This window comes from Sphingobacterium anhuiense (assembly GCF_042686355.1).
GTDB classification, from domain to species: domain Bacteria; phylum Bacteroidota; class Bacteroidia; order Sphingobacteriales; family Sphingobacteriaceae; genus Sphingobacterium; species Sphingobacterium anhuiense.
Genome location: NZ_JBHUPE010000010.1, coordinates 1 through 57,671 on the forward strand (window position 1 = coordinate 1; position 57,671 = coordinate 57,671).

The 57,671-nt window shown below is 35.3% G+C and carries 57 protein-coding genes (1 of these 57 running past the window's edge); 21 read left to right on the forward strand and 36 right to left on the reverse strand.

Annotated features, from left to right (window positions below; all coding sequences use genetic code 11):
- Window positions 1–74 precede the first annotated feature (74 nt).
- The 8 genes from gcvP to rpmB form a co-directional block, all read right to left on the reverse strand.
- A complete protein-coding gene (gene gcvP, locus ACFS6I_RS19485; RefSeq protein WP_315400177.1) occupies window positions 75–2,948 on the reverse strand; it encodes an aminomethyl-transferring glycine dehydrogenase in 2,874 nt (957 codons plus the stop codon).
- 365 nt (window positions 2,949–3,313) lie between these two features.
- Window positions 3,314–6,496, reverse strand: coding sequence for a TonB-dependent receptor (locus ACFS6I_RS19490; protein ID WP_380923142.1), 3,183 nt, complete (start codon window positions 6,494–6,496; stop codon window positions 3,314–3,316).
- A gap of 110 nt (window positions 6,497–6,606) precedes the next feature.
- Complete coding sequence (gene bshC, locus ACFS6I_RS19495; protein ID WP_380923144.1) at window positions 6,607–8,196, reverse strand: bacillithiol biosynthesis cysteine-adding enzyme BshC; 1,590 nt, start codon at window positions 8,194–8,196, stop codon at window positions 6,607–6,609.
- Between the two features lie 122 nt (window positions 8,197–8,318).
- A complete protein-coding gene (gene rimO, locus ACFS6I_RS19500; protein WP_021189157.1) occupies window positions 8,319–9,653 on the reverse strand; it encodes a 30S ribosomal protein S12 methylthiotransferase RimO in 1,335 nt (444 codons plus the stop codon).
- Window positions 9,654–9,667: 14 nt separating this feature from the next.
- A complete protein-coding gene (ftsY, locus tag ACFS6I_RS19505) occupies window positions 9,668–10,630 on the reverse strand; it encodes a signal recognition particle-docking protein FtsY (protein ID WP_021189158.1) in 963 nt (320 codons plus the stop codon).
- A 170-nt stretch (window positions 10,631–10,800) separates the two neighbouring features.
- Window positions 10,801–10,968: a DUF4295 domain-containing protein gene (locus tag ACFS6I_RS19510; RefSeq protein ID WP_021189159.1), complete on the reverse strand. Its 168-nt coding sequence runs from the start codon at window positions 10,966–10,968 to the stop codon at window positions 10,801–10,803.
- A gap of 47 nt (window positions 10,969–11,015) precedes the next feature.
- Window positions 11,016–11,198: a 50S ribosomal protein L33 gene (gene rpmG / locus ACFS6I_RS19515; RefSeq protein WP_002998409.1), complete on the reverse strand. Its 183-nt coding sequence runs from the start codon at window positions 11,196–11,198 to the stop codon at window positions 11,016–11,018.
- 81 nt (window positions 11,199–11,279) lie between these two features.
- The gene (rpmB, locus tag ACFS6I_RS19520) at window positions 11,280–11,513 is read right to left on the reverse strand and encodes a 50S ribosomal protein L28 (protein ID WP_021189160.1); all 234 of its coding nucleotides are present in this window, start codon (window positions 11,511–11,513) and stop codon (window positions 11,280–11,282) included.
- Window positions 11,514–11,956: 443 nt separating this feature from the next.
- Here rpmB and recO point away from each other — a divergent pair, with 443 nt between their 5' ends.
- Window positions 11,957–12,679: a DNA repair protein RecO gene (recO, locus tag ACFS6I_RS19525; RefSeq protein ID WP_021189162.1), complete on the forward strand. Its 723-nt coding sequence runs from the start codon at window positions 11,957–11,959 to the stop codon at window positions 12,677–12,679.
- Between the two features lie 33 nt (window positions 12,680–12,712).
- On the opposite strand, the gene ACFS6I_RS19530 is transcribed toward recO, so the two are convergent.
- The 3 genes from ACFS6I_RS19530 to ACFS6I_RS19540 all read right to left on the reverse strand — a co-directional run bounded on the left by ACFS6I_RS19530 (window position 12,713) and on the right by ACFS6I_RS19540 (window position 13,540).
- Window positions 12,713–12,961 carry a hypothetical protein gene (locus ACFS6I_RS19530; RefSeq protein WP_132771720.1) on the reverse strand — a complete coding sequence of 83 codons (249 nt, stop codon included), beginning with the start codon at window positions 12,959–12,961 and terminating at the stop codon, window positions 12,713–12,715.
- The gene (locus tag ACFS6I_RS19535) at window positions 12,958–13,272 is read right to left on the reverse strand and encodes a DUF2752 domain-containing protein (RefSeq protein WP_380923148.1); all 315 of its coding nucleotides are present in this window, start codon (window positions 13,270–13,272) and stop codon (window positions 12,958–12,960) included. The genes ACFS6I_RS19530 and ACFS6I_RS19535 overlap by 4 nt, the downstream gene beginning before the upstream one ends.
- Before the next feature lie 76 nt (window positions 13,273–13,348).
- Entirely contained in the window at window positions 13,349–13,540 is a 192-nt protein-coding gene (locus ACFS6I_RS19540; RefSeq protein ID WP_038695072.1) for a cold-shock protein, read from the reverse strand.
- A 161-nt stretch (window positions 13,541–13,701) separates the two neighbouring features.
- Between ACFS6I_RS19540 and ACFS6I_RS19545 the strand changes: the two genes are divergently transcribed.
- The 6 genes from ACFS6I_RS19545 (at window position 13,702) to gcvT (ending at window position 18,012) form a co-directional block, all read left to right on the forward strand.
- Window positions 13,702–14,406, forward strand: coding sequence for an SIMPL domain-containing protein (locus tag ACFS6I_RS19545; RefSeq protein WP_380923150.1), 705 nt, complete (start codon window positions 13,702–13,704; stop codon window positions 14,404–14,406).
- A complete protein-coding gene (locus ACFS6I_RS19550; RefSeq protein WP_021189167.1) occupies window positions 14,406–14,891 on the forward strand; it encodes a DUF4112 domain-containing protein in 486 nt (161 codons plus the stop codon). The genes ACFS6I_RS19545 and ACFS6I_RS19550 overlap by 1 nt, the downstream gene beginning before the upstream one ends.
- Window positions 14,892–14,968: 77 nt before the next feature.
- A complete protein-coding gene (locus ACFS6I_RS19555) occupies window positions 14,969–15,337 on the forward strand; it encodes a DUF4359 domain-containing protein (RefSeq protein ID WP_380923152.1) in 369 nt (122 codons plus the stop codon).
- Window positions 15,338–15,343: 6 nt separating this feature from the next.
- Window positions 15,344–16,033: a pseudouridine synthase gene (locus ACFS6I_RS19560; RefSeq protein ID WP_380923154.1), complete on the forward strand. Its 690-nt coding sequence runs from the start codon at window positions 15,344–15,346 to the stop codon at window positions 16,031–16,033.
- Complete coding sequence (locus ACFS6I_RS19565; protein ID WP_380923156.1) at window positions 16,030–16,848, forward strand: DUF6929 family protein; 819 nt, start codon at window positions 16,030–16,032, stop codon at window positions 16,846–16,848. The genes ACFS6I_RS19560 and ACFS6I_RS19565 overlap by 4 nt, the downstream gene beginning before the upstream one ends.
- Window positions 16,849–16,932: 84 nt before the next feature.
- Window positions 16,933–18,012, forward strand: coding sequence for a glycine cleavage system aminomethyltransferase GcvT (gene gcvT, locus ACFS6I_RS19570; protein ID WP_183918386.1), 1,080 nt, complete (start codon window positions 16,933–16,935; stop codon window positions 18,010–18,012).
- 37 nt (window positions 18,013–18,049) lie between these two features.
- On the opposite strand, the gene ACFS6I_RS19575 is transcribed toward gcvT, so the two are convergent.
- The 10 genes from ACFS6I_RS19575 to surE form a co-directional block, all read right to left on the reverse strand.
- Complete coding sequence (locus ACFS6I_RS19575) at window positions 18,050–18,271, reverse strand: DUF6358 family protein (protein ID WP_132771725.1); 222 nt, start codon at window positions 18,269–18,271, stop codon at window positions 18,050–18,052.
- A 371-nt stretch (window positions 18,272–18,642) separates the two neighbouring features.
- Window positions 18,643–18,957 carry a rhodanese-like domain-containing protein gene (locus ACFS6I_RS19580; RefSeq protein WP_021189171.1) on the reverse strand — a complete coding sequence of 105 codons (315 nt, stop codon included), beginning with the start codon at window positions 18,955–18,957 and terminating at the stop codon, window positions 18,643–18,645.
- Between the two features lie 151 nt (window positions 18,958–19,108).
- Window positions 19,109–19,606, reverse strand: a complete 498-nt coding sequence (locus tag ACFS6I_RS19585) for a GNAT family N-acetyltransferase (RefSeq protein WP_183918322.1) — start codon at window positions 19,604–19,606, stop codon at window positions 19,109–19,111.
- A complete protein-coding gene (locus ACFS6I_RS19590; protein ID WP_380923159.1) occupies window positions 19,603–20,172 on the reverse strand; it encodes a thiamine diphosphokinase in 570 nt (189 codons plus the stop codon). The genes ACFS6I_RS19585 and ACFS6I_RS19590 overlap by 4 nt, the downstream gene beginning before the upstream one ends.
- 5 nt (window positions 20,173–20,177) lie before the next feature.
- Window positions 20,178–21,368 (reverse strand): M20 metallopeptidase family protein, encoded by a 1,191-nt coding sequence (locus tag ACFS6I_RS19595; RefSeq protein ID WP_380923161.1) that lies wholly within the window; start codon window positions 21,366–21,368, stop codon window positions 20,178–20,180.
- Between the two features lie 10 nt (window positions 21,369–21,378).
- Window positions 21,379–21,837 (reverse strand): SPOR domain-containing protein, encoded by a 459-nt coding sequence (locus tag ACFS6I_RS19600; protein ID WP_021189175.1) that lies wholly within the window; start codon window positions 21,835–21,837, stop codon window positions 21,379–21,381.
- 24 nt (window positions 21,838–21,861) lie between these two features.
- Window positions 21,862–25,158: a preprotein translocase subunit SecA gene (gene secA, locus ACFS6I_RS19605; RefSeq protein ID WP_132771729.1), complete on the reverse strand. Its 3,297-nt coding sequence runs from the start codon at window positions 25,156–25,158 to the stop codon at window positions 21,862–21,864.
- Between the two features lie 141 nt (window positions 25,159–25,299).
- Complete coding sequence (locus tag ACFS6I_RS19610) at window positions 25,300–26,172, reverse strand: menaquinone biosynthesis family protein (protein ID WP_380923164.1); 873 nt, start codon at window positions 26,170–26,172, stop codon at window positions 25,300–25,302.
- On the reverse strand, window positions 26,169–26,429 hold the full coding sequence (locus ACFS6I_RS19615) for a hypothetical protein (RefSeq protein ID WP_132771731.1): 261 nt from the start codon (window positions 26,427–26,429) through the stop codon (window positions 26,169–26,171). Before ACFS6I_RS19615 ends, ACFS6I_RS19610 begins: the two co-directional genes overlap by 4 nt.
- 1 nt (window position 26,430) lies before the next feature.
- A complete protein-coding gene (gene surE, locus ACFS6I_RS19620) occupies window positions 26,431–27,201 on the reverse strand; it encodes a 5'/3'-nucleotidase SurE (RefSeq protein ID WP_021189178.1) in 771 nt (256 codons plus the stop codon).
- A gap of 396 nt (window positions 27,202–27,597) precedes the next feature.
- Between surE and ACFS6I_RS19625 the strand changes: the two genes are divergently transcribed.
- From ACFS6I_RS19625 to ACFS6I_RS19640, 4 genes are all read left to right on the forward strand, one after another.
- Window positions 27,598–28,509 (forward strand): AEC family transporter, encoded by a 912-nt coding sequence (locus tag ACFS6I_RS19625; RefSeq protein ID WP_380923166.1) that lies wholly within the window; start codon window positions 27,598–27,600, stop codon window positions 28,507–28,509.
- A gap of 86 nt (window positions 28,510–28,595) precedes the next feature.
- Complete coding sequence (kduI, locus tag ACFS6I_RS19630; RefSeq protein ID WP_380923168.1) at window positions 28,596–29,441, forward strand: 5-dehydro-4-deoxy-D-glucuronate isomerase; 846 nt, start codon at window positions 28,596–28,598, stop codon at window positions 29,439–29,441.
- Between the two features lie 5 nt (window positions 29,442–29,446).
- Window positions 29,447–30,571, forward strand: a complete 1,125-nt coding sequence (locus ACFS6I_RS19635; protein WP_380923170.1) for a DUF4861 family protein — start codon at window positions 29,447–29,449, stop codon at window positions 30,569–30,571.
- Window positions 30,571–31,341: an SDR family NAD(P)-dependent oxidoreductase gene (locus ACFS6I_RS19640; RefSeq protein ID WP_380923172.1), complete on the forward strand. Its 771-nt coding sequence runs from the start codon at window positions 30,571–30,573 to the stop codon at window positions 31,339–31,341. The genes ACFS6I_RS19635 and ACFS6I_RS19640 overlap by 1 nt, the downstream gene beginning before the upstream one ends.
- A 38-nt stretch (window positions 31,342–31,379) precedes the next feature.
- On the opposite strand, the gene ACFS6I_RS19645 is transcribed toward ACFS6I_RS19640, so the two are convergent.
- The 3 genes from ACFS6I_RS19645 to ACFS6I_RS19655 are packed head-to-tail and all read right to left on the reverse strand — an operon-like array spanning window position 31,380 to window position 33,713.
- Complete coding sequence (locus tag ACFS6I_RS19645; RefSeq protein WP_380923174.1) at window positions 31,380–32,201, reverse strand: formylglycine-generating enzyme family protein; 822 nt, start codon at window positions 32,199–32,201, stop codon at window positions 31,380–31,382.
- Window positions 32,198–32,953 carry a hypothetical protein gene (locus ACFS6I_RS19650; protein ID WP_380923176.1) on the reverse strand — a complete coding sequence of 252 codons (756 nt, stop codon included), beginning with the start codon at window positions 32,951–32,953 and terminating at the stop codon, window positions 32,198–32,200. Before ACFS6I_RS19650 ends, ACFS6I_RS19645 begins: the two co-directional genes overlap by 4 nt.
- A 1-nt stretch (window position 32,954) precedes the next feature.
- Window positions 32,955–33,713 carry a hypothetical protein gene (locus ACFS6I_RS19655; protein ID WP_380923178.1) on the reverse strand — a complete coding sequence of 253 codons (759 nt, stop codon included), beginning with the start codon at window positions 33,711–33,713 and terminating at the stop codon, window positions 32,955–32,957.
- Window positions 33,714–33,885: 172 nt separating this feature from the next.
- Between ACFS6I_RS19655 and ACFS6I_RS19660 the strand changes: the two genes are divergently transcribed.
- Window positions 33,886–34,413, forward strand: coding sequence for a YegJ family protein (locus ACFS6I_RS19660; RefSeq protein ID WP_380923180.1), 528 nt, complete (start codon window positions 33,886–33,888; stop codon window positions 34,411–34,413).
- Window positions 34,414–34,450: 37 nt separating this feature from the next.
- Here ACFS6I_RS19660 and nadD read toward each other — a convergent pair whose 3' ends face one another.
- From nadD to dnaN, 7 genes are all read right to left on the reverse strand, one after another.
- Window positions 34,451–35,026 (reverse strand): nicotinate (nicotinamide) nucleotide adenylyltransferase, encoded by a 576-nt coding sequence (gene nadD, locus ACFS6I_RS19665; protein WP_021190413.1) that lies wholly within the window; start codon window positions 35,024–35,026, stop codon window positions 34,451–34,453.
- Complete coding sequence (gene gmk / locus ACFS6I_RS19670; protein WP_380923182.1) at window positions 35,026–35,598, reverse strand: guanylate kinase; 573 nt, start codon at window positions 35,596–35,598, stop codon at window positions 35,026–35,028. Before gmk ends, nadD begins: the two co-directional genes overlap by 1 nt.
- 2 nt (window positions 35,599–35,600) lie before the next feature.
- A complete protein-coding gene (locus ACFS6I_RS19675) occupies window positions 35,601–36,476 on the reverse strand; it encodes a YicC/YloC family endoribonuclease (protein WP_132771739.1) in 876 nt (291 codons plus the stop codon).
- Window positions 36,477–36,534: 58 nt separating this feature from the next.
- On the reverse strand, window positions 36,535–37,104 hold the full coding sequence (locus ACFS6I_RS19680) for a CAP domain-containing protein (RefSeq protein ID WP_380923185.1): 570 nt from the start codon (window positions 37,102–37,104) through the stop codon (window positions 36,535–36,537).
- Window positions 37,105–37,168: 64 nt separating this feature from the next.
- Window positions 37,169–37,816 carry a DedA family protein gene (locus ACFS6I_RS19685; protein WP_380923187.1) on the reverse strand — a complete coding sequence of 216 codons (648 nt, stop codon included), beginning with the start codon at window positions 37,814–37,816 and terminating at the stop codon, window positions 37,169–37,171.
- A 121-nt stretch (window positions 37,817–37,937) separates the two neighbouring features.
- A complete protein-coding gene (locus ACFS6I_RS19690) occupies window positions 37,938–38,597 on the reverse strand; it encodes a DedA family protein (protein ID WP_021188231.1) in 660 nt (219 codons plus the stop codon).
- Window positions 38,598–38,607: 10 nt separating this feature from the next.
- Window positions 38,608–39,732 (reverse strand): DNA polymerase III subunit beta, encoded by a 1,125-nt coding sequence (gene dnaN / locus ACFS6I_RS19695; RefSeq protein ID WP_021188232.1) that lies wholly within the window; start codon window positions 39,730–39,732, stop codon window positions 38,608–38,610.
- A 224-nt stretch (window positions 39,733–39,956) separates the two neighbouring features.
- On the opposite strand from dnaN, the gene ACFS6I_RS19700 reads away from it, so the two are divergent.
- The 6 genes from ACFS6I_RS19700 (at window position 39,957) to ACFS6I_RS19725 (ending at window position 45,162) form a co-directional block, all read left to right on the forward strand.
- The gene (locus ACFS6I_RS19700) at window positions 39,957–41,099 is read left to right on the forward strand and encodes a DNA polymerase III subunit (RefSeq protein WP_132771742.1); all 1,143 of its coding nucleotides are present in this window, start codon (window positions 39,957–39,959) and stop codon (window positions 41,097–41,099) included.
- A gap of 6 nt (window positions 41,100–41,105) precedes the next feature.
- Window positions 41,106–42,491, forward strand: coding sequence for a PSP1 domain-containing protein (locus ACFS6I_RS19705; protein WP_380923190.1), 1,386 nt, complete (start codon window positions 41,106–41,108; stop codon window positions 42,489–42,491).
- A 62-nt stretch (window positions 42,492–42,553) separates the two neighbouring features.
- The gene (locus ACFS6I_RS19710; RefSeq protein WP_380923192.1) at window positions 42,554–43,018 is read left to right on the forward strand and encodes a gliding motility lipoprotein GldH; all 465 of its coding nucleotides are present in this window, start codon (window positions 42,554–42,556) and stop codon (window positions 43,016–43,018) included.
- Window position 43,019: 1 nt separating this feature from the next.
- Window positions 43,020–44,075 carry a tetraacyldisaccharide 4'-kinase gene (lpxK, locus tag ACFS6I_RS19715; RefSeq protein ID WP_380923194.1) on the forward strand — a complete coding sequence of 352 codons (1,056 nt, stop codon included), beginning with the start codon at window positions 43,020–43,022 and terminating at the stop codon, window positions 44,073–44,075.
- A 95-nt stretch (window positions 44,076–44,170) separates the two neighbouring features.
- Complete coding sequence (locus tag ACFS6I_RS19720) at window positions 44,171–44,557, forward strand: hypothetical protein (protein ID WP_380923196.1); 387 nt, start codon at window positions 44,171–44,173, stop codon at window positions 44,555–44,557.
- Between the two features lie 197 nt (window positions 44,558–44,754).
- The gene (locus tag ACFS6I_RS19725) at window positions 44,755–45,162 is read left to right on the forward strand and encodes a hypothetical protein (RefSeq protein ID WP_021191448.1); all 408 of its coding nucleotides are present in this window, start codon (window positions 44,755–44,757) and stop codon (window positions 45,160–45,162) included.
- 97 nt (window positions 45,163–45,259) lie between these two features.
- On the opposite strand, the gene dnaA is transcribed toward ACFS6I_RS19725, so the two are convergent.
- Both dnaA and dxs read right to left on the reverse strand, forming a co-directional pair.
- On the reverse strand, window positions 45,260–46,684 hold the full coding sequence (gene dnaA, locus ACFS6I_RS19730) for a chromosomal replication initiator protein DnaA (protein ID WP_132771747.1): 1,425 nt from the start codon (window positions 46,682–46,684) through the stop codon (window positions 45,260–45,262).
- A gap of 413 nt (window positions 46,685–47,097) precedes the next feature.
- On the reverse strand, window positions 47,098–49,026 hold the full coding sequence (gene dxs, locus ACFS6I_RS19735) for a 1-deoxy-D-xylulose-5-phosphate synthase (protein ID WP_380923198.1): 1,929 nt from the start codon (window positions 49,024–49,026) through the stop codon (window positions 47,098–47,100).
- Between the two features lie 133 nt (window positions 49,027–49,159).
- Between dxs and ACFS6I_RS19740 the strand changes: the two genes are divergently transcribed.
- Entirely contained in the window at window positions 49,160–49,984 is an 825-nt protein-coding gene (locus tag ACFS6I_RS19740; RefSeq protein WP_380923200.1) for a segregation and condensation protein A, read from the forward strand.
- A 56-nt stretch (window positions 49,985–50,040) separates the two neighbouring features.
- Here ACFS6I_RS19740 and thiL read toward each other — a convergent pair whose 3' ends face one another.
- Together thiL and nadA are read right to left on the reverse strand one after the other, a co-directional pair.
- Window positions 50,041–51,087 (reverse strand): thiamine-phosphate kinase, encoded by a 1,047-nt coding sequence (gene thiL, locus ACFS6I_RS19745; RefSeq protein ID WP_021189297.1) that lies wholly within the window; start codon window positions 51,085–51,087, stop codon window positions 50,041–50,043.
- Window positions 51,088–51,107: 20 nt separating this feature from the next.
- Window positions 51,108–52,103 carry a quinolinate synthase NadA gene (gene nadA / locus ACFS6I_RS19750; protein WP_132771749.1) on the reverse strand — a complete coding sequence of 332 codons (996 nt, stop codon included), beginning with the start codon at window positions 52,101–52,103 and terminating at the stop codon, window positions 51,108–51,110.
- Window positions 52,104–54,106: 2,003 nt separating this feature from the next.
- On the opposite strand from nadA, the gene nadB reads away from it, so the two are divergent.
- Window positions 54,107–55,699 carry an L-aspartate oxidase gene (nadB, locus tag ACFS6I_RS19755; protein WP_168127991.1) on the forward strand — a complete coding sequence of 531 codons (1,593 nt, stop codon included), beginning with the start codon at window positions 54,107–54,109 and terminating at the stop codon, window positions 55,697–55,699.
- Between the two features lie 7 nt (window positions 55,700–55,706).
- Window positions 55,707–56,216: a gamma carbonic anhydrase family protein gene (locus ACFS6I_RS19760; RefSeq protein WP_021189295.1), complete on the forward strand. Its 510-nt coding sequence runs from the start codon at window positions 55,707–55,709 to the stop codon at window positions 56,214–56,216.
- Here the strand turns inward: ACFS6I_RS19760 and ACFS6I_RS19765 are convergent.
- Window positions 56,213–57,671 carry the 3' portion of an Ig-like domain-containing domain gene (locus ACFS6I_RS19765; RefSeq protein WP_380923203.1) on the reverse strand. 116 nt of this gene lie beyond the right edge of the window, so the window shows 1,459 of its 1,575 coding nt (coding positions 117–1,575); its start codon lies off the right edge, out of view; its stop codon occupies window positions 56,213–56,215. The two genes, ACFS6I_RS19760 and ACFS6I_RS19765, sit on opposite strands and share 4 nt — an antisense overlap.

Here is a 57,671-nt window from a genome sequence, read left to right on the forward strand (position 1 = left end):
AATAGTCAAGTAAGGATAATTATCGTTAAATTTATATGTCAACCTATTCTAGGACGCTACAATTATATTTTTGATTAAGCTTCTGCGTACTCTTCAATAGAAGGACATGAGCAAATTAATGTTCTATCTCCTTGTGAATCGTTTACACGACCAACAGAAGGCCAGAACTTACGATCTTTTAAATAAGCTAAAGGATACGCAGCTGTTTGGCGAGAATAAGATCTAGTCCATTCGTCAGCAGTTACAACAGATGCAGTATGAGGCGCATTTTTCAATACGTTATCAGCCTGATCTACATCACCCGCTTCAACCGCAGCAACTTCTTGACGGATAGCGATCAAAGCATCACAGAAACGATCTAATTCAGCTTTAGACTCAGACTCAGTAGGCTCAACCATCAAAGTACCCGCCACAGGGAAAGAAACTGTTGGAGCATGGAAACTATAATCCATCAAACGTTTTGCGATGTCAGCAACTTCAACACCCACATTTTTATATGCACGGCAATCTAAGATCATCTCGTGTGCACAACGTCCATTTACGCCAGAATATAATACTGGGTAGTGGTTTTCCAAACGAGCTTTAATATAATTTGCATTTAAAATTGCAGTTTTTGTAGCGTTCGTTAATCCATCTCCACCCATCATTGCGATATAAGCATGCGAGATAATTAAGATAGAAGCAGAACCAAATGGAGCCGCAGATACTGCAGTGATACCCTCTTCACCAGAAACTTCAACCACTTCGTGATTAGGTAAGAAAGGTACTAAGTGTGCTGCAACACCGATTGGACCCATACCAGGACCACCACCACCGTGAGGGATACAGAACGTTTTATGTAAGTTCAGGTGACAAACGTCAGCACCGATACGACCAGGGCTTGTTAAACCAACTTGCGCATTCATATTCGCTCCATCCATATAAACCTGTCCACCATTTGCATGGATAATTTCACAGATTTCAATAATAGGTTCTTCAAATACCCCATGCGTAGATGGGTAAGTCACCATAAATGAATTTAAGTTCGCGGCATGCTCTGCTGCTTTTACTTTTAAATCCTCAACATCAATGTTACCACGATCATCACATTTAACAACCACAACTTTCAATCCAGCCATAGAAGCGGAAGCAGGGTTTGTACCGTGAGCGGAAGCAGGAATTAAACAGATGTTACGGTTATGATCTCCACGACTTTCATGGTAAGCACGAATAACCATTAAACCGGCATACTCTCCTTGAGCACCAGAGTTTGGTTGGAAACTCATCTTAGCAAAACCTGTAATTTCAGATAACCAATCATTCAATTCACCGATCAACTGCATATAACCAGAAGTTTGATCTGCAGGAGCGAATGGATGTAAACCGCCGAAGTTAGCCCATGTAACTGGAGTCATTTCAGCAGTAGCATTCAATTTCATTGTACATGATCCCAATGGAATCATAGAATGACATAATGATAAATCTTTTGCTTCCAAAGATTTGATGTAACGTAACATCTCACTCTCTGAGTGGTAGCTATTGAAAACTGGGTGTGTTAAGTAATCAGAAGTACGAACCAAATCAGCAGGAAGAGCTGATGTTAAAGATGCTTCGATAGATTCGAAATCAACATCAGCCAAATTTTTAGCTTTTACTTTAGCAAATACTTTTACAATCGTTAAAATGTCTTCGTAAGTCGTTGACTCATCAATAGAGATACCTACAACAGAACCAACATAATTGAAGTTCATTTCGTTGTTTAAAGCCTCAGATTTTAATCCAGCAACTTCACCACCTAATTCAAAACGAACAGTATCAAAGTAGTTTTTGTTCAATTGCGTATAACCCAACTGTTGAACAGCTTGGTCTAACAATTGAGCCAAATCGTGAATACGGCTAGCAATATTCTTGATTCCTTGAGGACCATGATATACGGCATAGAATGACGCCATAATTGCTAATAAAGCCTGTGCTGTACAGATATTAGATGATGCTTTATCACGACGGATATGCTGCTCACGAGTCTGTAATGCCATACGCAATGCGTAATTGCCATTAGAATCTGTCGTAACACCGATAATACGGCCTGGAATATTACGCTTAAAAGCGTCTTTAGTTGCGAAAAAAGCGGCGTGAGGACCACCGAAACCCATTGGTACACCGAAACGTTGTGAATTACCAACAACAACATCAGCACCCCATTCTCCCGGAGGAGTTAATAACGTTAAACTCATTAAGTCTGCAGCGGCACAAACAGTAATGTTTTTGGCATGCGCAGCAGCAGTAAAAGCTTTATAATCTATAATTGAACCATCTGCAGCAGGATATTGAACAAATGCAGCGAATACATCATCCGTTAAACTGTCTTCAGAAATAGCTTCAATACGAAGTTCAATTCCAAAAGATAATGCACGAGTTCTTAATACATCGATCGTTTGTGGATAAGCATTTTCAGAAACCAAGAAAACATTAGCCGCTTTGTTTTTACGAGCCGAATAAAGCATAAACATACCTTCAGCCGCAGCAGTAGCTTCATCTAATAAAGACGCATTCGCGATCTCTAATCCTGTTAAATCACAAATAACCGTTTGAAAATTTAACAACGCCTGAAGACGACCTTGTGCAATCTCTGCCTGGTAAGGTGTATACTGTGTATACCATCCTGGATTCTCAAAGACGTTTCTTTGAATAACACCTGGTAAAATCACATCAAAATAACCTTGTCCGATATAAGACTTGAAAACTTTATTTTTTTCTGCAATTTGTTTTACCCTTTTCAAATAAGCGACTTCGCTTAAAGCAGCAGGCAATTGTAAAGCTTGTTTTGCACGAATCTGTGCAGGAACAGTTTGCTCAATAAGTTGGTCAAGCGAGTCAACGCCTAAAAATTCCAACATTTCTCTCGTTTCAACCGATCTTGGTCCGTTGTGACGATCTTCAAATTTTTCTTGAAAATGTATGTTACTCATGTGTGCAAAAAATTAGTGCCTTTCGCTAGATTCTTACCTTTTTTGGTTTTATTAAAAATAATAGCAAAACAGCTGCTTTTTGGATGTGCAAAGATACATTTTTTCAAGTCCTAAAAAAAGCAGATTATGTCTGTAAAAATAATTATTAGAATACCCATACAAAACAATCGTTTGCGATCTCATCTGCACACAAAATTTAAGCTCAATTTCATCATATAGAACAAGATTCTATGTTACCCGACATAAATCCTAATAACAAGTGATCGTTATGCACGATGTCAGTTCGCTTATCACCCTTACCAAAATAAAATCATAAAAAAAGGGCCTTTTCTCATTTTGAAAAGACCCTCTTATAAGTTGAAATATTAGAAAGAGTAACGTAAACCTAATTGAAATTGATATGGATTTCCAGAAGGGTTTACAACCCCTGTATTGTTAAGATTATAATTAAACTGTTGCTTCGCCGGATCAAATGCAGGTAAAGCAGGATTCCCGTTCGCAGCTTTAACACCCAAAGAATACAACGCTTGATTTCCTAAAGATTCATTGATTCCCCAAGTTTTCTTAAATAAATTGGCAACGTTAAACAAGTCCGCAGATACTTCCAAGGCATGAGATTTATATAGGTTAAACTTCTTTGCAATACGTAAATCAATTAGACCATAAAAACCATTAATTCCACCGTTTCGTTGAGCCATTGTTCCTTCATATTTTTTAATGTAATCCTTTAAACTCTGGCTAGCATTCGGGTTATTCAATAATGCCTGTAAACCATCAACCAGATTCGTCGGAGTCTTCGTGTTATTAGGATCAAAAATATACGCTAAATCATTATCACCTGCAACAAAATCGCCATTGATATTACCCCCAGCAAGCAAACTATAACGTGTTCCACCGATACCTGAATAACGTACGCCTACACTGACGCCATAAAAAGTAGGCAATGTTCCATAAATAACCACCTTATTACGGAATTGATTGTTCGAGTACGTCATATTGCTCAAATCTCTCGGATCATCTTTCACGGCCAAAGATAGTGTCGCAGTATTTGCCACATTACCATTGTAAGATGTGTTATCTTTTGCATCGTTCCATGTATAGCTTACAGAGATAGAACCATCCTTATAGTATTGGTAACTTGCGTCTAAAACCACTGCAAACTGATTCACCTTACCCTCCGAATTTAACTCCAGAACACGACCAAATTTATTAGATATACGTCCCTGCTTCCAGTCCGATTCTCCATTTACAATAGCCGATACCGGCACAAAAACTCCCCGGTTATCTTCATTCGCTAATCTAAAGAATGGATCCTTCACCATATTACGATCCACATACATATAATTATTACGGCCGAGGTTCATGTAGGCCGAAATTCCTGCTTTCAATTTTTCAGTAAAGAAATGCGTGTAAGAAGCATTTGCTTTATAAACTACGGGTATTTTAGCATCAGGTCCATAGGTATTAATAGTTGGGACTTGAAATTGTGCTAAAGTGGGAGTAGAAGAAGGATCTTTACGGTATTGTACAAAATCCGGGGTAGGTACATCATTTCCACGGACATCAACAGTAGCAAAGTGCTTACCGTCAAATGTTAGGTTATTGATCGTCATGTAATTGTTGATGTCCGATGCGAATATACCCGCTCCGATTCGGAAGAAATCCTTATGTCCTTCATTCACATCCCATGTCATCTGAAAACGCGGTTGTATCACAATAGACTTTAGTTTATGATCTGTACGTACACCAACCTCTTTCAATAGTTCTTCATTTAAAGGTGATGTAGGATAATGACCGTAATCAAAACGTAAACCTGCAACCAAATCTAAACCTGCCGCCAACTTGGATTGCATCTGTCCATACAATCCAGCATTGAAGATCTTGCCAACGACCGTAGGATCCGAAACTAACGGCACCTCTCTATAAAAGTTATAAGCTTTCTTGTCTTGAAAATTTTGTAGTGCCGTTCTAGTATCACTGGCTCCAAAATGAAAACGGCCATTTACCTCACTTCCGTAAACAGAACTAGCATGCGTATACATCAGATCAACACCGAATGTATAATTGATCTTATCCGTGTTATAATATAAATTATTGACTAACTGGAAGACATTGTTTTTAAAAGATTCCTGTGCAAAACGATGTCCCCCTAACTGAACGGTGGTTTTGAGATCATTATTTCCAACTTTAGAAACAATATTCTCCACAATCGCTCTTGGAATATTCTGGCTAGGCAACTGATCACCAGGACTACTGTTCTGATACGTATATAAGTGTTGTAATTTCAGTTCATTAGTAATATTTGACGAAACAGATGTTCTTAGCGTAGCCAGAAAACTATTATCAATATTCTTGTCATTACCATAAGATTCATATAGCGTAATCGGTTTATTATCCTGTAGACCCAGTTTATTGATATCGCTAGTAAAGTTATTACGGATCGTTAACAAATTACTATTGTTAATCTGCCAATCAATCCGACCAAATACCGCGTCTGAATTTCTTTTCTTATCAAAAGAGCCAAACTGACGATCATTACTCAATCCATATTTTTCACGTCCGATATCAACAAATGCATTTAAATTATCTTGGGTGATTTTAAATCGCTCCTCATCAAGAGTCGAAGTAATATCTGCAATTATTAAAGGTCGTGCATCCTTTTGATGATCCCAAGCAACAAAATAATGTAATTTATCTTTTATGATAGGCCCACCTAATGTAAAGCCATACTGATAAGTCGAAAAATCATTGGTCCGTTTTTTACCGTCAATCGTGTAGGGGCTGGACAACCAATCAGCTCGAGAATAAATCCAGGCGCTACCCTGTGTTTTATTGGTTCCCTGCTTCGTAACAGCACTAACTGTACCGCCGCCAGCTCTACCATAAGTGACATCATATTGATTGGTCACCACCTTAAACTCACGAACTGCCTCTATAGAAATCGAAAATGGTGCGCCACTTCTGCTTGTTGTCGAGCCTGCAGATGTCGGATTCTTTGCATTCATACCATCTATCGTAAAGTTTGTGGAGGAGCCCAGTTGACCACCGATATTATCACCTTTACTTAAGGGGGAAAGATCCATTAATGACGTGAAATTCCGCCCGTTAACCGGTAGCTTCGCGATATCTTTTGCCGTAACCGAGGTCGCTGCACCCAAATTTTCAATTTGATTTTTTAATGTGTTTGTGCCTTTAATCTCGACTGTCTCCAGAACATTTGAAGAATTTTGAATGGGAATATTAACTCGGATAAGATCTCCCTGATTTAAATTATATCCGGTCCGAACCTGTTCACCATATCCAACATAGGAAACTTTCAATATATAAGGACCGCCCAATGGCAGCTCTTTAAAATTATAATCGCCATTTGCATTGGTAGATGTTTTTGTGGTGAAGCCTGTCGATTCATTTCGAACCTCTACAGAAGCGCCTTGAACACCTTTAGCGTGCTCGTCTGTAATCTTTCCAGCAAAACCAGCCTGAGTTGTCTGCGCATACAAACCAGTACCAATGACAGTTAAACATGTTGTGAGTAGAAATTCTTTCATCTAGTATTTTGTTACATTGTTATGCAACAAATCTAACCACCCCCTGTTAACTAGAACTGAACTGTGTGTTATCAAATTATAAATGAAAAAAGTCAGCTTTGAGCTGACTTTTAATAGAGTATCGTAAACTTAAAATCCAATGGATTAAAATGCTTATAAAGTTCATCGAATAAAGTATCTCCATATTTAACATAGAGAAGACCAAAATTCTCAGACCGTTCCTGCAATCCACCACCGGGAAACAGACGTTCTTTGATATGGTCGATATTAGACAATGCATCTTTATGATTCCGCTTTTCGGCACGCATTAATTTCTTTTCCAGATTATTAATAGCTTTTTTTAACCGTGCTTTAATCGCTTCCGTACTTGGTGATAAACTAGGATCTATCTTGTGCGTACGAAGCTTTATTTTTCCGAATATGGCATTTAACTCCATCCATTCATCATTTAGATTTAAACGATGTTTCGTTTGCCGACGCACAAATTCCTTCTTTAGAATTTCACTATCCCGGAATATACTTTTAAAAGTAAGATCCTGTCTAAAAATCTTAGACACCACATTATCTTCAGTAATCATGGCAGAATTACGTGGTATTAAAATTGGAAAATCAATTCCATATTGATCAAAATTTGCTTTTAGCTGCATCCAATAAACCATTTCTGCCCCACCACCAATATAAGCTAAATTAGGTAAGATGATTTCCTGGTACATAGGACGCATAACCACATTCGGACTGAATCTTTCTGGGTATGTATCTATTTCCTTTTCAAGCTCCGCTTTTGTAAAGTAAATATCCTGATGTAAAACCTCATAACGACCATCAGCATTTAAAACAATACGTTCGCGAAATTCATCTGTCAGATAGAAAAAATTGATTTCACGAGCATGCACCTGTGTGGCAAAACCGGCTTTTTCCAAAGACTCAGATGTCTCTTCTATTGCTTTAAAGCTTTTTTCAGTTAAAATATCTTCTGTTATGATCGGTTTAAAAACGGTTTTTAGCGCTTTGTCATCAGCATCAATAATAAGCAGGCCAAATTTCTTAAACAATTCATGTACAAGATAGCGGGTAGCATCGGCTAAATTATCATGCTTGAGATAAGCATTCTCAACAATACAGGCAAGTTTACAAGAATGCTCAGAAAGCCCTAAAACACCGGTATACTGCTTCACCGCCTGAACAATAGAATCCGTATCCATTCTTCCTGTAGCTGAAACAGCGGGAGTATCCCAAACGATTTTTTTACCTGACAATTTCGTGTGGTTTATTTCCGCAAAATCATGATCTTCCGTAGCCATCCAATAAACAGGAACAAATTCTTTCTCTGGAAACTTGACTTTAAGATCATCTGCTAAACGAATAGCTGTTATGATTTTAAAGATAAAATATAATGGACCAGTAAAAATATTGAGTTGATGTCCCGTTGTAATGGTATATGCGTTACCAGCAAGTAATTTATCAATGTTTGCTGCAACGTGAGGAGCGGATTCTAGTAAATCCCCATATTGTGCTTTTAATCGATCAACTAAAAGCGTACGCGAAAGAAAAGGTTTTTTTTCATTAATTTGCTTTTCAAAACCAGCGAAAGTTGGCCAATTCCCGATAAAGGGAACTAAAGCTTCATCCTGATTTAAATAAGCAATAAGTGTCTTAGAAAAGCTGTTGGTTTCGCTGTAGTCTATATAAGTTGCTTTCATTCGTGATTACATTTGCACTAAAAACAGAGTAATATACATAATTGCTATACAAAATAAGCAATTAATATTTTCTCTGCGCACAAATGTAGTGTTTACGAATAAAAGCAACGATTGGATCGCTATTATTTGACAATAGATCCATATAAATCAAAGTCTTCAGCGCGGTCCACTTTAACATTTACAAAATCACCGATTCGGGCATAGTTTGTTTTTGCATCAAGTATAACCTCATTATCAACTTCTGGAGAGTCATATTCTGTTCTGCCAATAAAGTAATCGCCGTCCACACGGTCAATTAATACTTTATAGGTATTTCCTATTTTATCTTGATTGATCTCAAAAGAAATTCCTTGTTGTACTTCCATGATCGCTTCTACACGCTCCTGTTTTACTTCTTCAGGGACATTATCTTCCAATGAATGCGCATGTGTTTTCTCTTCATGCGAATAAGTAAAACATCCTAAGCGGTCAAAACGTGTTTCCTCAACCCATTCCAACATCTCTTGAAAATCTTGCTCAGTTTCATCAGGATAACCACAGATTAACGTTGTACGCAAAGCAATATTAGGAACTTTATCACGGATTTTATTAACCAAATCAATCTGTTTTTGCTTACTTGTACCGCGACGCATTGAAGTCAACATACGATCAGAAATATGTTGCAAGGGCATATCTAAGTAATTACAGATATTTGAACGTTCATTCATGGCATCAAGAATATCCATTGGGAATCCAGAAGGATAAGCATATTGCAAACGGATCCAATCGATACCATCAACATCAGATAAATGACGCATCAAGTCAGAAAGGTTACGCTTTCCATAAATATCTAATCCGTAATAGGTTAAATCTTGTGCGATCAATATCAATTCTTTCGTTCCATTAGAAGCTAAGAATTTTGCTTCTTTTACTAAATCATCAATTGATTTCGAAACATGCTTACCACGCATTAACGGAATCGCACAGAATGAACATGGACGGTTGCAACCTTCCGCGATCTTAAAATAAGAATAGTGTGAAGGCGTGGTCAACATACGTTCACCTAACAGTTCGTGACGATAATCTGCACCGATAGATTTTAATAAATCAGGCAAATCATTTGTTCCAAAATAACCATCTACGTTCGTAATTTCAGATTGCAGTTCTGGTTTATAGCGCTCAGAAAGACAGCCTGTGACAATGACCTTATTGATCTTACCCTCATCTTTCAACTCTGAAAACTGTAAGATCGTATCAATAGACTCCTGTTTGGCATTATCGATAAAACCACAGGTATTGATAACAACAATATCGTTCTCCTGAATATTAGTAGCCTCGTGTACAACTTCTATTTGATTACCTTTTAATTGTCCCATCAATACTTCACTATCGTGAATATTTTTAGAACAACCCAATGTAACCACATTCACACGGGGTTTTGACTTTGGCTCTACAGCCTTACTATATTTTGTTTTCATATAATGGATGTGGATTACTTGAACAGCGAATCCACAAACTCTTTTTTGTTGAATAACTGTAAATCGCCGATTTTCTCACCGACACCAATATATTTTACAGGTATTTTAAATTGATCAGATATACCGATAACTACCCCACCCTTTGCGGTACCATCCAGTTTAGTCAATGCTAAGGCATTTACATCAGTTGCTTGTGTAAATTGAGTACATTGTTCTATGGCATTTTGTCCTGTAGAGGCATCAAGAACCAATAGAATTTCATGTGGAGCACCAGGAATAACCTTTTGCATGACATTTTTTATTTTCCCCAACTCATTCATCAAGCCAACCTTGTTATGAAGACGACCTGCTGTATCAATAATACAGACATCATCACCGTTAGATAAGGCCGATTGGACTGCATCATAAGCAACAGAAGCAGGGTCAGATCCCATCGCCTGTGCAACAACACGAACACCTACACGTTCACCCCAAAGCTTGATTTGTTCTACGGCAGCAGCACGAAAAGTATCGGCAGCACCCAAAACAACTTTATTGCCAGCTGCTTTCAACTGATGTGCCAGTTTTCCAATTGTTGTTGTTTTTCCAACTCCGTTTACACCGACCACCATGATAACATATGGTTTGTGATTACCGTACTCAAAGTTTTCAAAATCAGAACTGTTGTTTTCCGCTAATAATTCCTGAATCTCTTCCTTCAATAACGTATTTAACTCTGAGGTTGAAACATATTTATCACGTGCAACACGCGCCTGAATACGGTCAACAATTTTCAGCGTTGTTGTCACACCCACATCCGAGGTCACCAATATTTCTTCCAAATTATCTAAAACATCATCATCGATAGTTGATTTACCAACAACTGCTTTTGTAATTTTAGAAAAGAAACCCTCTTTAGTCTTTTCCAAACTTTTATCTAAAGCTTCTTGGGCTTCAGGAGTTTCTTGTTTCTTCTTGAAAAAATCGAATAATCCCATTGATATATGTTCCGCTTATGAATTCATTATTATTTATCTTCCGACCAGTATAAAATACCGATTGCCAAAGATAGATATTTGAAACCAACAAAAAAAGCCCTTTCGGTGTATACCAAAACGGCTATTTTTTTGAATTCTTTTTAAAGAAAAACTTTAAAAAAGGAAAATTACTAGTTATTTTTTGCAGCCTCTGCTAAAGTATCTTTTACTTTATCATTGTGAATCATCGCCTCTTTGAAAGTATAAGCTCCCGTTTTAGTCGATTTTGTAGTAATAATAACCTTTGTATATTCTTTACCGCCACCTTTTTGTAACGATGCAACAGATTTCTTTGCCATGGTATTAATATTTTAACTTAGTGCTTACACAGCAACTAAGATGTGAATTACTTAATTTCTTTGTGAACAGTAACTTTTCTCAATACTGGGTTGAATTTTTTCAATTCTAAACGCTCAGTTGTATTTTTCTTGTTCTTAGTAGTGATGTAACGAGACATTCCCGGAAGACCACTTTCTTTGTGTTCAGTACATTCTAAGATAACTTGTACTCTATTTCCTTTTTTAGCCATTGTTTTACTTTATTTTGAATCCTATAAAATGCTAGGATTGAAATTCATGAATGATATTTTATGCAACAGGCGAAAAATCAATTAAATTGATCCTTTTTTTATGAACTTACCGATAGCATTAGTGATACCGATTTTGTTGATAGTTTTAATCGCCGAAGTCGAAACTTTTAATGTAATCCAACGATCTTCTTCTGGAATGAAGAAACGTTTTGTTTGCAAATTTGGGTAAAATTTACGTTTTGTTTTAGCGTTAGAATTAGATACATTATATCCATTCATTGCTGTTTTGCCTGTTAAATCACAAATTCTTGACATGATATTATGTTATTTTGTTGTCTTAATTTAAATATATCTTTTCGCAAAGAGTGTGCAAATATCTATATTTATTTTGTTAAATGCAACAATTTTAAGGATTTATTTTTAAAAAAATAAATATCCAGGCCTTGGTAAAGGCAAAAATAATGTATTTAATTATATTATATTTGCTTAAACATAGAAAATAGTTTTCAACAATTCACACTTGTAAACATCATGAATAAATATTTACGCAGAGGACTATTAGAAATTATACTTGCTGTTATACTCATCCTGGTCAGTTATTATCTAATGAAATTACAAAATAATTGGTATAAACCGATTATGATTTTAGGGGTAATTTCTTTTGGAGTCGGGTTTCTTCGTATTATTTATCGCCTGATACGCAAGATTGATAGAAATGCATTGATAGAAATGCGAAAAGAGAAAAAAGATAAATAAATATGCTTCATAAAACTAGAGGTATTGTATTAAAAACCACCAATTATTCTGAAAGTAGCGTCGTATCTCAAATTTATACGGAACACTTTGGCTTGCAATCATACCTTGTAAATGGCGCCCGCAAACCTAAAGCTAAAATTAGATCGGGGTTCTTACAGGCCTTACATCCTTTAGATATGGTTGTAACCTTTAAAGATAACAATTCCCTGCATCGCATAAATGAAGCACGGCAGGTACCTCCTTTAAAAAGTATACCTTACGATATTGTCAAAAGCTCATTAGCAATATTTCTCAATGAAGTGCTCTATAAAATCTTAAGGGAGCAATCTGGAGATCCATTTCTATTCGAATATTTGTATCAAGCGATACTATGGCTTGATAACTCTGAAACAAATCTTGCAAATTTTCATTTGGTATTTCTTATTAACTTAAGTCGTTTTCTGGGTTTTTACCCTGTTGAAGCTTCGAAAAACTATCCCTATTTCAATTTGGAATCTGCCACTTTCTCCAATCAGCTTCCCGAACATCCCTATGTATTACAGGAACCTCACACCACGCTTTTTAGAAAATTGATGGCAACAGAATTCAACTCCTCAGAAGATATCAAAATGAGTACTAAAGACCGTCAGATACTCTTAGAAAAAATAATCGACTACTACAGACTACATCTCACGAATTTCAGAGAAATAAAATCGCTCTATATCTTAGAAGAAATCTTTCATTAAAGGGCTGTTTGAACAATCTTAAATGTGTATCTCTTAAAAAATACCGCCACCAACAGCCAAACGAAACCCACCAAGTACAATTGCAATGACACATAAAATAATGCCAGTCTTTGGCTGGTTATTTGGTTGCACATTGACATCATTGTAAGCAATCAAACTAACGATCAAACCTACTACAGCAAAAGGAATATTAAGCCAGTTTAACCAACCTAAACAAGGGATAAATGCCACTAACATCCCGATTAAGGATAGAATACCCAATAGTAATCCTGCTATTCTCATAGTTTCTTATGGTTTATAATTTTTTCACTTATAAAGATAATAGAATTTACGATAATCAATGAAAACAAAATTATGCTTCCACGATTAAACTGATAGGCCAGTGAGAAATCTCCTTCTTTAATTTTTAAAAATGCCCGTGTCATACCACATAGCATACATTCCGTCCCTTTTAGCTTTGATGGACAAATCGGCGCAGCTACAAGCAATAAAGAACTATCTAAAACAAACAGTACTACTAAAAAAAGAAGCATACAAATGGAAATTAGATTCCATACAATATAAAAAGGCTCCCGAAACTCATTAAATTTCATAATTAGAGGTGTATAAAAAAGCCCGATTTCGTTCTGAAATCGGGCTTTTCTACAATAAATATATCTTAAAATCTGATTAGATAACTTTTACATTTACCGCATTAAGACCTTTACGACCTTGTTCTACTTCGTAAGAAACGTTGTCATTTTCACGAATTTTGTCTACTAAACCAGAAACGTGAACGAAGATTTCGCTCTCGCCTGAATTTGGAATGATGAAACCGAAACCTTTGGTTTCATTAAAGAATTTTACTACTCCTTCTTGCATTGTTTTATTGTATTAAATTTCTTAAAGATATTTAAAAAAAATTAAAATCCTTTATCTTTTTAATTTTTTTTCCATTAAACTACTTGGCTCAAACTGCGTCTACATCAATAGAAACAAACAATGGTTCGATTTTTGAAAACAAGTATTAAAATAAAAAAAGTATGAAAAATTTATTGTTAGGAATAATGCTATTTGCATCTGTACACACTTTACAAGCACAACAAATGACAAATAAAGATATGGTAACAACCATCGGAAGAGCGGAAGAAGAAGTAACACCCGATATTATTTATATAAACGTTACTTTAAAGGAATTTTATCAAGACGGAAACACCAAGAAAAAGGTTTCAATCGAAACTCTTGAAAAGCAATTATTTCAAGCGGCAACAAATGTAGGGGTTGAAAAAAAGGATTTTACAATTCAAAATATCTACAGTACGAACTATGCTACAAAGAAGAAAAAAGAAACTGAAATCTTACTTTCTCGTCAATACCGTATTAAAGTAACGCAATTGAATAAATTAAATGATTTGTTCGACGGTGTTGATGCTGCCGGAATACAGAATACAGCAATCAGCGAACTTGATTATTCAAAAAAGAAAGAACTTGAAAAAACATTAAAAGTTAAAGCGATTAAAGATGCGATGGAAAATGCGAAAATTTTAGCTGAAGCTGCTGGTCAAAAAGTTGGAAAAGCAATTCTATTGTCTGAAAGTCCACAAATGATTTATTTCAATTCACCACGTGCCATGGCTTCTTTCAAATCAAGTAACATGGAAGCTGCAGATGTAGCCGATGATCTGGACTTGGATATTAAACCGATCAAAATTATAAGTGAGGTAAATGCATCCTTTGAAATATTATAATGAAAAGAGATTTATCTTTAGCTGACAAAGAAAAAAGAAGAGATCATGATTTCGGTTGGGTTGAAAGACTCTCCTGGCTGATGGATAATAATTTCCAGATAGCTGGATTCCGCTTTGGTCTTGATCCACTTCTTAATTTTGTTCCTTTTGCAGGAACAATTGCCAGCTTTGGAACGTCATTCGTTTTGGTAATGGTCATGTGGAGAAATGGAGCGAGCTCTAAATTAGTCGTCAAAATGCTGATTAATATTTCAATTGATGCAATTTTAGGAGCAATTCCACTTTTTGGAAATGTATTTGATTTCTTTAACAAGGCAAATACCAAGAATATCAAATTGATGAAAGAGCATTACTACGAAAACAAACATCAGGGTTCTGCGATTTGGTTACTACTGGGTATTCTATCGATCATTGTCCTCTTTTTTGTCGGCACCATCTATCTTTTATGGATTGCCGGAGAATGGGTTTGGCAATTACTTTTTTAACCGAATGTATATAAAATCATAAAATAGCGTTTATATGGATGTATAAACGCTATTTTTGTATACACAATTTCTTAAAAATGAATAAAAAAAGAATTTTTGCTTTAGTAATCATTTTCATTGTTATTACAGCAATATGGACAAATCCGAAAAAGGAACAACATGAACTTGTTGTGAAGGAAAAAGCCGAATATTTATTAAAAAATCAATTAGGTAAAAAAGAACAGAGCTTATTCGATATCGGCATGCAGTTATTCGGAAATAATGCAGTCGAAGATTTTGTTTCGAAAAACGTTCTCGTTGAAAACTTCTATCTATTTTCATTAACAAAAATTAAATGGCAAGGTAAGGAGAGCCCCATAGGTGTCGGTGCTTTCGGAAAAATATGGTTAAGCCCTAAGATTGACGAAAAAGCGACCGAAATAATCGATGCTATCAAGAACAATTAATCCAACATGTTAGAAATATTATATCAAGACGAAGATATCATTGCAATTAATAAACCACATGGTTTACTTGTACACCGTTCATCTATCGCGCGCGATGCTTCCGAATTTGCCCTTCAACTCTTGCGTGATCAAATTAATCAAACGGTATATCCTGCACATCGCCTTGATCGAAAAACAGCTGGAATCCTCTTATTCTCTTTAAATAAGGATATGGATAAGGAATTGCAGCAGTTATTTCAGAACCAACAGGTCGATAAAAAATATCTAGCGATATTACGTGGCCATGCGCCCGAAGTGATGCACATTGATTATCCCCTGAAAAAAGATAACGGGGTAATACAAGAAGCACAGACCGATTTCAAAACAATCGCTCATACAGAACTTCCTTTTCCTTCAGGAAGATTTCCAACATCCCGGTATAGCTTAGTTGAAGCAAATCCTACAACAGGAAGGATGCACCAGCTAAGAAAACACTTTGCACACATCTTCCACCCGATTATAGGTGATCGTCCTCATGGTTGTAATAAACAAAACAAGTTTTGGAAAGAGCATTTTGAAATGGACACCATGATGTTGCATGCCTCGGAAATAACATTTAAGCATCCCAAAACACAAAATAATATCATCATCAACGCAGGACTACAACCGGAATTTAAACGTGTCCTCGAGATCTTAAACATGGAGAACTCAATATGAAGAACATCATACTGGATTTTTTCTTAACCATCACCGGTATCAGTGCCGCGTCAGGGTTAGTACATCAAAATAATCACCTTTTTGTAATCGCTGATAATAGTCGATACTTGTACGACTTTGGACTAAATGATCGACTTCTAACAAGAATTCAACTTGACAAAAACACATCAGATCTAGAAAATATAGCGAAAGCTAGAAAACCAGATTTTGAATCCATAACTTTCGATCAGGATAAATATTATATTTATGGTTCAGGATCAACGCCAAACCGTAACCTTCGCATTACATACCAAAAAGAGGTTCTAACCGAAGATTTTTCCAAAATATATCATCGCTTACAGCAGAAATTTCTAGTCGATCAGGACAATTTTAATATTGAAGGTGTTATTCATACGGAAGATGAGATTTGGTTATTCAATAGAGGTAATGGTCAAAAAGCTCAAAACGGAATCTTCAAAATCAACAAGTTCAACACTGAAAAATCCAGTTTTGATGCGATCAAATTACCGCTCATAGATTATGTACAAGCTGGTTTTACCGATGCCATTCTGGTTGGTGACTTCGTTTATTTCATTGCTGCGGCCGAAGCATCAAACTCAACTTATTTAGATGGGGAAATTGCGGGCACAATACTTGGAAAATTTAACCGTAAAAATTCTCAAAGTATTGAAACTATCCGTATTCCGGGAAAGCACAAATTTGAAGGCATTACCTTAAAAGAGCAATCAGGAGATCAGATCACTTTTTTTCTTTGCGAAGATAAAGATGATGATAAAATGGAAACCACGATTTATTCTTTGACAATCGATCAGTAAATCGATTGCATAAATGCTAATCTTTAGGCTAAAATCCATGTTTATTTTGTAAATTTGTAAATAAATAAAACTTATCGTATTATGATCAAAAATACTGCCCTTACGGATACGCATATCGCTTTAGGAGCGAAAATGGTACCTTTTGCAGGTTTCAATATGCCTGTTCAATATTCGGGCATCAATGATGAACACGAAACTGTTCGTACAGGTGTAGGTGTGTTTGACGTTAGTCACATGGGCGAATTCATTCTAAAAGGAGAAAAAGCGCTAGACCTTATTCAGATGGTGTCTTCAAATGACGCATCTAAATTATATGATGGTAAAATACAGTATGGTTATCTTCCAAATGAAACTGGAGGGATAGTAGATGACTTTTTAACTTACCGCATCGACGAAAACACATATTTCTTAGTTGTCAATGCTTCTAATATAGAGAAGGATTGGAACTGGATTTCCAAATACAATAGTTTTGGCGTTGATATGAAAAATATTTCAGACGAAACTTCACTATTTGCGGTACAAGGGCCTAAAGCAGCTGATGCTTTACAATCTTTGACAGATATTGAACTAGCATCTATGGAATACTACTCTTTTGCTAAAGGTACCTTTGCTGGAGTAGAAAATGTGCTGGTATCAGCTACAGGTTATACTGGTGCTGGTGGTTTTGAAATCTATGTCGCTAACGAAGATGCTCAAAAAGTTTGGGATGCTATATTTGAAGCTGGAGCAGCTTACGGTATTAAACCAATCGGTTTAGGCGCGCGTGATACGCTTCGTTTAGAAATGGGCTTCTGCTTATATGGCAATGATATTGATGATACAACTTCTCCTTTAGAAGGCGGTTTAGGATGGGTTACAAAATTCACGAAGGAATTTGTTAACTCGGCGAATCTAAAAGCGGAAAAAGAAGCTGGTATCAAGAAAAAATTAGTGGGATTTGAAATGATTGACCGTGGTATTGCACGTCATGATTACGAAATCGTAGATGCTGAAGGAAACAAAATTGGTCGTGTAACTTCAGGAACACAATCTCCAACATTGAAAAAATCAATCGGTTTAGGCTATGTAGATAATGCTTTCGCTAAAGAAGGCACTGAAATCTTCATCAGTATCCGTAACCAAAGTATAAAAGCAAAAGTGGTAAAACCACCATTTGTTAAGTAATAATAAAAAGGGGGCAATTGAAAAATTAGCCCCCTTTTTATTGCTTGTTCTTTTCTAATCTTCTTCGCTCTTCCTCTTTCTTTAAATCAATCCTAACTTTCTTAATAAGTACACGTTTAAAGAAAATAAAGACGACCAATAGCGCGATCGAAATACCACAGACTAAAATGTTTCCTGCTTCATAAGACTTATAGCCATAATAAACTGCACCTACTATCAGTAAGTTGATTAGAATATTTAAAATAAAATTTTTTGTCATAAGATTACTTTTTACCAATTACCTTCTCCCTAAATTTGAAGAAATAAAATAGACCAGCTACTATATTGAAAAATATAATAAATAAAGTCAAGAGCATCCGCTCTGTATTTGAAATTCGACCAGAAAAAATGATTTCTCTCAATACCAATACGACCCAGATTAAAGAGAGTAACAAAGATATACTAAAGAGAATAGGAAAAATTTCAAAATAAAAGAATTTTGATATTATTGAAATGCAATAAAAAGCAAGACTAAACAAAAAAGCTTGTTTAGTCTGATGCTCTAAGTTTTTCATTAAATACGATTGTTGATTGTAAACCTATTCGGTTATTGATTATCGATATGAAAAGTATAACCTTGATGGATGTATATTAATAAACATCGATCTCAGGATCGATCTCCTCTTTCCAAGCAAGGATTCCGCCTTTTAAATTTGCTAAATTATCAAAACCTTGTTGCTCTAACATCATTACTGCTTGCGCAGAACGTTTTCCTGAACGGCATTGTACCACGACAGGTTTATCTTTAGCGATTTTATCTACTTCAATTAAGATTCCAGATAAAGGAATATTCAATCCTCCTAAATTAGAAACCTCATATTCAAATGATTCACGAACATCAATTAATTGAAAATCTTCGCCATTATCAATTTTTGATTTAAGCTCTTCTACTGTTACTTCTTTCATGATGATTACTATTTATATCAAACTTAGATAAATTGCTTTTTATATGCAACATAATTTTGTCACATATAAAAACAATTTATGTTCTCTCCTCTGCCATTAAAAGCTATTAATTCATAGAGGAAATATACTACTTAATTACGAAAATAAATCGTTAAAGCGTGAGGTCTTTTTGCATAACATAATCATCCAAAATATAACCATAATAAGGGATGTCAACAACTTCCGTTACAACAAAACTCTGCTTTAAATAAAAATGATAAGCCGGATTACCCCGATTTACATTTAGCTCTAAAAGCTTTAGATCTCTTGATTTAGCCAGATCAGCTACAAAATTTAAGAACTTCGTTCCATAACCTTTTCCCTTATCTTCAGCTAACAGATAAAGTTTTTCTATTCTCAAAATCGATTGTTCCTTATTTTGAACAGCAACAAATCCTTTGGGTACAGCATCTTCATACAATAAATAAAAATCTTGACCACTGTCCATTAAAGCCTGAATAGCATCAACAGTGTAATTTTTATTCAACATAAAATCAATTTGTTCTTGCGTTAGAATAGCAGGATAAGTTTCATTATAACTTTGCTGTCCAATTTTACTAATAAATGCCGCTTCGTCCTTTCCTGCGGATTTAATAATTACTGCGCTCATAGTTTTTCTGTCAATAAACAATATTTTGGTGATGAAAATTCTAACCTAAAAAAACCATCTTCAATTGTTCTAAAGTGATTTTCTCCGATCGCTTGCAAACCACTTGTCTCCAAGTCATTCAGTACAGACCCTATAAAAAGCTCATCCCCAGCAGGCATCCATTTCTCAAATCCCGATTGAACAAAGATAGTTCTCGTTTCGTGATGCAACCATACAATATCAATCATTGGGGCAAAATATTCCAATACTGTCTCATCAAATCCAGATCCTAATATATTTACAGCTTTGTACCCCTCCTCAATAAGATAACTCAAAGCACTGGCTATAAAATTTTTTTCATAAATAACAGCCTTTACATGCTCCTGCGGGAAATCCATGAGCCCCGGACTGAAGATGATATCGACCTTATAGGCCTGAGAAGTAACCGCTTCATAAGAGTTGACATCCGTAACGATCGTTGGAGACCATTCTAAAAGCTGTCCAACCAACTCTTTGTCAATACTATAAATATCCGTTATCAGTAGTGCCGGCTCTTGCCTTTCTCGAACAATATGATGTGACGACATAGACTTTACTGACCTAAACGTCTTAATGTCATATAAGCCATAAGACCAATGCTCAATTGTAATGCATCCTCATCAATATCAAAAGATGACGTATGAACAGCAGACTGGATACCCTTAGACTTATTTCCTGTGCCTAAACGGTAGAAGCAGGCATTTACTTCCTGCGAGTAATAGGAAAAATCTTCTGCCGCAGGCCAAAGATCTAAATCTAAAACATTTTCTTTACCGAGATATTCTTCAGCATAACCTCTTGTCGCTTTTGTCAGTTCAGGATTGTTAATTAAGAACGGGTATCCTTTACGTACATCAAAATCACAAACTGCACCCATACTCTCTGCAATACCTGTTGCCATTTTAACCATCTTTTCATGAGCCTCAGCGCGCCAATCTTCATCAAACGTACGAAAGGTTCCTTCAAGATAAACTTCGTCAGGAACTATGTTTGTAGCCCCATTTGCAATGATCTTTCCGAAAGAAAGAACTGTAGGGGTTCTTGGGTCGGCAAATCGGCTCGCAATCTGTTGCAGTGCCGTTATGATATGCGCTGTGATAACAATTGGATCAATATTTTGATGCGGATGGGCACCGTGACCTCCTTTACCTTTTACTGTCACAAAAAGTTCATCACAAGAAGCCATATACTTCCCCTCTCTAAAGCCAACTTTACCTGCCTCAATATAAGGCATAACATGTTGACCTATAATAGCTGAAGGAATAGGATTTTCTAAAACTCCTTCTTTAATCATGAGGGATGCTCCACCCGGAAGACGTTCTTCTCCTGGTTGGAAAATCAATTTTACAACTCCTCCAAATTCCGATTTCAATGCGTGCAATATTTTGGCCACACCTAATAAAGATGAGGTATGCACATCATGTCCACAGGCATGCATGACACCTGGATTCTGAGAACCGTAAGTCCTGCCTTCCACTTCTTGGATAGGCAAAGCGTCCATATCAGCGCGTAAAGCAATCACTTCATCAGAAACCATGTCACCCGTTAAATAGGCAACTACACCTGTATCAGCCATTTCTTCAAAGGGAATTCCAGTAGCATTCAAAACAGACTTGACATATGCCGAAGTATTGTACTCTTCAAAAGAAAGTTCAGGGTGCCGATGAAGATGTCTCCTCATTTGAACTGTTTCTTGAAAAAACTGTTGGGCTAAGGCATTAACTTTATCTTTAATACTTGCCATTTTAATAAGATTATTGGTAAACAAAAACGTTTTCAGAGAATACGAAGACGTTCTTAAATTGTTGACGCAGCAAATTCATAAAATTATTTGCTTCAGATCGACTCCTAAAATCTCCTACTTTAACCCTATAATTAGGTTCATCGTAATTAATATAGGTATCAATATCTTTATACATATTTCTAAATCGCGCCTGCTCTGAGAAAGCACTGTTACGATCACTGCCTGCAAATATCTGAACCCTAAAACCACGAACCGTAGTACGCGTAGCCGCGCTTCTTACAGTCGGTTTAGTTGGTACAGCGACAGGTTTGCTTTCGACAGGATTGATACCCATGTTTGCCCTAACGTGTTGTAATAGCGTAATTAATGTATCTTTTACGACAACTACATTTTCATTTTGTTGCGCCTTTACTTTCGAAAAAGTAAAAGCAACTAAAGCAAAAACAACTATCAATCCTCTCTTAAGCATTATTATATTTTTTTAAAAGACTGCCTAGCTATTAACGCCGTGACAGTTTTTGTATTTCTTACCAGAACCACAAGGACAGTCATCATTGCGGCCAATTGCATTTTCATTGCGGATAGGCTGTGTAGGACCCAAATCACGGGTATCTACATCCTCAGCACTTACTCCAATTGGAGATTCCAGCTCTGCTTTTGTCGCTTTAACCTGTACCGGAGCAGCTTGAACAGAACGTTCTGGAACACTTTGCATATTTTGTCCAGGGATCTCACCTTTAAAGATAAAGCTTACAATATCCTTATTCATGGTCGCCAGCATCGACTTAAATAAGTTGAATGCTTCCATTTTATAGATAATGATCGGATCCTTTTGTTCGTAAACAGCATTCTGAACAGATTGTTTTAAGTCATCCATTTCACGTAAATGCTCTTTCCAAGCTTCATCAATTAATGCTAAAACAATACCTTTTTCAAAAGATTTGAAAACTTCTCTTCCTTCTGTTTCTATTGCTTTCTTCAAATTTGTAGCAACTTGAATGCCACGAAGACCATCGGAGAAAGGAATAACAACATTTTCGACAACATTACCACGCTCTTCAAATACATTTTGCAATACTGGCATCGTATGTGCCGCTACCGTATTTAATTTAGTGTGGTACGCATTGATTATCTGATCAAACAAACGATCTGTTAACGCTTCGATTTTTAGACTTGTGAATTCTTCTTCCGAAATCTCTGGATTTACAGCAAATATACGGATTACTTCAATTTGAAAATCTTCATATGAACCACCTTCTTTAGCATCAACAACAATTTCTTCAACAACATCAAAAATCATATTGTTCAAATCGACGTCTAAACGTTCTCCGAACAAGGCATTCTTACGCTTTGTGTATATAACTGTACGCTGTGAGTTCATCACATCATCATACTCCAATAAACGCTTACGAATACCAAAGTTGTTTTCTTCTACTTTACGCTGTGCTCTTTCGATTGACTTTGTCAACATACTATGTTGCATCACTTCACCTTCTTCAACACCCATTTTAACCATGATGTTAGAGATACGCTCAGAAGCGAAAAGACGCATTAAGTTGTCTTCCAAAGAAACAAAGAACTGCGATGATCCCGGATCCCCTTGTCGACCAGCACGACCACGTAACTGACGGTCAACACGACGAGATTCGTGACGTTCTGTACCGATGATCGCTAAACCACCTGCAGCTTTCACCTCATCTGTTAATTTAATATCCGTACCACGACCAGCCATGTTTGTCGCAATAGTTACCTGTCCAGGTTGACCTGCTTCCGCAACAATATCGGCCTCTTTTTGGTGTAATTTTGCGTTTAAGACATTATGCTTTACCTTACGTAATTGAAGCATACGACTTAATAATTCAGAGATCTCAACAGAAGTTGTACCGACCAACACAGGTCTTCCCGCTTCAGTTAACTTTTGGATTTCTTCTGCAACGGCATTATATTTTTCACGAGCAGTACGGTAAATAAAATCTTGACGGTCATCACGTAAAGCAACGCGATTTGTAGGAATTTCTACAACGTCCAATTTATATATTTCCCAAAGCTCACCAGCCTCAGTAGAAGCTGTACCCGTCATACCGGCAAGTTTGTGGTACATACGGAAGTAATTTTGTAAGGTAATCGTCGCATAAGTCTGTGTAGCATCTTCTACTTTCACATTCTCTTTTGCTTCGATTGCCTGGTGTAATCCATCTGAGTAACGGCGACCATCCATGATACGTCCCGTTTGTTCATCTACTATTTTTACTTTTCCTTCGTCAACAATATATTCAACATCATTTTCAAATAAAGTATATGCCTTTAACAATTGATTGATTGAATGAATACGTTCAGCTTTGATAGAATAATCACGTAATAATTCCTCTTTACGAGCAGCTTTCTCCTCTAAAGGAATATCCGCTTTTTCGATATCCGCAATTTCAGAACCTACATCTGGCAAGATAAAGAATGAAGGATCTTCTCCCGAAGCAGTAATAAGCTCAATACCTTTTTCCGTTAATTCTACTTGATTATTTTTCTCATCAATTACAAAAAACAATTCAGCATCAGCTTTAGGCATATTTTTATTCTGCTCTTGCATGTAGTAGTTTTCTACTTTTTGCAAAATCTGACGGTGATTATCCTCACTTAAGTATTTGATCAAAGCTTTATTTTTCGGCAAACCGCGATAAGCTCTAAATAATGCTAAACCACCTTTTTCTGGATCGATATCTCCAGCTTTAACAGCTTTCTTAGCTTCATTCAATACCGTATTGATATATGCTTTTTGTGCATTTACCAAACGTTCGATACGTGGTTTTAATTGGTAGAACTCATGTTGATCACCACGTGGGATAGGACCTGAAATAATCAATGGCGTACGCGCATCATCAATCAAAACTGAATCGACCTCATCCACCATTGCAAAATGTAACTTACCCTGTACCAAAGCATCGGGTGTCTGCGTCATGTTATCACGCAAATAATCGAAACCAAATTCATTATTCGTACCGTAAACAATATCAGAAGCATAAGCTTTACGTCTTTGCGGCGAGTTTGGTTGGTGTTTATCAATACAATCTACACTCAATCCATGAAATTCAAAGAGTGGTGCATTCCACTCCGAGTCACGACGTGCCAAATAATCATTCACTGTAACAATATGCACACCATTACCAGCTAATGCATTTAAATAAGTAGGAAGGGTTCCAACTAATGTTTTACCCTCACCAGTTGCCATTTGTGCAATTTTACCCTGATGCAAGACAACACCACCAATTAATTGCACATCATAATGCACCATGTTCCAAGTTACTTCAGTTCCTGCAGCTAACCATACATTTTTCCAAGTTGCCTGATTTCCTTCAATAACCACATTTTGCTTTTGCGCAGCAAGTTCTCTATCAAAATCTGTCGCAGTAACGACTAATTGTTTATTTTCTGCCAAACGTCTTGATGTTTCTTTTACCACAGCAAATGCTTCTGGTAAAATATCCATTAAAACCTCTTCTAATTTTTTATCACGGTCTTTCGATAATTTATCTACACTTTCGTATATCGCTGTCTTTTGTGACATATCCAAATTATCATCTTCAGCTTCAGCCTTTAGAGTAGAAATCTCTTTATCAATATCTGCTAAATATCCTTTTATTCTATTTTTGAAATCAGCGGTTTTGCCACGCAATTCATCATCACTTAACGGCGAAAGTTGTTCGTACTCCGATTTGATTTTTTCAACAATTGGCTGGACCGCCTTAATATCTCGCTCGGATTTACTTCCAAATAATTTACTTAAAAATTTTAACATAATATTCTTTTCTATCTCAATTTATGACTTTCATTCAATAATGACTCCAAACTAAAATTGCAGACAAATTGACACTAATCGGGCAAATTTAGTTATTAGATATCATATCTAACACACTATATCTATATTTTTTACTATTTTTTATGACAAAAATAAATTCTTTTCCGTTTTAGGGATAAAGCCCATATCCTGAGCCTTCTTAAACATGATTTCAATCGCCGAACGCCCCTCTTTTCCAAGTTCTACAGAGTACTTATTGACATAAAGTTCAATGTGTTTATACATCACATCGATGCTCATCTCCTGAGCATGCGATTTGATAAACTCGAGACCTGATGTCGGGTTTGCAAAAGCATATTCGACACTCGCTCTCAAAACGCGGTTCAATTTTTCTTTAATATCTTGAGGAATACTTCTTTTAACAACAATACCACCTAAAGGAATAGGACAATTTGTCGTTTTTTCCCAATAATCACCCAAATCAACCACTTTAAATAAGCCCTTTTCCTGATAAGTAAAGCGGTTTTCATGAATGATCAATCCCAAATCTATATCACCGGCTAACAAAGCACCTTCAATTTCTGAAAAAACAAGTTCCTTTTTATTTTTCAATTCAGGAAATGCCAAACCCAATAAAAAATTAGCTGTCGTATATTTCCCGGGATAACCGACCCGTAATTCTGCTAGTGCTTTCGTTAATACCGTTTTGGATGACAATATTTCTTGAAGCTCTTTAGCCAGCTCTTCATCTTTCGTAATTAACATGGGTCCTACCCCAAAACCTAATGCGCTACCGGCGTCCAATAGCTCATAATCTTCAACAGCATAAGCAAAAGCGTGGTAACTTAATTTTGTGACGGCCAAGTCTCCCCTAAAGGCTTTTAAATTCAAGGTTTCGACATCTTCATATACAATGTCAAACTCTAGTCCTTCTGTATCTATTTTATGATGAATAAGTGCATCAAAAATAAACGTATCATTCGGGCATGGTGAAAAACCCAATGTCAATTTCATATGGATAATTTATGTGTAAGTATATAAAGTATGGTTGCTATAAATGTAGCGACCAAGACTCCTTTTGCTAAGGCACCTTTTTCTCCTTTAAACAAAAAACGTATAACCAATAAGTTGATAAATACCGCTATGGCATAAATTAACATCGGCTTTTCCGATATCGTTTTTTCAAAAAGCGTTGTATAGGTAGAAAGTAAATAAGCGATCATGGGTGCAATGGCACCCAACAAAATCCCTATTCCTAAATTGTTTTTCATATTAACTATCGAATCCCCAAGAATTTAATTCAGGAATAACATGATGAGCAGTCATATCAAACTGTGTGGGTACGATAGCAACATAACCTTTGCTTAATGCGTATGAATCAGTATCCTCTCCACGATCTTCCAACTCAAACCTCCCAGTCATCCAATAATAATCCCGATCTCTAGGATCGACACGCTCATCAAACTCTTCAACATAATGTCCACCTGCCTGACGACAGATCTTTATACCTTTGGCTTCATCTTTAGGAAAATTAACATTCAACAAAGAACCTTTCGGAAGACCATTTGCCAACACCTGCTTGGTGATTGATACCAGGTAGGATCTACAATGAGAAAAATCTGCATCGTAATCAAAATTATCTAAAGAAAATCCAATAGACGGAATTCCTTCTATCGCTCCCTCAACCGCAGCGGACATCGTTCCTGAATATAAAACATTGATCGAATGATTGAGCCCATGATTAATACCAGAGACACATACATCAGGCTTACGCCCCTTAAAGATCTTATTTACGGCCAATTTGACGCAATCTACCGGAGTTCCAGAACATTTATACATCTCAACCCCTTCATACAGATCAATACGGTCTAAACGCAAAGGTCGCCCGATCGTAATGGCATGTCCCATACCCGATTGCGGGCTATCGGGAGCAACGACCACCACATGGCCAATTTTTTGCATTTCTTCAATTAAAACTTTAATCCCTGGAGCTGTAATGCCATCATCATTCACAACCAAGATGGTTGGTTTCTTCTTTGTCATGATGCTAATTTAGGAAGAAAAAAAGAAAAGCGTTAGCTTTTAACCTATTGCTTTTTCTTTTTATACATTAAAAAGACCTTAACTCATATTTTTTAAAGGACATCTAATGCACATATAGGTATCTCATTAAATATTTTATGAGATTTATATCAGATATTATTTAGGTTTTATAGAGGGTTTCTATAGATTTACCTCTAGAAACCCTCTAGAAACCCTCTATTACTCCTGTAGTATCACTACATGAAATTATAATATGTTCAAAATATAATTGCCATATATCTACCAGCAGAACTGCATTAAAAAAAGATGATTTTTATCCGATATATATTCTAAAAAATATAAAGTCAATTTCTCTTTTGAGTAACTTCGACCATTCATATCGTTTTCCAATTTAAAATGGTCAATTTTATACTTATTATATTCTGTGTCTGTGCTGGAATGCTATTTAAGCATTTTAGATTAATTCCTGAAAATGCTTCAAAAAGCATTAATATATGGGTTTTATATATCGCCTTACCTGCCGTATCTTTTAAATATATTCCCCAGATCACCTGGAGTACGCAACTTTTTTTTCCTGTCCTATCCCCTATACTTGTTGTTGCGGGGAGTTGGCTCTTTATGGAACTGTATTGTCGCTATAAAGGCTATAGTCAGCGATCAAGAAGTACGCTGGAATTGTCGTCGGCATACAGCAATACCTCTTTTATTGGTTTTCCTTTAATTATTGCCTATTATGGGGAGCAGAATCTAAGTATTGCTATTATTTGCGATCAGGTAAATTTCATGCTATTGTCTACCGTTGGGATTATTTGTGCCATCAAGGGAGACCGGAGCAATAATGAAGGGATTAAGGTTGGTGCTCTATTAATAAGACTTGTTACTTTTCCTCCTTTTATGGCCTGCATATTTGCCCTCGTATTGGCACAATACGTGGATTTGAGTATTACCGAACCATTTTTTGATAAGATCGCATCTACAGTCGCACCTTTGGCATTATTTTCTGTCGGGCTGCAGTTGCAATTTAAAGGCTTGAAGAGAGAGATTTCTCAAATTTCGATGACCTTATTGTATAAATTGATGTTAGCGCCTGCGATTGTTCTTATCGCCGCATTGTTACTCAATGTTAAGGGGGATATCGCCCGTGTGAGTATTATGGAAGCGGCTATGCCGACTTTAATTACAGCCAGTATGGTGGTACAACAATTTAGGCTAAACACGAAATTAATCAACCTCATTATTGGCTTAGGAATTATCTTAAGTCTATTGACAACAGCCATCTGGTCTTATATCATTTCCATATTTATTTAAAGTCTCCGATATCGATTGCGAAGATTATTGTGGCTTATGATCTATTTATATGTTATTTTTAGCATGTTTCTTAAATACGCTAGAATATGAAAATGAATTATGAGTCGCGCTACGCAATTAGCCCAAATGAATGTAAAACACTTGATACAAAGTCTTTAAGAGAGAACTTTTTAATAGAAAATATTTTTGAAGCAGATCAGATACATTTTACTTACTCACACTATGATCGCTACATGGCTGGAGGTGCCATGCCGGTTGCTGAAAAAATAAAATTGGAAACTATTCCAACATTATTGAAAGAACCTTTCTTTCTCAGCAGAAGAGAGCTTGGAATTATTAATGTTGGTGGAGCTGGAAAAGTAGAAGTTGATGGTACCACCTACGAATTAGGCTACAAAGAGGCCTTATATATCGGAAAAGGTGTAGAAGATGTTTACTTCAATAGTAATGATGCCTCGAATCCAGCAAAATTCTATCTAAATTCAACTCCTGCTCACCATACCTTCCCCACAAAAAAAGTAACGAAAGAGTCGGCTAATAAAATTGAACTCGGATCTCTTGAGACAGCAAACCATAGAACAATCAATCAGATGTTACTGAATAAGATTGTTGATACCTGTCAACTTCAGATGGGTATGACAGAGCTAAAACCAGGATCTATTTGGAATACGATGCCCGCACACACCCATGATCGTCGAATGGAAGTTTATTTCTACTTTGAAGTTCCCGAAGGTCAAGCGGTATCACATTTTATGGGTCCAGTAGATGAAACACGTCATATTTGGATGAAAAATGAACAAGCTGTGATTTCTCCCCCTTGGTCAATTCACGCTGGAGCTGGTACCAGTAACTATACTTTTATCTGGGGAATGGCAGGAGAAAACCTAGACTACGACGATATGGACAAATCTGCAATTACAGATTTAAAATAAATACTATGAAATCATTATTATCGGTGGCATTATTACTCGGTATTACATCTAGTTTATCTGCCCAAAATAAGAGCTCATTACTCATCCACAATACTTCTTCTTTTGAGAGAAAAGAAGTCGTGAGTATTCCTTACGAAAAATTTAAACAGCACTTTGAACTAAAAGATACCGTTTTTTCGATTTTGGAAGAAGAATCGAAAAAACCGGTCATCTATCAACTGGAAAAGCGGGGAAAATCAACACCTCAAAATGTACTGATTGCGGTTCACATTGCTCCGAAAGCAAAAATTGAACTTGCTGTTACCGCCACTGCACCTGTAAAGACAGCAAGCAAAACATATGCGCGCTATGTTCCTGAACGAAAAGATGATTTTGCATGGGAAAACAATGTTGTAGCTTTTCGAGCATATGGTAAAGCGTTAGAAGGAACTTCTGAAGATGCACAAGGTTTTGATTTTTGGTCAAAACGGACCGACGATCTAATTATTGATGAGTGGTATAAAACAGGTGATTATCATGCCGATCACGGTAAAGGTCTCGACTATTATTCTGTAGGACAAACCCTTGGGGTAGGTGATATGGCACTATACTTTAATGGTCAAATTCAGTACACAAAACACTACCGTCGATCAGAAGTACTGGACAATGGTCCTATACGCAGTACTTTCAAATTAATTTATGAGCCTCAAGAAATAGAAGGTCAGATGATCAGTATTGAAAAAGAGATATCAATTGATGCCGAAAGTCAGTTAAGTAGAATTAATGTGAATATGCATAATGCAACCGCTGCTGAGACACCTATCGTATTGGGTATCGCCAAGCGAAAAGAAGCAAATCCTAATTACACGATTTATAAAAAAGAAAACTTCTTTGCTTACTGGGAACCAGAGAATAAAGGCAATATTACCGGAACAGCGATCATTTTACCACATGTAAAGAAAGATTTTATTGATACTCCAACTCAATTTTTATGGAATATAGCGGCTAAAAATAATCAGACCCTGACTTATTATATTGGCGCAGCCTTCAACAAAGCCGGAAAAATTGAAAATATGGATGCCTGGAAAGCTTATTTGCAACAAGCATCAGAACAAATACAAAAACCATTAACCATTAGCTATAAAAAATAATGTCCATACTACAATCATTTGATTTAACAGGTAAAATAGCCCTTGTGACAGGTTGCAAAAGAGGAATTGGCAAAGCTATGGCCGAGGCATTAGCTGAGGCTGGAGCAGATATAATTGGTGTATCTGCAACATTAGAACAAGAAAATTCTGCTGTTCAAAAATCTATTGAATCTTTAGGTAGAAAATTCCATGCCTATCAGTGTGATTTTTCAAAGCGAAATGACTTGTATGCATTTATTACTAAGGTAAAAGAACAACATCCTGTCATTGATATATTAGTCAACAATGCCGGTAATATCTTACGCAAACCCGCAGCAGAACATCCGGATGAGTATTGGGATGAAATTATCGAGATCAATCAAAATGCTCAGTTTATCTTAACCAGAGAAATAGGTAAAGACATGATTTCACGTGGAACAGGAAAGGTCATATTTACAGCATCTTTACTCTCTTTTCAAGGCGGAATCAATGTACCTGGATATGCGTCTTCTAAAGGTGCTATTGCATCGCTCACGAAAGCTTTTGCAAATGAGTGGGCCTCCAAAGGTGTCAATGTGAATGCTATTGCTCCTGGATATATTGCAACAGATAATACTGAGGCATTACGCGATGATCCGGAGCGTTCTGCTTCTATCTTAGGTCGAATTCCTGCCGCAAGATGGGGAGAACCTCAAGACTTCAAAGGACCTATATTATTTCTGAGCTCTGAAGCGTCTAACTACGTTCATGGAACAATTCTGACCGTAGATGGTGGCTGGATGGGTAGATAACAAATAGATGTAGAGAGATTTCTTTTTATTAGATCTCTCTACATTTTCTTGACTACTCGAAAGCCAAGATTACTAAAAGATGCATTTGGATTGACCGAACCTATGTATTGCGAATTAAAGGATGCGCAACTATTTTTACTACACCACCAAGATCCCCCGCGTGCATGGGCAACTTTCCTACCTTTATCACGTTCTAATGCGCCTTCACAAAATTCAAACACATTACCATATACATCATATAAACCTAAAGGATTTGCTTTAAATGTTTTAATCGGTGATGTATAGAGATAACCATCCGTGGTATCGGCTACCAAATGATTTCTGCCATGCCATATATTGGCATAATTGATGATTTTTTCTAAATCTACCCCTTCAAAATACTTTGTCTCCGAACCGGCTCTTGAAGCCACTTCCCATTCATCCAATGAGGGTAATCGAACCCCTGCCCATTCGCAGTAAGCGACTGCATCCCGATAGGATATACAGGTAACAGGATGATTCATTTTATCTTTAATCCCGCCTCTACTTATTCCATTTGGAAACCGCCAATATGCCGTACTATCCTGTATCCATCGAAATTCTTCTAATCCGGGTTCAAAGACCATTGCATTACGAAATCGTTCTGCCAATGTGACATAATGCGTAGCAGAAACAAATGCAGCAAATGCTTCATTTGTTAATTCGGCTTCAGCAATAGCAAAAGCTGGAATTGAAACGGATCTTTTAGGGTTATCCAAACTGATTGTATCACCTAAAATATAAGTACCTGCCTCCACCGCAATAAACTTTTGTTCTTGGGCAAAAGAAGTATTTATGTATAAAAAAAATCCAATCAATAATATCCGAATGCTCTTCATCATTTTGAAATTTTCTGATTATAATAGTCTTGTGCCGTAGATAAGAGAAATTGTTCGTTTGCTGTATTGAAACAAACTGATGTCATATAATTAGCATCGCCCAAATACAATTTTCCATACATCTTAGATTTCAGGTAAGGAGTGTACTGTTCTTTTTTTAATATTAAAGATAATACCGTCAAAACATCCCTATCTTTCCTATTTGTTTGATAATAGCGAATCATAGCCGGGATACTTTCCCATGCAGAAATTTCGACAAGGGCCGATTTTAAATTGACACCCATATGTTTCTTTACAGCTATGGTTTCAAAAATCAATGTCTGTACTGTATCGCGATTCTGTTTGAGAAATTTATATTGATCCGCGCTCCAGTCGACTCCTGAAAGACGAAAGGTAAGTAACCCAAAGATCTTTTGATCTTCACCCCGACTTGTCATATCATCTATACAAGCCTGACTATATACTTCTGGATGAATCATAACATAGGTAAACTGTTCTTTTAAATTCAATCGCTTAAATTCGTCCTTAGAAATAGCTGCGATGTAATCTGCAATCATGCCATCATCTTCTGGTTCTTTAATTTTTTTGATTAAAGATTCAACTTTTCTCAAACCAAACTCAGGTTTTGTCTCCTGCTCGCGGTATGCCCTATAGTTTCGATCAGCCTGTGTCGGTTCAACATAAACATGCTCTTGTGCAATTAATGTTGTACATAGACAAATCATAAAGAGGCTGACATTAATTATTCGCTTCATATTATTTCTTTTTTACTTTGTAGTAACGATTTGCCCGCTCACAAATTAAATCCTCATTTGCTTTATTATAGTTCAAGTAGGCATAATAACCAGCATCTGTACCATACAATTTCTGATAGGATACTGAATTGAGGAATTCTTCATATTCGCCACGTTTCATTAATAGCATCAGTAAGGTTAGTGCATCTTTATCCTTTGGTGTATTTTTAACATACGTAATGATAAAAGGAATCATGTTCCAAGCATTCATTTCTAAAATTGCTTCTTTGTAGTTAATGCCCATCCATTTGCTCCGTCCAACTGATTCTTGAATGAGTTTCAATACCGAATCTCGATTTTCAAGAAGAAAGTCAGCTTGTCTCTGGCTCCAGCTCGCCTCATTAAATCCCGTTTCAAGCTGTCCGAAAATGCGTTTCTGAAGATCATTTTGATATTCTGGAATAGCACAATTCTGTTGAGAAAGTTCTGCATGGATCATTACATAAGTAAATTTCTCTCTTAGGGGCAGTCCATTAAACTGTGAAGCACTTATCGCCTCAAAACCTCCATCAGAGCTTCCTTCTGGATCTTCTTTAAATGTAATATTTGATATTAACGTCTTGATTTTCGTCAATCCGTACGGCGGTATAGTCATTTTAGTGCGCAATTCGTATCCTTTTTCATCCCTAGTGTAAGAACTTCCATCATCCTCGTTCGTCTGAGCAAATGATTTTATAAAGCCTGAAAAAAGCAGAATCAATAATATTAAATGATGCTTCATTGTTTTAATATAAGTTAGTCCAGTTGTCCATTTAAAATTTATTGAAGATATGAATAAACTGTTATATAAAAATACAGACCCTAGTACTAGTCATTTCTCTTCTATTTGCAGTAAATACTAAATTATGATTATCTTAAAATAATATTTCTAAGCTAATACAAATAAACAAACAATGCTACATTCAAAAAACAGTCCAATTTTCAAGTTATTTTTTTTATTACTCGTACTCGTATCGTTCTCATTTATTTCGTGCCAAAACACGATTAAAGACAAGATAAAGAATGATGATGTCATCGAATTCAATGGTGATGATCAAGCCATGAACCAGGCCATTCTCGAAGCAAATAAAACGTTTCAGAATTTTGAAACTTCTTTTAAAAATCCCCAGGAAGGATACGAGAGTTTTGCTATCAAAGTAAGATTCGATACAGAAGATGGGGGTGGTGAACATATTTGGGTGGGTAATCTAACCTCAGATGGCAAATCATATCGTGGTACCGTTAATAATGAACCGCAACTAACTAAGGTTGTAAAATATGGTGATCAAGTAACAATAGATCCGCAACGGATCTCTGATTGGATGTATCTAGATAAAGGGGTCCTAAAAGGTGGATATACCATCCGTGTTATGAAAAAGAACCTATCTGAAGAAGAAAAAAAGGCTTTTGATCAGGAAGTTGGATTTATTATAGAAGATTGAAATTCATAAAAAAGGCGAAACTTAAGTTTCGCCTTTTTTATGAATATAGTCCTTTTTTTTCGATAAACTCAATGACTTTATCCGGAGTATAGAATTTGATATTGCTTCCCTCCTTCACCGCTTGCCTAAGAAAGGTAGAAGACAATTCCATCATCGGTGTTTGTGTTAAGGTTATTGACGGATGTTCTTTCATTGTACCGCCATTATAACCAGGTCTTGGATAAACATAAATATGATAATCCCGTAAAATAATATCGTGATTCTTCCACTTTGAAAAGGTCTCTAAAATATCTTCACCCATAATTAAAACAAATTCATGCGTGGGATATTTTTCTGCCAGATGTGTTAAAGTATCGATAGTATACGAGGGTTGCGGTAAACTAAATTCAATGGAACTTGCCTTTAAATTTTCGGTCTCTTCAATTGCCAGATTAACCATCTCTAAACGGTCGTACATATTGCCTAGGCTCTCTTTCTTTTTAAATGGATTTTGTGGGGATACCACAAACCAAACTTCGTCCAGCTCAGTATAGTTGGCCATGTAATTGGCAATAATCAAATGCCCAACATGAACTGGATTAAAAGACCCGAAGAATAAACCGACTTTAGCCATTACTTTTTATTCAGAAAGTCCATTACCAATTTCTCTGCTTCCACAACAGCAACATCCAAATCATAATTTTTTAAAATCACATCAAACTTATCTGCATAAGATAATTCGGATTCAGCTTTTGCAAAACGTTCCTGCAATTTTTCTTCTGAATCTGTTCCCCTACCACGCAGGCGTTCTTTTAAAACTTCTAAGGAAGGAGGTTGCACAAAAATAGATAAGGCTTCGTCTGGAAACTTTGAACGTAAACGAAGTCCTCCAATCACATCAATATCAAAAATAACATGTTTACCCCGTGCCCAGATACGTTCTACTTCAGAACGTAATGTTCCATAAAATGTACCTGAATACACTTCTTCGAATTCGATGAACTCTTGTTTCGCAATCTTATGTAGAAAGTCTTCTTTTGATATAAAGTAATAATCTTTGCCATCTATTTCTTCACCGCGCGGTTCGCGTGTACTAGCAGAAATAGAAAACTCCAACTTATCACCATGTTTACTTAATAGATTCTTTACGATTGTTGTTTTACCTGCTCCTGATGGTGCCGAGAATATAATTAACTTACCTGCCATTCCTATAATACGTTGAGCAATTGCTCTTTAATTTTTTCTAATTCTTCTTTCATTTTTACCACGATCTGCTGAATACCAGCGTGGTTGGCTTTTGATCCTAGCGTATTGATCTCCCTACCCATTTCTTGAGAAATAAATCCTAATTTCTTACCATTAGAATCAGATGCTTTCAAAGCTTTTTGAAAATAGGTACAGTGTGAGCGTAGACGTACTTTCTCTTCTGTAATATCTAATTTGTCGATATAATAGATCAATTCTTGTTCAAAACGGTTTTTATCAACATTTTCCTTACCTACAGTTTCTTCCAGGTAATGGCCTATACGTTCGCGTATTAAAGGAATACGGTCCATTTCAACAGCTTCGACTTCGGTTAAATAAGTTAAGATCAATTCAACACGATCTGTCAGGTCCTGCGAAAGAACTGCTCCTTCATCTGCTCTGAAAATATTAAATTGCTCTACTGCCGCGTAAAATGCTTCTAATAACAATCGTGATTCTTCTTCATCAACTTCATTATCATTATTAGCAATTACTTCGGGCATATTTAGAGCCAATTCGAAAAGAGAAACTTGTTTATCTCCCAGTTCAAAAGCAATTTGTTGTAATTGAGTATAGTATTTTTTTAGCAAATCTGCATTAATTGTTGATGCTTTTGCCGTTTGATCAGAATATTCAACGTTTACAGAAAGGTTCACCTTACCTCTTTCAATAAGTTTACTGCACTCTGTACGTAAAGTCAATTCCTTGTCCGAAACTGCTTTTGGTAAACGCAGATTTAATTCAAGAAATTTAGAATTCAAGGATTTAATCTCGACGCTGTACTTAACTTTTCCATTGTCTTTTACAGCAGTGCCGTATCCTGTCATTGATTTTATCATATGCAAAGGTAAGAAACATTCCAATAATGCATAATATCAAGACTATAAATTGATTAATTTACCAATCATGCTTGGCAATAATGACACATAAATAACTTTTTTGATGTCCTTTCTTCCCTGTAGTAGCAAAACCAATACCGATATCATATAGAGAGGCATTCCATTCGTCCATCCCCAATAAATGTTTTCGATGATGATAACCGGGTGCTTCTTTACCAATAATTAAACCTTTTATTGCGTCTGAGGCACTTGGCCAATTCCAAGCAATAGATTCAAAATTATTTGCCCGCTTATTTTTGAGCCATTTGGAATTCAAATCATAACCTGCTTGTTGAATATAATAATTAGGACCTATACCATCTGGATTGACATGGTCAAAATAATTTCGCTTGGCCATATCCTTGGCTCGCGATTCGGCAACTTCAGCAAGCCTATTATTCCAATTCAGTGACTTTCGTGTCACTTTATTCAAATTGAATAAACCGAGCTTCTTTTTATACCGTTCAGGATTTTTACGGATTTCATTCAGAAGATGATATGCTTCTTTTGCCTGCTTTTTTTCTACTCTTACTTGTGCTGATGATAATGAAAATAGTAGACTTAAACTGAAAATTAATAGGTACTTCATGTAAATAAATAGATGCTTCGTGTGAAATTCTTTCACAAAATAGACTCAAAAAAGGATCTTAGGTTTAGACCGCAGAAGATTTTTTATGATTAAAAAACTGTACCAGCACAGGTACAACACTAATGATGATAACCAGGAAGACGACTAAAGAGAAATTATTCCTAACCATTGGGATTTGTCCAAAAAAATATCCCCCTAATAAAAATAATGTGACCCATAATAGCCCTCCAAAAATATTATAGGTGCCAAATTTAACATAAGTCATATGGCTAACTCCTGCAAAAAAGGGCGCAAATGTGCGTACTATTGGAACAAAGCGGGCATAGATAATGGCTCTATTACCATGTTTAGTATAAAAAGACTGGGTGTTGATTAAATATTCGGGTTTAAATATTTTAGACTTTGGCCTGAAAACTCGATGTCCCAAATATTTTCCAATTTCATAATTAACAAAGTCTCCTAAAACTGCTGCTGTCACTAACACCAACCAAAATAAAGACAAAGATAGATCACTTTCTGGAAGAGCAATAATAGCTCCTAATGCAAATAATACCGAATCTCCTGGTAAAAATGGTGTTATAACAAGACCTGTTTCAGCAAACACAATTAAGAATATAATCAGGTAAGTCCATCCTTGATAATCATGAACAATTTGAATAAGATGCTTATCGATATGTAAAATAAACTCAATGAGATTTGTGATAATATCCATTTAAATGCATGTTTAATAAAATCAAATACTTACTTTTTTGATCATCGAACCTTATTGGGTTACAAATACCTTATTTTATGATACGATACTAAAAAATTGCCTGTAATAAAAAAGGAAGCTTTTAGGCTTCCTTCTTACTTTTAAATTTTTCTTTTAAGACTTCAAAGACAATCGGCAATACTGATAATAAGATAATCAACAGCACTACTTTTGAAAAATTATCTCTGATGATCGGTATATTACCTAAAAAATATCCTGCTAATGTAATCCCTACGACCCAGAGAATTGCTCCAATAACATTATAAGTTATAAAAGTGCCATAATGCATTCTTCCAATTCCTCCTACAAATGGAGCCAGTGTTCTGACAATAGGCACAAAGCGTGCAATTACAATTGTTTTACTACCATACTTTTCATAAAAAGTATGTGTCTTTTGAATCTGCTCGTCTTTGATTACCTGCTTACCAAATAGTTTAAATTTGGTCATCTGCATTCCAAATCGCTTCCCGATGGCATAATTAAGAGAATCTCCCGATACCGCGGCTACTAATAAGATAGCAATCATCAACCAGACATTAAGTTCATTTGGCTGTGCTGCTAGCATTCCTGCTGCAAATAGTAAAGAATCGCCTGGTAAAAATGGCATCACAACTACTCCTGTTTCAACAAAAATAATCAGAAATAAGATGAGATATGTCCACGTTTTATAATCATTTACGATCTCAAGTAAATGTTTATCAATATGCAGAACAAAATCAATGATATGCGCTATAACCTCCAAAACAGTGCGATTAACCGATGTTATTTAACATAACTGGCATAACCAGCATTAAAATATCTTCATTTTCTTCTGCTACTGCTGGAATTAGCAAACCTGCACGATTGGCTGTACTCATTTCAATGACTACTTCTTCGCTAGCTAGATTGTTTAACATCTCCACTAAAAATTTAGCGTTGAAACCAATTTCCATATCTTCCCCTTCAAACTGACATCCTAAGCGCTCATGAGCTTCATTAGAAAAATCAAGATCTTCAGCAGAAATATTCAATTCACTACCTGAGATTTTCAAACGTACCTGATGCGTTGTTTTATTCGCAAAAATAACAACACGACGTAACGTATTTAAAAATAGTAAACGGTCAACAGTTAACTTATTTGGATTCACCTGCGGAATTACAGCTTCGTAATCTGGGTAACGCTCATCAATCAAACGACAAATTAAATTGATGTTACCAAAACTAAAAAATGCATTTGTCGAATTATATTCAATCGAAACATTGATATCTTCTGATGGCAAAGATGATTTTAATAAAGACAATGCTTTTTTTGGAAGAATTAATGAAGCAGGCTTTTCTACGCCAATATCAGAACGTCTGTAGCGTACCAGTTTATGTGCATCTGTAGATACAAACGTTACGGCCTTATCTCCCAATTGAACTAACACACCTGACATCGCCGGTCTTAACTCATCATTACTAACAGCAAATATTGTTTTACTAATTGCCTCTGCTAATATTGGAGCAGGCATATGAACAGTATGAGCATTGTCAATTACTGGAATTTTAGGGAAATCCTCAGGATTCTCACCACTCAACTTATATTTTCCGTCTCCAGCACTGATCTCGATCGCTAGCGTATTATTATCAACAAAAAAAGCAACTGGTTGATCTGGTAATGTTTTTAAGGTCTCTATTAAAATTTTAGAAGGCATCGCTACTTTTCCTTCTTCTTTAGCCTCAATTTGCAATGACGTAACCATGCTTGTCTGCAAATCTGTCGCAGATATTGTTAACGTATTGTCTTTTATTTCAAAAAGAAAGTTCTCTAAAATAGGTAGAACTGTACTACTACTTGAAGCGCCATTAATAGCTTGAAGTTGTTTTAATAAAATCGATGTGGATACTATAAATCTCATTTCCTAAAATTATGAATTATATCTGCAATATTACGCAAAAGAATCTACATTTTTAGAAGGTGTATATCCAAATAGCGGAAAATTAACTGTATAAACTTTATCCTGCTACAGGTTAGTAAATAATTGAATTTCAATAAAATTGACATCATATATCCCATTTATATTTTGAATATAAATAAATGCTGTCTATTATTTATTACATTTGTATAGACTAGGAGTAGTATATGCAATTTAGGGATATTATTGGACATGATTTAGTTAAAGCTCATCTGATCAGCACAGTTCGTGAAAACCGTGTGAGTCATGCGCAATTATTTCTTGGACCAGAAGGTTCTGGCTCACTAGCTTTAGCTTTAGCTTACGCACAATTTATTAATTGCGAAAATAAAGCCGAGTTTGATAGCTGCGGTTTATGCTCATCCTGTAGGAAATATAATAAACTTATACATCCGGATCTGCATTTTTCTTATCCTTTTATTGCGAAGCATAAGGAGGATAATGCTGCGACATTTATTGAGAATTGGCGAAAAGCATTTTTGAATAATCCGTACCTAAGTTTAGAAAATTGGCGACAACAACTTGATGCCGACAATAAGCAGGTTAACATCAATATTGCTGAAGCACATGAAATAATCAAAAAATTAAGTTTAAAGTCTTTTGAGGCTGAATTTAAAGTTTTGATTATGTGGCTACCTGAATATTTAGAAAAAGAAGGTAACGCCTTATTAAAATTGATTGAGGAACCACCAGAAAAAACATTGTTCCTTTTGGTGGCTGAAAATCAGAATAAAATATTAAACACGATTATTTCGAGAACACAGCTCGTTAAAATTAATAAATTGAGTCATCAAGCGATTACATCGTATTTAATAGAAAATAAAAACCTCGAAGAATCTGAAGCAAGAGATATTGCTTTTATAGCTGACGGTAACGTACAGGAAGCTATAAATATGATCGATACGCAGACGAACAACCATTTCAATTTATTGGTTAAATGGTTACGGCTTATTGTTCAGGATTCTGGTCTAAATATCATCAGCATTTGCGAAGAGGAATTGGCTAAATTAGGTCGTGAAAATCAAAAAACGTTTTTGATGTATGCTATTAATATCATGCGTCAGATTATTTTAATTAAACTCGATCTCTCAAACTTAGTATTTCTATCCGCGCATGAACTTGATTTTGTAAACAAGTTTGCTACTCATTATACCATCGAACAAATTGAAGAAACAATTAATTTGTTTGAAACAACACACTATAGTGTGGAAAGAAATGCAAATCCTAAAATATTATTTTTAGATTTATCTTTGCAATTAGTATTAATGTTTAAATACAAAACGTTTCCGAAAGGAACTCAATATATATAGAAAACTATGGGATGTGGCAGTTGCTCATCCGGCGGAGGTTGTGGAAGTACGACGACAGTGGGCGGTACTCCAGCAGGTTGCCAAAATAATGGCTCTTGCATGACTAGCGGATGTAATAAATTAGATGTATATGACTGGCTATCTGATATGGATATGCCATCCAACTATAAACCTTTTGACATTGTAGAAGTTCGATTTAAGGGATCCCGAAAAGATTTCTTTGTCAATTCAGACAATCTATATTTAGAAATTGGTGAAATGGTTGCTGTAGAACCTACTACAGGCGGATATGATATAGGACACGTTTCTCTAACTGGCGAACTCGTTCGCTTACAGTTAAAGAAAAACAATGTGAGTTTAGAGAGTGTTACCAAAAAAATCTACCGTAAACCTACTGAGGCCGATGTTGAAAAATTCAATATGGCAAAAGATCTGGAATGGGAGACGATGCATAAAGCGCGTAATTTAGCTTTAGAATTGGGCCTTTCCATGAAAATTTCTGATGTAGATTATCAAGGTGATAAAACAAAGGCAACTTTCTACTATACAGCAGAAGGTCGTGTGGATTTCCGTGAGTTAATTAAAAGAATGGCGGAGTCATTCCGTATTCGAATAGAAATGAGACAGATTGGTATGAGACAAGAAGCAAGCCGCTTAGGTGGTATAGGTTCTTGTGGTCGCGAATTATGTTGTTCGACATGGTTAACAGATTTTAAAACTGTTTCAACTTCTGCAGCTAGATATCAAAATCTATCGCTTAATACGCTAAAATTAGCGGGTCAATGCGGTAAATTGAAGTGTTGCTTAAATTACGAATTGGATAGTTATATGGATGCTTTAAAGGATATTCCTAATAATGTAGACCGTATCGAAACTTTGAAGGGAAATGCATATTTGCAAAAAACCGACATTTTCAAGAAAATGATGTGGTTCTCTTATCCTGGAGCTGAGAGTTGGATTGCACTTCCTGTGGATCAGGTCAAAGAACTAATCGAGAAGAATAAACAGGGCATTAAAGTTGAAGAGTTGATCACAACTGTTGATACTGAGATTAAAGAAGAAAAAATTGTTAATTATGATTACGAGAACGTAGTCGGTCAAGATAGCTTAACCCGTCTGGACGAAAAAAACAAAAGAAAAAGAAATAATAAAGGTAGATCCAAACCTAACAATCGTGCAAAAACTGTTGCGGAACCTAATGTAAAAACGCAGCCGGTAAAGCTAGAGAAACCGCAACAAAAGCAGGATAAAAATACAAAGGTTTTAAATGTAGACAAAACTACTGCTTCTGTCCAAAGTAAAGAAGGTACAGGAAGTAAGCCAAAAAGACGTTTCAATAAGAATCGAAATAATAGAAATAAAGGCAATAACACTGATCCTTCAGCTGAATAATAAGTTATTGCATTAATTGGCGAGAATAGCTATTCTCGCCAATTTTATAGACTTAAATAAGAATGAAAAACAACGCGTTTCTAATTGGCTTTATACTGATAATACTATTGGGTGCTTGCGATTCCAATACCATTATTGATAAAAATGTCAATATTAACAACAAAGAATGGCTCCATTCTGATAAACCAAGCTTTAACATACATATTTCAGATATCTCTAAAAAATATGACGTTTGGTTAAATGTTCGACACACGGCAAAATACCCTTATTCTAACCTTTTTGTTTTAGTACATGAAAAAGGTCCCAAAACTAAAGAATACAGCTATAGAAAAGCGCTCAAATTAGCAGAAGCTGATGGAAAATGGACAGGAAAAAGCGCAGGTTCTTTATATACGCAGCGTAGCCTTATTCATCAAAATTATACGTTCCCAGATACCGGTATTTACCAATTCATTTTTGAACAGAATATGCGCGACAATCCGCTTGTAGAAATAAGTGATGTTGGATTAAATATTATGAGCAAATAAAATGAATTCTCTTCGATTACTATTATTCCCTTTTGCAATACTATACGGATTTATCATCTGGATCAGAAATCGATTATTTGACCTCCAGATACTAAAATCTAAAACTTATTCCATACCGACTATCGTTGTTGGCAACCTTGCCATTGGAGGTACGGGAAAGAGTCCTATGACGGAGTTTATTATTAAAATCCTTAAAGACAAAAGATGTATCGCTACCTTGAGTCGGGGATATGGACGTAAAACCAAAGGTTTTAAATATGTTACCGTCTCTTCAACTGCTGATGAAGTAGGTGACGAACCTTTACAATTCAAAAATAAATTTTCAGATATTACAGTTGCTGTTTGTGAGGACAGATGCTTAGGGGTTGAAACATTAATGGATAATCATGATGTTATTATTCTAGATGATGCTTTTCAGCACCGTAAGCTAAAACCTACATTTTCAATACTCTTATTCGACTATCATTCTTGCCTCAATCCCATGTTCGTACTTCCCATGGGTAATTTTAGAGATCTTCCGGGAGAATCTAAACGCGCAGATATGATTATGGTTACAAAAACTCCTGCTTCAGTTACGCTTCAAGAGAAAGTAATAATTAAAAGAAAACTAGAACGTAAAAGTGGTCTTTCAAATATTTTTTTCACTTCCATACACTACGGTGAGCTAGTATATCTGAATAAAAATAGGATTGAAATGAACGCCAATACGACAGTATTACTACTGACAGGTATAGCGAACCCCAAACCTTTATTAGATTACCTTACAGGGCTTGTAAAAGGTATAGAGCATCTTGGTTTCTCTGATCACCATGCCTATACATCAAATGATATATTGACAGTCAAACAAAAGTTTAATCAGATCAAAAATCCTTCTAAATTAATTATAACTACAGAAAAGGATGCCCAAAGAATCCGTACTCCTGAATACTTAGCTTTAGTAGAGAGCTTACCTATAGCTTACATTCCCATCGAAATAGCATTTGAAGATCAGGAATATCGAAATATTGTTGAACAAAAACTTCTATCTATCTGTGACAGAAGTGTTAATGAATCTTAAATTTTTACAACACTTAAACTTTACTAAATATCATTTGTCTTCTTATTGGCGACTAAACTAGTTGACATAAAAAATAAGTAAACTAATAAAATGATATGAAAAATTTAAAATCAAGTTTAATGGGAGCTTTTATGTTATTGGCTGTAACAGCTATGGCACAAGAAAGACAACGTAATGGTGGTCAGCAGCGATCTCCTGAAGACCAAGCTAAAAATATGGTAGAAAGATTAGATAAGCAATTAAAATTATCACAAAGTCAAAAAGATTCAATCTATGTATATAGCTTGGAACTGTCCAAAAAGCAACAAGATATTTTTAAGAATACAGATGACCGCAAAGCAGCTTTCGAAAAATTGCAACCTCTTCGTTTTTCAACCGACGTGAAAATCAAATCATTTTTAAATGCTGAACAAAGTAAATCTTACGACGCATTACAAAAAGAAATGCTAGAACGTAGGCAACAAAGACAAAAATCAAACTAATTTGATTATAATTATTGACAAAAGGTTCAACTTCACGGTTGAACCTTTTTTTTATTAAAAACTGATCCTCAATAATTTAAAACGTTAATTTTGTTAAAACTTTGTTAAAGTAACAGATTTGATACAATAAAAAGCAGTAGTTTTTAGTTTTAGTAGTAGAATTTAAGAATTGAATATTTACACTAAAAATAACAGTCATGAAAAAATTATTTTTAACAGGGATCGGGTTTTTATTAGCACTCAGTTTAACATTTGCCCAACAAGCTAGTCCAGAAGAAACAGCTACTCAGGTAACGACGGAATTAACGCAAAAATTAAGTTTGACAGACGAGCAGAAAACTGCCGCTTATACAATTACGCTAGATCAGGCAAAAGCTGAGGCTGCTTTACTGCAGGATACTACGGCTACTAAAGAAGTATTAACAGAACAATTTACTAAATTACAAGCTGATGCAGATGCAAAGGTTGATGCATTACTAACAGAGGATCAAAAAGAATTATTCAAAAAAGTGGTGGCAGAAAGACCTGCTAAAGTTATTCCAGAAGTAGCACCTAAGCCGGTCAAGGAAGAGCAAAAAGAAAATACAGAAGAAACAACACAATAGTATAAGAGCTTGTTCATAAACGTTATCCAATTTGGATAAAAAAAGGGATTCTAATTAGAATCCCTTTTTTGTCTTATATCTTTATGTATGGATGATATTAAGCTTTTAGCTTTTTCATAATATCATTTACATACGTTTTAAACTTCTTATCTGTCTCAATTAGATCTTCTACTGTCTGACAAGCATAAATTACCGTAGAGTGGTCGCGACCACCGAAGAATGAACCAATTGTTTTCAATGACGATTTTGTATGGTTCTTAGCGAGATACATTGAAATCTGTCTGGCTTGTACGATTTCTCTTTTACGAACTTTAGATTTAACCATTTCTACTGGAACTTCAAAATACTCACAAACGAGCTTTTGAATAAATTCCATTGAAATTTCCTTATGCGTGTTTTTAACAAAGTTCTTAAGCATTGATTTAGCTAGATTTAAATCAATCTCTTTTTTATTTAATGTTGACTGCGCTAATAAAGAAACCATAGCTCCTTCTAGTTCACGAACACTGTTGTCAATTTGATTTGCAACATATTCTACAACATTTTCTGGTAATTCAATTCCATCAGAATACATTTTCTTTTTCAAAATAGCCATTCTTGTTTCCAAATCTGGAATTTGAATATCTGCAGAAAGACCCCATTTGAAACGGCTTAATAAACGTTCTTCTAATCCTGCTAAATCTTTAGGAGCTTTATCAGATGTTAAGATTACTTGTTTTCCAGACTGATGCAAATGATTGAAAATATGGAAAAATATATCTTGTGTTTTCTCTTTACCAGCGAAGTTATGTACATCATCCATGATGATCACATCCATTGCCTGATAAAAATTCACAAAATCATTAATGGTATTATTTTTAAGTGAATCTACGAATTGTTGGCAAAATTTCTCACAAGAAACATAGATCACCAACTTATCTGGTAGATTTCTTTTGATTTCATTACCGATAGCTTGTGCTAAGTGAGTCTTTCCTAGTCCTACAGCTCCATAAATCATCAATGGGTTGAATGAGGTACCTCCAGGTTTATTTGCCACAGCAAAGCCCGCAGATCTCGCCAAACGGTTACACTCGCCTTCAATAAAATTATCAAAGGTGTAATTTTGATTTAATTGAGGATCAACCTGTAGTTTCTTTAATCCTGGTATTACAAATGGATTCTTGATATCTTTATTTAAAGATACAGGAACAGGTATAGATTGTTTCTTACCTTCTGCACCATTGCCATTGGAAGGGATATTTGTTGTATAAGGAATTGAAGCTGATGACTTCTCAACCACGATATTGTATTCCAACCTACCAAGCTCACCTAAAAACTTTTTAACAGTCTTACGAAGGATACCAACATAGTGCTCCTCCAACCATTCGTAAAAAAATAAACTAGGTACTTGAATAGTCAAAACGTCACCCTCCAAACGTACTGCTTTCACAGGCTCAAACCAGGTTTTAAAACTTTGCGCTGGTATATTGTCTTTGATGATTGCAAGACAATTATTCCAAACACTTGTACTCGTTTTTTCCATTCTAAAATTCTTAATAAGTTGATTTCCAATAAGCGACCAAAAAAATGTTGATAACTTTCTCTTAAGACGAAGATGACAAAAAAAAATCAGCTAAAAAACTAAAATTTAAAATTAATTTAAATTCATTATTAATCAACTAGTTACATTAAAAAAATCACTTTTTTTTGCAACTAATTTTAGCCTTATTTTTTTTTATTAACATTCCAAATTTTTTGTTATTTTTTTTTAAAAAAAGTAGTTTTTGGTCTATAATTCATGCAATATTCCATCCGTATAACGTTGCAAAATAATGATCGAATCTAGTAAACTATAAAAAAGGGAACTGCTGCCGGATGAATCTTTATAAAGTTAAACAAAAAAAGAGGAATCATGATGATATGATTCCTCTTTTTTATTTTTTTTACCAAACGAATTTAGCTAACCATGGTATCCGTTTTTATACCTTTTACTAATTTTCGACATTCGGCCATTATAGCGGCACTGTCGTAGTATGCTATATTCCATTGATCTTTCTGTTCGGCATGCTCGATGATAGCATCAGGGATACCTAATCTTACAACTTTACGACTGTATTGATGATCGGCCATAAATTCTAGAACAGCAGACCCAATTCCACCCTGCAAACAGCCATCTTCAACGGTAATGATATTTTCAAATTTTTGAAAAACTTTATGTAACAATTCTTCATCCAAAGGTTTAGCAAATCTTAAATCATAGTGAGCCGGATATATTCCTTCTTCAGCTAATTCCAAAATTGCTTTACTGGCTTCGTTACCTATTGCTCCAAAAGTTAAAATGGCAACAGCTTCTCCATCCTGAATTAATCTGCCTTTTCCAATTTCAATTTCTTTAAACGGTTTTTTCCAATCGACCATCACGCCGTTACCTCTTGGATAGCGAATTACAAAAGGACCTTTATTTTCTAATTGAGCAGTATACATCAAATTGCGTAACTCCTCTTCATTCATTGGAGCGGAAACCGTCATATTTGGTATACAGCGCATAAAAGCAATATCGTAAGCACCGTGATGTGTCGGACCATCCGCTCCTACTACACCGGCACGGTCCAGACAAAATACTACATTAAGATTCTGTAAGGCTACATCATGAATGACTTGGTCAAACGCACGCTGCATGAATGAGGAATAAATATTACAGAAAGGCATTAGCCCTTGAGTTGCTAGACCCGCACTGAATGTAACAGCATGTTGTTCTGCTATTCCTACATCAAATGATCGTTCTGGAAAAGCTTTCATCATAATATTCATCGATGATCCAGAAGGCATAGCAGGTGTAATACCCACTATTTTATCATTCTTCTCCGCAAGTTCTACCAATGTATTTCCAAAGACATCTTGATATTTCGGTGCTGTCGGTTTATCATTGACAGATTTTTTTATCTCGCCTGTTATTTTATCAAATAAACCTGGGGCATGCCATTTGGTTTGATCTTTTTCTGCTAATGCATATCCCTTACCTTTAACAGTTACGCAATGTAACAACTTTGGCCCCGGGATATGGCGCAAATCTTCAAGTGTCTTTGCTAATTTTTTGACATCATGTCCATCAACAGGTCCAAAGTATCTGAAATTTAAAGATTCAAATAAATTAGCATTCTTGAGCAATGTCCCTTTTATGCTTTTTTCCAGCTTTTTAACAGCTCCTAAAGCATTCGGTCCCATCTCTGATATCTTGGATAAGACAGATGCAATATCGTCTCTGAAACGATTATATCGTTTTGAAGTTGTGATACTGGTTAAATACTCTTTTAATGCTCCTACATTAGGATCAATGGACATACAGTTATCATTGAGAATAACCAAAAGATTTGATTTCTCTATACCTGCATGATTCAAAGCTTCAAATGCCATACCTCCTGTCATAGCACCATCGCCAATAATCGCAATATGCTGACGATCTTTTTCTCCTTTGATCTGAGAAGCAACCGCCATACCTAATGCGGCAGAGATTGATGTTGACGAATGTCCTACTCCAAAAGCATCATAGATGGACTCTCCTCGTTTTGGAAAACCGGAAATACCATCGACAATTCTATTCGTATGAAAAGAATCTCTACGTCCTGTTAATATCTTATGCCCATAGGCCTGATGACCTACATCCCATATTAATTGATCATAGGGAGTATTCATGACATAATGTAATGCCACAGTCAATTCAACTACTCCCAAACTAGCTGCAAAGTGACCACCATTAACCGAAACTAAATCAATGATATATTGACGTAATTCCTGGCTGACTTGTTCCAGTTGGTCATCCTTGAGTTTTTTCAGATCAGAGGGATCATTGATTTTACTTAATAATTCTCCAGCATCAAACTGCATAGTATTGCTAATTACTTTAAAATATTGATACAAAATAACAACTAATTTATCACAACTTTCGTATTTATCATACTTTTTGTATTAGAAAATGAACAGTTGCAGAAGCTTTTAGTTTTAATAGTTTGAAATAAAAATGTTTGTATTATTATGTAAATTTGCTCTTGATATGCAAGTAGAAGAAGGATACGAAATAAAGTTACCCCAGTTTGAAGGCCCATTTGACCTTCTCTTATTTTTTATTGAAAGGGATGAATTAAATATTCATGAGATACCAATCTCAAAAATAACCGACGATTTCCTGTCATATGTCAACAAATTACAGGCATTAGACATGGAGATGGCCAGTGAATTTATTTTTGTGGCTTCGACCCTGATGCGTATAAAAGCTAAGATGCTCCTCCCACGCCCGGAATTGGATGATGATGAAAATGAAATCGATCCTAAAGAAGATTTAATCCAAAAATTAATTTTATACAAGCAGTTTAAGGATACCTGTGAGGATTTAAAATTATTGGAAGATGAGCGGCTTAAACTTTATAAACGGGGTAATATCAATTACGATATTAAACTTGCTAGGCCGGAATCAAATACAGGCGAAGAATTGAACAGTTTTGATCTGTATAAATTGATGATGGTATACGAACGTGTCATGTTTCAATATGCTAATAGACCTGCGGAAGTAAAACATACTGTTATAAAACATCCTTATAGTATAGATCAACAAAAAAAGGCAATAGCAGATTTGATAGAAATAAATAGGCAACTCGATTTTCAATATATTCTAAAAAACTCTGAAAATAAGGTACAGTTCGTTTACAATTTCCTCGCGATCCTTGAAATGCTTCAACAAAAATTATTGCAAATAGAAATAGGTTTCGGCTATAACGAATTCAGTATCCGAAAAAGACGTGAAGATGAATTCGATCGCATCGATATTGAAGAAGAATTAGCATTATAAATAGAAGAGGCGATAATCCAGATTATCGCCTCTTCTATTTATAGTATACAATACCCTTAGTCTTTAAATGCATTCCAACCTTGCGCCGTTATTGGATAGACCTTTCCAGATTTAGAAATCATTTGACATCCTTCACTTGCTTGTGTAATATGCCCAATAACAGTAATATCCATCGATCCTTTTATTTTATCATAATCAGCTTGTGGAATCGTGAACAATAATTCATAATCTTCTCCTCCATTCAACGCACAAACGGTTGGATCTATTCCAAATTCACGAGCTGTCTCATAAGTCATCGAATCCAGCGGTATTTTATCTTCGTAAAGTTTACAACCTTTATCAGATGCCTCACAAATATGTATAATCTCTGATGCCAATCCATCTGATACATCAATCATTGCATTCGGCTTAATACCGATCTTTGCTAATAATTCAACAATATCTCTTCTAGCCTCTGGTTTCAGCTGGCGCTCTACGATATAGTCCTTACCTTCTAGATCTGGTTGTATATTCGGGTTCTCCAAGAAGATATTTTTCTCACGCTCTAGTAATTGTAGTCCAACATAAGCAGCACCCAAATCGCCTGAAACACATAATAAGTCACCTTCCTGTGCACCTGATCGATAGGCAATCTGATCTTCATCAGCAAAACCGATACTCGTTACCGAAATAACCAATCCTTGAACTGAAGCTGACGTATCCCCGCCAATAAGATCCACATTATACTTTTTACAAGCAATCAGTGCTCCTTGATAGATTTCTTCAACTGCTTCTAATGGAAATTTTGAGGATAACCCGATTGAGAATGTAATTTGCGATGCTGTTCCATTCATGGCATAGATATCACTCAGATTCACCTGTACAGCTTTATAGCCTAAATGTTTCAAAGGAACATAACGCAGATCAAAGTGGATACCCTCCAACAGAAGATCTGTTGAAATTAAAGTTTTCTTATTTGAAAAATCTAAAACAGCGGCATCGTCCCCGATACCTTTAAGGGTACTGGGTTCATTAATCTCGACAGCCTTCGTTAAATATGAAATTAAACCAAATTCACCCAACTCTCCTAAATTTGTTCTTTCTGTATTATCAAATTCTAACATATCTGTCTTTGTTTTTTATTTTATAATCCTAATTGTGCGGATATTTCCAACATACGTTCAATAGGTCGTTGTGCACGGGCAATCACGGAATCATCTAGTGTTATTTCCGGACTTTCATACTTTAAGCAATTATAAAGCTTCTCCAACGTATTTAATTTCATATGTGGACAATCATTACACGCACAAGCATTATTTGGAGGCGCAGGAATGAAAGTTTTACCTGGACTAGCCTTTTGCATCTGATGGATAATTCCCGACTCTGTAGCGACTATATATGTGGTCGCAGGATCATTGATTGTAAACTTCAGCATTCCAGAGGTAGAACCTACATAATCTGCACTTGCTAAGATATGATCTTCACACTCCGGATGAGCAATGAATTTTGCATCGGGATGTTCAGCTCTTAAACGATCTATTTTATCCTGAGAAAAAATCTCATGCACCATACATGCACCATTCCATAAAACAAGATCTCTTCCTGTCTTCTTCTTTACATAGGCCCCAAGATTACGATCTGGTCCAAAAATGATCTTTTGATCTTTCGGTAGACTCTCCACAATCTCAACTGCATTACTAGAAGTACAGACAATATCAGATAGCGCTTTCAATTCTGCAGTACAGTTTACATACGTGATGACCAGATGATCGGGATACTGCTCCTTAAACTTAGCAAATAGATGAGGTGGACATGAGTCCGACAATGAACAGCCTGCTTTAGCATCTGGAAGTAATACTTTTTTTGATGGTGAAAGTATCTTTGCTGTTTCAGCCATAAAGTGCACTCCAGCGAAAACAATCACATCAGCATCGGTCTTTGCTGCTTCCTGAGATAAACCTAAACTATCACCAATATAGTCAGCTATATCTTGTATTTCCGCTTCTTGATAGTAATGTGCTAAAATGACGGCGTTTTTCTCTTCCTTAAGACGTTTGATCTCTTGTATCAAATCTAAGCTAGGATCTATAGGAGCATCAATATAGCCCTTAGCTTCAATATCGTAATTTACTAAATCCATTAATTCTTCTTCTTAATTTGATTTACGTTACAAAATTAAGAATAGTTCTTCAATAAATCTTTCAAATAGAAAATGATGTTTATAATTCCAACTGTAACTAACTGATAGTTACAAATAGTATATTAATATTCAGCTAATTAACACACTTATCAACATTTCAATAAAGCGTATTTTTACTATGTGTTAATAACAGGTGAAATTAAGGCTAAAATTCCAATGTAAATACTTGTTATAAAGTTAATTAACATACTTATCAACATTTCTTAAAAGGTGAATTTTAAGACTACAAAAACCTATCTAAATAGCACTGTATAGCAATATGAGATTTAAATATTCAATATAGTTGTCCACATAAATATAAATATCGAATTGTAAAGGCCTCAAAATTCAAATTAAAGGCTCTTAGAATCGAATATTTGAAATTTTACTTCTAAAATTATCAAATATCGCAGTATTGATCACAATATAGAATGGTGAGAATATCAAAGAATTTTAATGAAATGCTATAAATTAAAAAACCAAAGATGATTTTAATGCAAATCAATAGGACAAAGCTAAACTATTTTGAAGCTATACAAATAAATTACAGCAAAATTTATTCACAAAGTTTTCAAATATTTAAATGTAAGGGACTTAATTTTTAATATAAACGCTTGAGAAAACCTATAAATCAACAGAAAAATTTTAAAAAAACAAATATTGCAAGTAAAGCGCTCTTAAATACCAAAGATAAGGTTCGAAAAAAAAATTACTGAAAAGTGGAAGCTGCTATGATCATCGGCTATTAGGATCTGAAGATGATCTAAAAATATTTGACTGCTAATTTTTAAAAAAAAATAAAGCGTCCATAGATAGAATTTTTTGAAAATATAATTCTGATGAAGTAAATAAGAGTTCCTCAAGACGCCTAAAATCAAATTAAAGGTTTTGAAATTACAATGTAGAATAATTCATTTTTTAAAAAAAAGTATATTCAATTCTAAGCGAGCTTATTTATAAAATAAACCACTTTAAAAGCACAAATTTTTACAAAATCCAAAAAATTTTATAAAAATTCAAATCTAAACGACTTTAATCGTAATAACATTTTCAAAAAAAAGTTGAAAAATTTATTTTTTTAATCTCAAATTTCAAAAATATGATTTTTGAGAAGATGGTATTTAAGATCTCCAGGAGAGATTTAAATAAAAAATTTTGAAAATGCTGTATACACAATTACAAAAAAGACTGACCAAAGGGATCTCAGCATAAAATGACCTAAAATTTTCGTTTTAAATCTAGACCAATTTATAAAAAAGCAAATTTCAAGTATTTCAGATTCAATATTTAGAATAATAAAAAAATAAAATCAAAATATTGAAATCTAATGCCACTAAAAAAGCCAATTAAGCTGTTTAACAGTTCATTATTTAGATCTTAAGATTAAAAAATAAGATTTATCGCATTGTAAAGGGGTTTAAAACTATTTTCAAAAGAAATAAAGCCCTTGAGAATTGAATATTTGATCTCAGTTTCAATACCTAATCAATAATCAAATTCTCAAAGCCTCAAATTCAACTTGACAAAACTAAACAAAGAAAATCAAACGTATTCCACATTCTTTTTTTTTAATAAATAATAATCTTTTTTATATAAAAAGGTCTTATTGTTTATTAGTGTGTGGAAAATGGGGATAAAAGTGTGATTTTTTATTTTGATATGAAGATTTTATAAAGTTATTAACAATTTATTCACATTAATTTCATTTTAAAGGCCTGATTTTTAATTATCTGATTTTTCCTTGATTTTGTTTTCAATAAAAAAATGTGAATTTTTTTGATGTTAATTTATGTTGATAAACGAGCATTTTTGTGCTAATAACTTTTAAGAATTTTGTGAGAAATAGGAGATATCAACAATAAAAAAAAAGTTATCATTTTTATTTAACCTTTTATTTACACGTTTTCCACATTTTTTGTTAATTTGAATAGTCAAAATGTGCTGGTCACATGTAATATTATTTTATGTCAGAAAAAAAGGTAGATTTCCTTGTAATTGGGTCTGGAATAGCGGGATTAAGCTTTGCTTTAAAAGCTGCTGATCATGGTAAAGTATTGATTGTCACAAAATCTAACGAAGATGAATCAAATACAAAATACGCACAAGGAGGAGTGGCCGCAGTTGTGGATAAGTCTGATAGCTTTGAGCAGCATATAATTGATACTCAGATTGCTGGGGATGGTTTATGTGATGTGAATATTGTGGAAAACGTAGTTCGGGAAGCTCCAGAACGTATTAACGAATTGATTTCATATGGAACTTCATTTGATAAATCGGACAGTGGATTTTATGATCTTGCGAAGGAGGGAGGTCATTCTGCCAATCGTATCTTGCATTATAAAGATATCACGGGGTATGAAATTGAAAGGTCTCTTTTGCAGAAAATACACGAGCATCCAAATATCGAAATGTTGACGCATTATTTTGCTATAGATTTAATAACACAGCACCATTTAGGTGAATTTGTCGATAAGCAAAGGAGCGATATTAAGTGTTTTGGCATCTATGCATTCAATACAAATACGCATCAGGTTGATAAGATTTTGAGCAAAACTACGGTGATGGCTTCTGGTGGTGCTGGCCATATATATGCAAGTACAACCAATCCAACTATTGCCACAGGTGACGGAATTGCGATGGTTTACCGTGCAAAAGGTAAGGTGCGAAATATGGAATTTATGCAATTTCACCCTACTGCTTTGTATAATCCGAGTGACTCACCAGCGTTTTTGGTTTCGGAAGCTGTGCGTGGTTTTGGCGGTATTCTAAGACGTATTAATGGGGATGATTTCATGGCTGAATACGATGAACGAGCTTCATTGGCACCTCGGGATATTGTGGCTCGAGCAATCGATGCCGAGATGAAAAAGTCAGGAATTGATTATGTTTATTTAGATATAACCCACCGTGAGAAGGAGGATATTATTAAACATTTTCCAAATATTTATGAGAAATGCTTGTCTATTGGACTCGACATGAGTAAGGATTTTATTCCTGTTACACCAGCTGCGCACTATTTATGCGGGGGTATCTATGTTGATGATTTTGGACGTAGCAGTATTCAAAATTTATATGCTTGTGGCGAATGTTCATCGACAGGTTTACATGGCGCAAATCGCCTAGCTTCCAACTCCTTGTTAGAAGCATTGGTATATGCGCATCGTATTTACCTAGATGCTACAAAAGTGATTTCTACAGCCGATTATGCGGTAGGAGTGCCAGAATGGGATGATTCAAAAGCAAAGCTTTCCAATGAAGATATTTTGGTTACACATAATCTGCGAGAGTGTCAAAAAGTGATGAGTGATTATGTCGGTATTGTACGTTCAGATTTTAGATTAGAACGAGCACTCAATCGATTGCATTTATTGTATGGGGAGACTGAAGACTTTTATAGGCATACAAAATTGTCAGTTAAACTATGTGAACTTAGAAATGTGATACAGGTGGCTTTCATTGTGACAAAATCTGCTTTATTAAGAAAAGAAAGTAGGGGACTGCATTTTACAACAGATTATCCGCAACATGCTGATACTTTAACAGATACTTTATTTTAGAACAATTATGGCCTGCATATTACCAGTAAAGGGTATTAGCCCTAAATTTAAAGATAACTGCTTTATAGCGCCTAATTGTACTATTGTAGGTGATGTTGAGCTGGGAGAGCATTGTTCAGTTTGGTTTAATGCTGTCGTTAGAGGAGATGTAAATTATATCCGTATCGGTAATTATACCAATATTCAGGATGGGGTTGTTATTCATTGTACCTATCAAAAGGCTGGTACAACGATTGGTAACTATGTGAACATCGGCCATCAGGCGATGGTACATGGTTGTGTTGTACATGATTATGTGCTGATAGGTATGGGGGCCATTGTTATGGATAATGCTGTGCTAGAAAGCCATGTTATTATTGCAGCAGGAGCTGTTGTTTTGGAAAATACAGTATGTGAATCGGGGTATTTATATGCTGGAGTGCCGGCTAAAAAAATAAAAGCGATAACTGATGAACAAAGGTTATTGTTACAGCAGTTACCGCATAATTATGTGCTTTATAGTTCCTGGTTTGATTAATTCAAGTCGTTCAATTCCTGTAAACTGAACGATTCATTTTGCTCCCAGTTAGCACGTATTGTAAAGGTTTTGTTTAAATATACTAGGGGTTCTGGTTGCGTTAATTTATAAACTTCTCCAGGATCCCAAATGCCATTCTTGTTATCGTCGCGTATTATTCTGATGGAATATTTACCACCGGGGAACTCTTTATAAGCTACTTTCCCGATTGAATTATTGAGAATATCTCTTCGGAATACTTTTTCTTTTTTCTCATCAATAAGTTCTACGATGTACTGTCTTGCACTGTCAATGGCAGTAAAAGTAAACGTTATATCGCCGTAATTATCACTATCATCATAAGCGAGTGTCAGCTTTTTCTCTTTATTTTTTTCACCGAAATAGCCTTGCATTGCGCCTTCTTCAAGAATAATTTCATAGTTTTTTTGCTTTCTCCAATTGTATCTTAAGTGATAAAGATTGGCAACATTAGTATCCAATTGGAGTTGAAAATTTGTTTTAGCAATGCTATCTTCTATCAATTTTACTTTGCTTTTATCTATTAATTTTATAGGTGTTAAAGATGATATTGTTAGATGTTTTACGCGGTCAACTTTACCTGTAGATGGAGAAGTTGTTGGAACAATTGATCTATCCAATTTCAGATTCGATTTCTTTACCAATATGGTATCAAGTACTGTATTGTTTTCTGATAAGACAAATTTTAAAGAATCTCTTTCCAGGTTATTAATAAAAATTAACGCTGAATCTTGTGCTTCCGAGTACTTAACAATTTTTGATTTATCATTTTCATCATCATTTAGTAGCACTAAGTTTGGCTTTTTAATACCCCTATTGAAAACTAAATGTATCCGTCCTGTGTTTTCAATTTTCTTGTCAACTACTCTAAATTTAAGTGGTGTACCTTTTGATATTTGAAGATTAATATTCGTTAAGTCTTTGTCCAATACAATGGAGTCTTTTAAGAAACCGATTAGTTCATCTGCGCCGTTATAGATACGGTCATTGTTTGTTTCCTTTAGTGCATAAATGCGATAGGTATTAGCTCTTAGATTACTGATTTTAAAATTACCAATTGTATCTGTTTGCGCAAAAATATTGGCTTTCTTTTTGCCAAATATAGAATCCTGACTGACTGGAATTAATAATACCCGGACTTCCTTTTCTTTCTCCTTTGTCAAAGCATTGGTTACATTTCCTGATATTGATAATGAATCAATCTGATCTCCTGTTGCAAATACATAACTGTAATTGATGATTGGATTACTCGCATTATAATCAACGAGACCCTTTCCAAAATTGATGGTATAGGTAGTATTCTGTTCTAAAGAATCTGGTAAGGTAATTTCGAGTACTTTCTTTTTAATTTTAAATTGTGGTGGCTTATCCATATCAGGAGAAACACTGATTTCCTTTTGCTGATTATTGAGTTTAATATACTCATCTAATGTGATG

Coding starts and splice junctions, on each gene's coding strand:
- ACFS6I_RS19685 (WP_380923187.1), bottom strand. CDS start 37,816: ATGGATATTATCACAAATCTCATTGAGTTTATTTTACATATCGATAAG.
- ACFS6I_RS19720 (WP_380923196.1), top strand. CDS start 44,171: ATGAAAAATTTAAAATCAAGTTTAATGGGAGCTTTTATGTTATTGGCT.
- surE (WP_021189178.1), bottom strand. CDS start 27,201: ATGACAAAGAAGAAACCAACCATCTTGGTTGTGAATGATGATGGCATT.
- dxs (WP_380923198.1), bottom strand. CDS start 49,026: ATGCAGTTTGATGCTGGAGAATTATTAAGTAAAATCAATGATCCCTCT.
- rpmB (WP_021189160.1), bottom strand. CDS start 11,513: ATGTCAAGAATTTGTGATTTAACAGGCAAAACAGCAATGAATGGATAT.
- ACFS6I_RS19535 (WP_380923148.1), bottom strand. CDS start 13,272: ATGAAATTTAATGAGTTTCGGGAGCCTTTTTATATTGTATGGAATCTA.
- ACFS6I_RS19555 (WP_380923152.1), top strand. CDS start 14,969: ATGAATAAAAAAAGAATTTTTGCTTTAGTAATCATTTTCATTGTTATT.
- nadA (WP_132771749.1), bottom strand. CDS start 52,103: ATGGATTTAGTAAATTACGATATTGAAGCTAAGGGCTATATTGATGCT.
- ACFS6I_RS19560 (WP_380923154.1), top strand. CDS start 15,344: ATGTTAGAAATATTATATCAAGACGAAGATATCATTGCAATTAATAAA.
- ACFS6I_RS19640 (WP_380923172.1), top strand. CDS start 30,571: ATGTCCATACTACAATCATTTGATTTAACAGGTAAAATAGCCCTTGTG.
- ACFS6I_RS19700 (WP_132771742.1), top strand. CDS start 39,957: ATGCAATTTAGGGATATTATTGGACATGATTTAGTTAAAGCTCATCTG.
- ACFS6I_RS19490 (WP_380923142.1), bottom strand. CDS start 6,496: ATGAAAGAATTTCTACTCACAACATGTTTAACTGTCATTGGTACTGGT.
- bshC (WP_380923144.1), bottom strand. CDS start 8,196: ATGAAAGCAACTTATATAGACTACAGCGAAACCAACAGCTTTTCTAAG.
- ACFS6I_RS19660 (WP_380923180.1), top strand. CDS start 33,886: ATGCTACATTCAAAAAACAGTCCAATTTTCAAGTTATTTTTTTTATTA.
- ACFS6I_RS19545 (WP_380923150.1), top strand. CDS start 13,702: ATGAAAAATTTATTGTTAGGAATAATGCTATTTGCATCTGTACACACT.
- ACFS6I_RS19590 (WP_380923159.1), bottom strand. CDS start 20,172: ATGTCGTCACATCATATTGTTCGAGAAAGGCAAGAGCCGGCACTACTG.
- lpxK (WP_380923194.1), top strand. CDS start 43,020: ATGAATTCTCTTCGATTACTATTATTCCCTTTTGCAATACTATACGGA.
- ACFS6I_RS19625 (WP_380923166.1), top strand. CDS start 27,598: ATGGTCAATTTTATACTTATTATATTCTGTGTCTGTGCTGGAATGCTA.
- ACFS6I_RS19740 (WP_380923200.1), top strand. CDS start 49,160: ATGTTTGTATTATTATGTAAATTTGCTCTTGATATGCAAGTAGAAGAA.
- ACFS6I_RS19615 (WP_132771731.1), bottom strand. CDS start 26,429: ATGAAAAACAATTTAGGAATAGGGATTTTGTTGGGTGCCATTGCACCC.
- dnaA (WP_132771747.1), bottom strand. CDS start 46,684: ATGGAAAAAACGAGTACAAGTGTTTGGAATAATTGTCTTGCAATCATC.
- rimO (WP_021189157.1), bottom strand. CDS start 9,653: ATGAAAACAAAATATAGTAAGGCTGTAGAGCCAAAGTCAAAACCCCGT.
- ACFS6I_RS19530 (WP_132771720.1), bottom strand. CDS start 12,961: ATGAGAATAGCAGGATTACTATTGGGTATTCTATCCTTAATCGGGATG.
- ACFS6I_RS19595 (WP_380923161.1), bottom strand. CDS start 21,368: ATGGCAAGTATTAAAGATAAAGTTAATGCCTTAGCCCAACAGTTTTTT.
- ACFS6I_RS19550 (WP_021189167.1), top strand. CDS start 14,406: ATGAAAAGAGATTTATCTTTAGCTGACAAAGAAAAAAGAAGAGATCAT.
- ACFS6I_RS19650 (WP_380923176.1), bottom strand. CDS start 32,953: ATGAAGCGAATAATTAATGTCAGCCTCTTTATGATTTGTCTATGTACA.
- ACFS6I_RS19565 (WP_380923156.1), top strand. CDS start 16,030: ATGAAGAACATCATACTGGATTTTTTCTTAACCATCACCGGTATCAGT.
- ACFS6I_RS19540 (WP_038695072.1), bottom strand. CDS start 13,540: ATGCAAGAAGGAGTAGTAAAATTCTTTAATGAAACCAAAGGTTTCGGT.
- nadD (WP_021190413.1), bottom strand. CDS start 35,026: ATGGCTAAAGTCGGTTTATTCTTCGGGTCTTTTAATCCAGTTCATGTT.
- ACFS6I_RS19725 (WP_021191448.1), top strand. CDS start 44,755: ATGAAAAAATTATTTTTAACAGGGATCGGGTTTTTATTAGCACTCAGT.
- ACFS6I_RS19510 (WP_021189159.1), bottom strand. CDS start 10,968: ATGGCAAAGAAATCTGTTGCATCGTTACAAAAAGGTGGCGGTAAAGAA.
- ftsY (WP_021189158.1), bottom strand. CDS start 10,630: ATGGGATTATTCGATTTTTTCAAGAAGAAACAAGAAACTCCTGAAGCC.
- recO (WP_021189162.1), top strand. CDS start 11,957: ATGCTTCATAAAACTAGAGGTATTGTATTAAAAACCACCAATTATTCT.
- gcvP (WP_315400177.1), bottom strand. CDS start 2,948: ATGAGTAACATACATTTTCAAGAAAAATTTGAAGATCGTCACAACGGA.
- ACFS6I_RS19705 (WP_380923190.1), top strand. CDS start 41,106: ATGGGATGTGGCAGTTGCTCATCCGGCGGAGGTTGTGGAAGTACGACG.
- gmk (WP_380923182.1), bottom strand. CDS start 35,598: ATGGCAGGTAAGTTAATTATATTCTCGGCACCATCAGGAGCAGGTAAA.
- ACFS6I_RS19600 (WP_021189175.1), bottom strand. CDS start 21,837: ATGCTTAAGAGAGGATTGATAGTTGTTTTTGCTTTAGTTGCTTTTACT.
- ACFS6I_RS19680 (WP_380923185.1), bottom strand. CDS start 37,104: ATGAAGTACCTATTAATTTTCAGTTTAAGTCTACTATTTTCATTATCA.
- ACFS6I_RS19635 (WP_380923170.1), top strand. CDS start 29,447: ATGAAATCATTATTATCGGTGGCATTATTACTCGGTATTACATCTAGT.
- ACFS6I_RS19610 (WP_380923164.1), bottom strand. CDS start 26,172: ATGAAATTGACATTGGGTTTTTCACCATGCCCGAATGATACGTTTATT.
- ACFS6I_RS19580 (WP_021189171.1), bottom strand. CDS start 18,957: ATGAAAGAAGTAACAGTAGAAGAGCTTAAATCAAAAATTGATAATGGC.
- ACFS6I_RS19645 (WP_380923174.1), bottom strand. CDS start 32,201: ATGATGAAGAGCATTCGGATATTATTGATTGGATTTTTTTTATACATA.
- ACFS6I_RS19675 (WP_132771739.1), bottom strand. CDS start 36,476: ATGATAAAATCAATGACAGGATACGGCACTGCTGTAAAAGACAATGGA.
- ACFS6I_RS19760 (WP_021189295.1), top strand. CDS start 55,707: ATGGCCTGCATATTACCAGTAAAGGGTATTAGCCCTAAATTTAAAGAT.
- thiL (WP_021189297.1), bottom strand. CDS start 51,087: ATGTTAGAATTTGATAATACAGAAAGAACAAATTTAGGAGAGTTGGGT.
- kduI (WP_380923168.1), top strand. CDS start 28,596: ATGAAAATGAATTATGAGTCGCGCTACGCAATTAGCCCAAATGAATGT.
- ACFS6I_RS19585 (WP_183918322.1), bottom strand. CDS start 19,606: ATGAGCGCAGTAATTATTAAATCCGCAGGAAAGGACGAAGCGGCATTT.
- rpmG (WP_002998409.1), bottom strand. CDS start 11,198: ATGGCTAAAAAAGGAAATAGAGTACAAGTTATCTTAGAATGTACTGAA.
- ACFS6I_RS19710 (WP_380923192.1), top strand. CDS start 42,554: ATGAAAAACAACGCGTTTCTAATTGGCTTTATACTGATAATACTATTG.
- nadB (WP_168127991.1), top strand. CDS start 54,107: ATGTCAGAAAAAAAGGTAGATTTCCTTGTAATTGGGTCTGGAATAGCG.
- ACFS6I_RS19575 (WP_132771725.1), bottom strand. CDS start 18,271: ATGACAAAAAATTTTATTTTAAATATTCTAATCAACTTACTGATAGTA.
- dnaN (WP_021188232.1), bottom strand. CDS start 39,732: ATGAGATTTATAGTATCCACATCGATTTTATTAAAACAACTTCAAGCT.
- secA (WP_132771729.1), bottom strand. CDS start 25,158: ATGTTAAAATTTTTAAGTAAATTATTTGGAAGTAAATCCGAGCGAGAT.
- ACFS6I_RS19655 (WP_380923178.1), bottom strand. CDS start 33,713: ATGAAGCATCATTTAATATTATTGATTCTGCTTTTTTCAGGCTTTATA.